General features: G+C 44.8%; 41 protein-coding genes and 5 pseudogenes (2 of these 46 cut by a window edge). 38 read left to right on the forward strand and 8 right to left on the reverse strand.

The annotated features are described in order from the left end of the window. The 7 genes and pseudogenes from BSHG_RS21990 to BSHG_RS09255 form a co-directional block, all read left to right on the forward strand. On the forward strand, positions 1-6 hold the end of the coding sequence (locus BSHG_RS21990; protein ID WP_008777440.1) for a hypothetical protein. Its footprint begins 294 nt before the window's first position; the window shows 6 of its 300 coding nt (coding positions 295-300); its start codon lies beyond the left edge, outside the window; it ends in the stop codon at positions 4-6. 419 nt (positions 7-425) lie between these two features. Then, positions 426-2,849, forward strand: a pseudogene (locus BSHG_RS09280) (GH92 family glycosyl hydrolase); the annotation flags it as partial. A gap of 16 nt (positions 2,850-2,865) precedes the next feature. Further along, positions 2,866-3,729, forward strand: coding sequence for an endonuclease/exonuclease/phosphatase family protein (locus BSHG_RS09275; protein WP_005794950.1), 864 nt, complete (start codon positions 2,866-2,868; stop codon positions 3,727-3,729). Between the two features lie 46 nt (positions 3,730-3,775). Next, positions 3,776-4,918: an alkaline phosphatase gene (locus BSHG_RS09270; protein WP_005794948.1), complete on the forward strand. Its 1,143-nt coding sequence runs from the start codon at positions 3,776-3,778 to the stop codon at positions 4,916-4,918. 18 nt (positions 4,919-4,936) lie between these two features. Continuing rightward, positions 4,937-6,541, forward strand: coding sequence for an MGH1-like glycoside hydrolase domain-containing protein (locus tag BSHG_RS09265; protein ID WP_005794946.1), 1,605 nt, complete (start codon positions 4,937-4,939; stop codon positions 6,539-6,541). 12 nt (positions 6,542-6,553) lie between these two features. Beyond that, a complete protein-coding gene (locus BSHG_RS09260) occupies positions 6,554-8,005 on the forward strand; it encodes a glycoside hydrolase family 125 protein (RefSeq protein ID WP_005794945.1) in 1,452 nt (483 codons plus the stop codon). Between the two features lie 83 nt (positions 8,006-8,088). Then, positions 8,089-9,540 (forward strand): PA14 domain-containing protein, encoded by a 1,452-nt coding sequence (locus tag BSHG_RS09255; RefSeq protein ID WP_008659530.1) that lies wholly within the window; start codon positions 8,089-8,091, stop codon positions 9,538-9,540. Positions 9,541-9,553: 13 nt separating this feature from the next. Here BSHG_RS09255 and BSHG_RS09250 read toward each other — a convergent pair whose 3' ends face one another. Then, positions 9,554-10,729 (reverse strand): xylose operon transcription regulator XylR, encoded by a 1,176-nt coding sequence (locus BSHG_RS09250; RefSeq protein WP_008659531.1) that lies wholly within the window; start codon positions 10,727-10,729, stop codon positions 9,554-9,556. A gap of 397 nt (positions 10,730-11,126) precedes the next feature. Next, positions 11,127-11,826 (reverse strand): annotated as a pseudogene (locus BSHG_RS09245) (RNA-binding transcriptional accessory protein); the annotation flags it as partial. Between BSHG_RS09245 and BSHG_RS23275 the strand changes: the two are divergent. Further along, positions 11,824-12,309 (forward strand): annotated as a pseudogene (locus BSHG_RS23275) (CPBP family intramembrane glutamic endopeptidase); the annotation flags it as partial. The pseudogenes BSHG_RS09245 and BSHG_RS23275 sit on opposite strands and share 3 nt — an antisense overlap. Before the next feature lie 245 nt (positions 12,310-12,554). Here BSHG_RS23275 and BSHG_RS0220375 read toward each other — a convergent pair. The 5 genes and pseudogenes from BSHG_RS0220375 to BSHG_RS21995 all read right to left on the reverse strand — a co-directional run. Next, a pseudogene (locus BSHG_RS0220375) lies at positions 12,555-13,729 on the reverse strand (hypothetical protein). Between the two features lie 5 nt (positions 13,730-13,734). Beyond that, positions 13,735-15,864 (reverse strand): tetratricopeptide repeat protein, encoded by a 2,130-nt coding sequence (locus BSHG_RS09235; RefSeq protein ID WP_008659535.1) that lies wholly within the window; start codon positions 15,862-15,864, stop codon positions 13,735-13,737. Positions 15,865-15,874: 10 nt separating this feature from the next. After that, positions 15,875-16,480: a DUF3575 domain-containing protein gene (locus BSHG_RS09230; RefSeq protein ID WP_008659536.1), complete on the reverse strand. Its 606-nt coding sequence runs from the start codon at positions 16,478-16,480 to the stop codon at positions 15,875-15,877. A 65-nt stretch (positions 16,481-16,545) separates the two neighbouring features. Further along, a complete protein-coding gene (locus BSHG_RS09225) occupies positions 16,546-17,415 on the reverse strand; it encodes a helix-turn-helix transcriptional regulator (RefSeq protein WP_005786708.1) in 870 nt (289 codons plus the stop codon). Between the two features lie 919 nt (positions 17,416-18,334). After that, a pseudogene (locus tag BSHG_RS21995) lies at positions 18,335-18,520 on the reverse strand (transposase); the annotation flags it as partial. Here BSHG_RS21995 and BSHG_RS09215 point away from each other — a divergent pair. The 26 genes from BSHG_RS09215 (at position 18,513) to BSHG_RS09090 (ending at position 50,825) form a co-directional block, all read left to right on the forward strand. Continuing rightward, entirely contained in the window at positions 18,513-19,988 is a 1,476-nt protein-coding gene (locus BSHG_RS09215) for an RNA-binding domain-containing protein (protein ID WP_008659540.1), read from the forward strand. The pseudogene BSHG_RS21995 and the gene BSHG_RS09215 sit on opposite strands and share 8 nt — an antisense overlap. A gap of 1,508 nt (positions 19,989-21,496) precedes the next feature. Beyond that, entirely contained in the window at positions 21,497-22,711 is a 1,215-nt protein-coding gene (locus BSHG_RS09210) for a site-specific integrase (protein WP_008659541.1), read from the forward strand. Between the two features lie 514 nt (positions 22,712-23,225). Then, a complete protein-coding gene (locus BSHG_RS09205) occupies positions 23,226-23,900 on the forward strand; it encodes a DUF3575 domain-containing protein (protein ID WP_008659543.1) in 675 nt (224 codons plus the stop codon). A 13-nt stretch (positions 23,901-23,913) separates the two neighbouring features. Beyond that, entirely contained in the window at positions 23,914-25,026 is a 1,113-nt protein-coding gene (locus BSHG_RS09200) for a DUF3868 domain-containing protein (protein ID WP_005786720.1), read from the forward strand. Between the two features lie 4 nt (positions 25,027-25,030). Beyond that, positions 25,031-26,167 carry a clostripain-related cysteine peptidase gene (locus BSHG_RS09195; RefSeq protein WP_008659545.1) on the forward strand — a complete coding sequence of 379 codons (1,137 nt, stop codon included), beginning with the start codon at positions 25,031-25,033 and terminating at the stop codon, positions 26,165-26,167. Positions 26,168-26,405: 238 nt separating this feature from the next. After that, positions 26,406-28,055: a DUF5029 domain-containing protein gene (locus BSHG_RS09190; RefSeq protein ID WP_008659546.1), complete on the forward strand. Its 1,650-nt coding sequence runs from the start codon at positions 26,406-26,408 to the stop codon at positions 28,053-28,055. A 94-nt stretch (positions 28,056-28,149) separates the two neighbouring features. After that, complete coding sequence (locus BSHG_RS09185) at positions 28,150-29,073, forward strand: FimB/Mfa2 family fimbrial subunit (RefSeq protein WP_005794914.1); 924 nt, start codon at positions 28,150-28,152, stop codon at positions 29,071-29,073. A 26-nt stretch (positions 29,074-29,099) separates the two neighbouring features. Beyond that, positions 29,100-30,665: a fimbrial protein gene (locus tag BSHG_RS09180; RefSeq protein WP_008659547.1), complete on the forward strand. Its 1,566-nt coding sequence runs from the start codon at positions 29,100-29,102 to the stop codon at positions 30,663-30,665. Positions 30,666-30,710: 45 nt separating this feature from the next. Next, entirely contained in the window at positions 30,711-31,808 is a 1,098-nt protein-coding gene (locus BSHG_RS09175) for a hypothetical protein (protein WP_008659548.1), read from the forward strand. Between the two features lie 27 nt (positions 31,809-31,835). Further along, positions 31,836-32,816, forward strand: coding sequence for a fimbrillin family protein (locus BSHG_RS09170; RefSeq protein WP_008659549.1), 981 nt, complete (start codon positions 31,836-31,838; stop codon positions 32,814-32,816). Positions 32,817-32,869: 53 nt separating this feature from the next. Next, on the forward strand, positions 32,870-33,814 hold the full coding sequence (locus BSHG_RS09165) for a fimbrillin family protein (protein WP_008659550.1): 945 nt from the start codon (positions 32,870-32,872) through the stop codon (positions 33,812-33,814). A gap of 26 nt (positions 33,815-33,840) precedes the next feature. Further along, positions 33,841-34,776 carry a fimbrillin family protein gene (locus BSHG_RS09160; protein WP_005794904.1) on the forward strand — a complete coding sequence of 312 codons (936 nt, stop codon included), beginning with the start codon at positions 33,841-33,843 and terminating at the stop codon, positions 34,774-34,776. A gap of 12 nt (positions 34,777-34,788) precedes the next feature. Beyond that, entirely contained in the window at positions 34,789-35,790 is a 1,002-nt protein-coding gene (locus BSHG_RS09155; protein WP_008659551.1) for a fimbrillin family protein, read from the forward strand. Between the two features lie 12 nt (positions 35,791-35,802). Beyond that, a complete protein-coding gene (locus BSHG_RS09150; RefSeq protein ID WP_008659553.1) occupies positions 35,803-36,777 on the forward strand; it encodes a fimbrillin family protein in 975 nt (324 codons plus the stop codon). Positions 36,778-36,801: 24 nt separating this feature from the next. After that, positions 36,802-37,803, forward strand: a complete 1,002-nt coding sequence (locus tag BSHG_RS09145) for a fimbrillin family protein (protein ID WP_005794899.1) — start codon at positions 36,802-36,804, stop codon at positions 37,801-37,803. Between the two features lie 22 nt (positions 37,804-37,825). After that, positions 37,826-38,878, forward strand: coding sequence for a fimbrillin family protein (locus BSHG_RS09140; protein WP_008659556.1), 1,053 nt, complete (start codon positions 37,826-37,828; stop codon positions 38,876-38,878). 15 nt (positions 38,879-38,893) lie between these two features. Further along, a complete protein-coding gene (locus BSHG_RS09135) occupies positions 38,894-39,820 on the forward strand; it encodes a fimbrillin family protein (RefSeq protein WP_008659557.1) in 927 nt (308 codons plus the stop codon). An 18-nt stretch (positions 39,821-39,838) separates the two neighbouring features. Continuing rightward, positions 39,839-41,410 carry a hypothetical protein gene (locus BSHG_RS09130; RefSeq protein ID WP_008659558.1) on the forward strand — a complete coding sequence of 524 codons (1,572 nt, stop codon included), beginning with the start codon at positions 39,839-39,841 and terminating at the stop codon, positions 41,408-41,410. 43 nt (positions 41,411-41,453) lie between these two features. Next, positions 41,454-42,524 carry a fimbrillin family protein gene (locus BSHG_RS09125; RefSeq protein ID WP_008659559.1) on the forward strand — a complete coding sequence of 357 codons (1,071 nt, stop codon included), beginning with the start codon at positions 41,454-41,456 and terminating at the stop codon, positions 42,522-42,524. Beyond that, positions 42,521-43,477 (forward strand): fimbrillin family protein, encoded by a 957-nt coding sequence (locus tag BSHG_RS09120; RefSeq protein WP_008659560.1) that lies wholly within the window; start codon positions 42,521-42,523, stop codon positions 43,475-43,477. Before BSHG_RS09125 ends, BSHG_RS09120 begins: the two co-directional genes overlap by 4 nt. Positions 43,478-43,517: 40 nt before the next feature. Continuing rightward, entirely contained in the window at positions 43,518-45,050 is a 1,533-nt protein-coding gene (locus tag BSHG_RS09115; RefSeq protein ID WP_008659561.1) for a hypothetical protein, read from the forward strand. A 12-nt stretch (positions 45,051-45,062) separates the two neighbouring features. Beyond that, positions 45,063-46,010, forward strand: a complete 948-nt coding sequence (locus BSHG_RS09110) for a fimbrillin family protein (RefSeq protein ID WP_008659562.1) — start codon at positions 45,063-45,065, stop codon at positions 46,008-46,010. A gap of 94 nt (positions 46,011-46,104) precedes the next feature. After that, positions 46,105-47,289, forward strand: a complete 1,185-nt coding sequence (locus BSHG_RS09105) for a hypothetical protein (RefSeq protein WP_032497395.1) — start codon at positions 46,105-46,107, stop codon at positions 47,287-47,289. Positions 47,290-47,425: 136 nt separating this feature from the next. Next, entirely contained in the window at positions 47,426-49,426 is a 2,001-nt protein-coding gene (locus BSHG_RS09100; protein ID WP_008659567.1) for a BACON domain-containing protein, read from the forward strand. A gap of 5 nt (positions 49,427-49,431) precedes the next feature. Next, positions 49,432-49,800, forward strand: a complete 369-nt coding sequence (locus BSHG_RS09095; RefSeq protein ID WP_008659569.1) for a hypothetical protein — start codon at positions 49,432-49,434, stop codon at positions 49,798-49,800. A gap of 41 nt (positions 49,801-49,841) precedes the next feature. Further along, positions 49,842-50,825, forward strand: a complete 984-nt coding sequence (locus tag BSHG_RS09090; protein WP_008659572.1) for a DUF5106 domain-containing protein — start codon at positions 49,842-49,844, stop codon at positions 50,823-50,825. 133 nt (positions 50,826-50,958) lie between these two features. Here BSHG_RS09090 and BSHG_RS09085 read toward each other — a convergent pair whose 3' ends face one another. Continuing rightward, complete coding sequence (locus tag BSHG_RS09085; protein WP_005800492.1) at positions 50,959-53,082, reverse strand: Tex family protein; 2,124 nt, start codon at positions 53,080-53,082, stop codon at positions 50,959-50,961. A gap of 117 nt (positions 53,083-53,199) precedes the next feature. Between BSHG_RS09085 and BSHG_RS09080 the strand changes: the two genes are divergently transcribed. The 4 genes from BSHG_RS09080 to BSHG_RS09065 form a co-directional block, all read left to right on the forward strand. Further along, positions 53,200-55,113: a sensor histidine kinase gene (locus BSHG_RS09080; RefSeq protein ID WP_005817106.1), complete on the forward strand. Its 1,914-nt coding sequence runs from the start codon at positions 53,200-53,202 to the stop codon at positions 55,111-55,113. A gap of 116 nt (positions 55,114-55,229) precedes the next feature. After that, positions 55,230-56,969, forward strand: coding sequence for a bifunctional metallophosphatase/5'-nucleotidase (locus BSHG_RS09075; RefSeq protein ID WP_008659574.1), 1,740 nt, complete (start codon positions 55,230-55,232; stop codon positions 56,967-56,969). Positions 56,970-56,975: 6 nt separating this feature from the next. Then, a complete protein-coding gene (locus BSHG_RS09070) occupies positions 56,976-57,449 on the forward strand; it encodes a GAF domain-containing protein (RefSeq protein WP_005817110.1) in 474 nt (157 codons plus the stop codon). A gap of 37 nt (positions 57,450-57,486) precedes the next feature. Further along, positions 57,487-57,671: the 5' portion of a hypothetical protein gene (locus BSHG_RS09065; protein WP_008659575.1), read on the forward strand. It continues 154 nt past the right edge of the window; only the first 185 of its 339 coding nucleotides appear in the window; the start codon lies at positions 57,487-57,489; its stop codon lies beyond the right edge, outside the window.

The raw sequence follows: 57,671 nt of genomic DNA on the forward strand, positions 1-57,671 counted from the left end.
GGGTAGAATGGGAAAATCACAAAAAGTAACATGAAAATCCAGTTTGGTTTAGTTTGTTAGCCTTATATATGCTAAACTAAATTAAACTAAATATAGGCAGGCATTTTTGGCTGCCTGTACAAAAAAGATTATCTTTGCTACAAGCAATACAACTTCAAGAGATAATAATTTGTATTCTCTTTATGAGCTGCAAATAATTTGTTAGTTAAAGTTAGGAGCAAATTCTTCGAATGATGAGAGCAGATAAAATTGCTCAGAATGCACTCTGAAAGCAAACAAACGAAAAGAAAGAAACAGAGTGCAAATAGAAAAATGAGAAATCACTTTAATTCCTATTTTTGTTCCTTATTTGTTTCTCCATTAAAATTACCTTTCTTATAATATATTGATTATAAAATATTTAAGTGTATATTTTTAAGATGGTTAAGAATATTGACAATGAATATATCTATGAAGCGGAATTGGAACGGACAACATCTAATGAGATTGTGGGAATGCGTAGAACCAGAGGTTGGACAGATAATCAATATGTTTATTTTGCAGCCCAGTTCTCAGAACCTTTTCAAACTGTTGAGTTTGTACAGGATAAGAAGATAGTTTCCGCCGAAACCAAACAGGTGGGTACTGACTTGCAAGCGATTCTGACATTCGCTGACAAAGATGGAGAACCTATAATCGCCAAAGTAGGATTGTCATTGGTAAGCGTGGACAATGCGCGTAAAAATTTGGCGGAGGAAGTGAAAGACTTCAATTTTGATGCTGTGTGTGCTGCCGCCCGGAATGACTGGGAACAAGCGCTTTCATCTATTACTGTCGAGGGAGGCGGTACAGACGATTTGAAAAATTTCTATACTGCCATTTATCATGCTATGGTTGTTCCTAATGTAGTGAGTGATGTCAACGGTGAATATCGGCGGCATAATATGCAGATAGGACAATTGCCAAAAGGGAAAATGCAATACTCCACTTTCTCTCTTTGGGACACTTTCCGTGCATGGAATCCTTTGATGACGTTGATTGATACTGCATTAGTCAATAATATGGTGAACTCTTATCTGGATATTTACGATGCTTCCGGAGAACTTCCTATTTGGCCGCTTTCTGCCGCAGAGACGGGAACAATGATAGGATACCATTCGGTGTCTGTTATTGCTGACGCTTATTTGAAGGGGATTAGAGGATTTGATGCGGAAAAGGCATTGGATGCAATGAAGGTTTCCTCTGAAAAGAATAAAAAAGGAGCGGATTACTATATAAAATATGGATTTATCCCTTCGAACATAAAGAAAGAATCTATATCTTGCTTGCTGGAATTTGCTTATGATGATTGGTGCATAGCGCGTATGGCTCAAGAAATGGGAAAAGAAGATGTTTATCGGAAATATATTGAACGTTCCCAGAACTATATCAATGTGTTTGACGGTTCTACCAAATTCTTCCGTGGAAAGCGGATGGATGGCAATTGGGAGACTTCTTTCAATCCATTCGAGGTAGGACGTTCCTATACGGAAGCTACTGCCTGGCAGTATCGCTTTTCCGTACCCTATGATGTGAACGGAATGGTGCAATTGTTTGGGGGCAAGGAAAAATTTATCACTGCACTCGATTCTATATTTATCGCAGACCCAAATGTGCATGGTGATCTTGCGGATATTACAGGGTTGATAGGACAGTATGCTCATGGTAATGAACCCAGTCATCATATCGCCTATTTGTATGATTATGTAGGGCAGCCCTGGAAGACACAGGAAATGACACGCCACTTACTTGATGAGATGTACCAACCTACTCCGGGAGGTATCAGCGGCAATGAAGATTGTGGACAGATGTCCGCATGGTATATCTTGTCCGGTCTGGGCATTTATTCCGTTTGTCCGGGAAGCAATGAATTTGCATTGACCACCCCTCTGTTCGAGAAAGCGGTGCTTAAGTTGGCAAATGGAAAGAGACTGACTTTGCTTGCCAATGATCCGAAGAAGAATATCTATATCCATAAAGTAGAGTTGAATGGAAAACAGATAGATACTAACTTTATTACTTACGCTCAATTGATGGAAGGAGGAGAGCTTCGCTTTACTCTATCAGACAAGCCGGACAAAAGCAGAGGTATTTCGGAAGAGGCTTCTCCTTATTCTTATACCAAAGAAAAAGTGGTTTCCATTCCTTATGTAGATAGAGATCTGAACTTGTTTATGGATAAGGTGACAGTAGCTCTTGCCACAACGACCGAGGGCGCGGAGCTTAGATACACTCTGGATGGGACCGAACCTACAGAAAAGTCTTTGCTCTACGATAAACCATTTAAAGTAGATATGACTACACAGATTAAAGCAAAAGGATTTAAAGAGGGGTTCCGCCCGAGTAGAACTTTGTCTATTACAGCTACTAAAGCTGAATTGAAAGCGTCGCTTCCGGTACATCCTTCACGGAACGGTACATCCTATAAATATTTTGAAGGAACTTATCAAAAAGTGGCTGATATTGAAAAAACTCCATTGTTAGAGGTAGGTGTATTGCCGGAACCCTCTATAAAGGAAGCAAAACAGAAAGATCATTTCGGTTATATATTCTCTGGTCTGATTAATGTTCCCGAAGATGGAGTTTATATTTTCCAGACTCGTTCGGATGATGGTAGCGTTTTGTATATAGGCAATGAATTGGTGGTGAACAACGATGGGTCACATGCCGCTATTCCTGCTACAGGATATATTGCGTTGGAAAAGGGATTCCATCCGTATATACTTTATTATTTTGAGGATTATGAAGGGGAGCATTTAAGCTGGTTCTGGAAACTTCCTTCTGCAAAGGAATTAGCACCGATTCCTACTTCAGCCTTGTTTGTAAAATAATTAATGACATAATGCCATGGAAAAAATAATTTTATTAGTTTTGCCATTTTTCGCTGCATCATGCGGCCTAGTGAAACAACAGGCATCTGCACCGGAGCCTGTCAACGTCATGTCTTTCAATATTCGCTATGATAATCCGGAAGACAGTCTGGACAATTGGAGATACAGAAAGGATCGTGTGGCAAATGCTATTCATTTCTACGACGTGGATATATTGGGTACACAAGAAGTGCTTCATAACCAGTTGGAAGACTTGAAGCTGCGTTTGCCGGAATACGGCGTGGTTGGAGTAGGCCGTGAAGACGGTAAAGAGAAAGGAGAATACAGTGCACTTTGGTATAAGAAGGATCGTTTCAACGTGCTTGATTCAGGATATTTCTGGTTGAGCGAAACACCCGAAGTAGCCGGTTCAAAAGGTTGGGACGGTGCTTGTGAGCGTATCGCTTCATGGGTCAAACTGCAAGATAAGGTTTCCGATAAAGAATATTTTGCCTTGAATACCCATCTGGATCATGTGGGGGGGATGGCACGTCGTGAAGGTATAAGCCTTATGCTGGATAGAGTGAATGAGTTAAGTGATGGATTACCGGTAATTGTGACCGGAGATTTCAATTCAGAACCGGAATCAGATGTGATCAAACACGTCACAGATTCTGCCAATCCGGAACATCTGACGGATGCTCGCCAGGCATCTTCCATTGTTTATGGGCCTTCCTGGAGCTTTCATGATTTCGGAAAGATTCCCTATAACAAACGTCCGTTGATTGACTATGTATTCGTACGCAACGGTCTTAAAGTCTTGAGATATGGTATTTTGGCTGAAACGGAAAACAACGGTTTTTTGTCAGACCATACGCCTGTACTGGTAACGGTTGAATAGTGTATAAACTTAAGAAAGAGACAACTTAGTTAAAGTAATGATAACAATGAAAAATATATTGAGAAACTTCGTATTCATAGTTTGGGCAGTTGCATTATTGCCCGTCAATGTGTCGGCGCAAAATCGTAGAGACAAGGAGCAAACGTATGTATTGGAACAACCGTATGAAGTAACCAAGATAACTCCTTCTCAAGGAAAGAAGATAAAAAATGTCATTCTGATGATCGGAGACGGCATGAGTCTTATGCATGTATATTCTGCATGGACAGCCAACCGTGGTAAACTCTTCTTAGACAACTGTCAGGCTGTAGGTTTGTCGAAAACTTACTGTGCAGATAAACTGATTACTGATTCAGGAGCGGGGGGGACAGCTATTGCTAGCGGACAGAAAACAAACTATCACTATGTAGGTGTAGATACTTTGGGACATCCTTTGAAATCATTGGTTGATTTTGCTGCTGCCAAAGGCAAATCTACGGGAATTGCAGTAACCTGCCGTCTTTGGGATGCTACTCCTGCTGATTTCTGTTGCCATAATAAAGACCGCGATGCTGAGAGTGAGATTGTGACAGATTATGTGAATTGTAATGCGGACTATGTATTTGGTGGGGGTGCCAAACTCTTTGAAAATCGCGAGGATGGACGTGATCTGTTCAAGGAGTTACGTGAAAAAGGTTTCCGGACTCCCCGTAGTTGGGATGAACTGGCAGGTATAAAGAGCGGTAAAGTATTCGCAGTTCCTTATCCGGTAGACACCCCGCTTCCTGCTGAACGTGGTGACCTCCTTGCACGTGCTTCATTGAAAGGAATTGATTTGCTGAATCAGAACAAAAATGGTTTCTTTATGATGATTGAAGGTTCTCAATTGGATGATTACGGGCATTTTAATGATCTTGATCTGCTGATGCAGGAGACACATGACTTTGACCGCACTATTGGCGCTATTTATGAGTGGGCAGCCAAGGATGGTGAAACACTGGTTGTTGTTACTGCAGACCATGAAACTGGTGGCCTTACATTAGTAGATGGTGATTTAAAGGAGGGTAAAATCGTATGTAAATTCTCTACAGGCGGGCATAGTGGTGTGATGGTGCCGGTATATGCTTTTGGTCCCGGAGCACAGGAATTTACCGGAATTTATGAGAATACTGCTATCTTTGACAAGATAAAGAAATTACTCGATCTTTAAACTAAAACAATATTTCCCATGCTGAAACACATTTTGTTTACATGCTTCTTTTTCTTTACGGCAATTCCGTTGCTGAAAGCTCAGGGCTGTGGCAATGATGAAAAATATCATTTGCCTTATAAAAACACGTATGTAAAAGAACCTTTGGTAGCCGAGAACGAGTACCGCATAGCCAAACCCGAAACCGTTGAACCGAAGAGTTTCGAAGAAGCCCGGCAGATTCTTCCTAATCCTATTTGGGCCGGACACGAAAAGGAACTTGAAATGTATTGGAGAGCATGGGAAATAGCTGTTGGCAATATCCGTGCTCCTCAACAGGGGTCAGGTTTCGTATCAAGTTATCTGGATACGGCTTACAACGGTAATATCTTTATGTGGGATTCTTCTTTCATCCTAATGTTTGCACGATATGGTACACGCTTCTTCCCTTTCCAGCGTACATTGGACAATTTCTATGCCAAGCAGCATCCCGATGGTTTTATCTGCCGTGAAATAAAGGCCGACGGAGCCGATTGCTTCGAGCGTTACGATCCGGTCAGCACTGGTCCTAACTTGATGCCTTGGTGTGAAATGGTTTATTATTACCAGTTCGGTGATACGGAACGCCTGCATAAGATATTCCCGGTACTTTGTGCGTATTACAAGTGGTTGAAACTCAACCGTACGTGGCGTAACGGAACTTATTGGTCAAGCGGATGGGGAACCGGTATGGATAATATGCCCCGTGTGCCCGAAGGTTATAGTCCTATTTACAGTCATGGACATATGATTTGGCTGGACACCAATCTCCAACAACTGTTTACGGCCAACTTGTTACTTGAGATGGGATTCTATCTCGAACGTTGGCAGGAAATAGAGGAATTCGAAGATGAGGCTAAGATGTTAGGGAAGTATATCCATGATAATCTTTGGGATGAAAAGACCGGTTTTCTGTATGACCAATATGCTGATGGTACACTCTGCAAAACAAAAGGAATAGGTGCCTATTGGACATTGCTCACTGATGTGTTGGATGATAAACAGCTTGACCGTATGGTGAAAGAATTAGATAATCCGGCAACGTTTAACCGGAAATTTCGTATTCCCTCTTTGTCGGCAGATCATCCTAAGTATAAAGAGAACGGGCGTTATTGGCAAGGTGGCATATGGCCGGGTACCAACTATATGGTGATGCAGGGACTTGTAAAGAAGGGATATCATAAATTGGCCCGGGAGATTGCTTTGAATCATTATGCCGAGGTTCTGGAGGTATATAAAAATACAGGGACATTTTGGGAATACTATTCTCCGGAGAAAGCGGAGCCTGGATTTATGGCGAGAAAAGAATTTGTGGGCTGGACTGGGCTTCCTCCTATTGCCGAACTGATAGAGTTTATTATCGGCATTAGGGGAGATTATGTCAATCAACAGATAATCTGGGATATGAATTTGACTGAAACTAATGGAATAGAGCGTTATCCTTTCGGTTCGGAAGGAATCATAAACCTGAAAGCTGAGGCACGTCGTTCTGCAAATGATGAACCACGTATCGCTGTTGATACGAATATCGGTTTTGAGTTGCTGGTGCTTTATGGTGGTAAGGAAAAGAAGGTGAATGTAACTCCCGGTAAGCATACCTATTAAAAAAGATTGTCTATGAAAAGAAATATGTCGCGGCGTCATTTCTTGAAAACAGGAGGACTCGCTTTGGCTGCTATGGCTATGTGCCCACCTTTGTCGTTTGCCTCCTCCGAAATGCCGGTGCAGAAGTACATTTCTCTGCGTCCTCCTGTGGGCAAAAGACATTTTGTATCGAAGGCGGTAGAGGCAACTATTGAGCAGACCAGGCCAAAAATAAAAGATGAGAAGTTGCGTTGGATGTTTGAGAACTGTTTCCCTAATACGCTCGATACCACCGTCAGGTATAAAATGAAGGCCGGCCGGCCGGATACATTCGTCATAACAGGTGATATTGACGCTATGTGGCTCCGTGATTCATCTGCGCAGGTATGGCCTTATTTGCCATTGATGAAAGATGATAAGGAACTGCAACTTTTAATAGCGGGGCTTATTAACAGGCAGGCGGAATGTATTCGGATTGATCCTTATGCCAATGCATTCAATGACGGTCCGTTGGGCAGTTATTGGGAGACTGACCATACACAGCATATGGTGAAAGAACTGCATGAGCGCAAATGGGAAATAGATTCTTTATGTTACCCCATACGTCTGGCTTATCACTACTGGTTGTTGACGAAAGATATTTCCGCATTTGATGCAGATTGGCACGAGACTATGAAGCTGGTAGTGCAGACCTTTAAAGAGCAACAACGCAAACAAGGTTTGGGGCCATACAGTTTTACGCGTGATTGTGACCGCCCGACTGATTCACAAATTAATAACGGATGGGGTGCGCCGGTAAAACCGGTGGGTTTGATCGTTTCCTCTTTCCGCCCTTCGGACGATGCTACTCAATACGGCTTCCTTATTCCTTCCAATATGTTTGCAGTGGTGTCATTACGGCAGTTGGCAGAGATAGAACGTGAGGTTTATGATAATCTTCCCTTTGCGGAAGAATGTACTGCATTGGCGGATGAAGTGGATGCCGCTATCCGTAGATATGGAACATTCAATCATCCTGTATGCGGGCGGATATATGCTTTCGAAGTGGATGGTTTCGGTAATGCCCTTTGTATGGACGATGCCAATGTTCCTTGTTTACTGGCGGCTCCTTATTTGGGCTACTGTTCGTTTAAGGATGCCGTCTACCGGAATACCCGTAAAATGATATGGAGTGAAAACAATCCTTATTTTTTTAAAGGCAAAGCTGGTGAAGGTGTGGGAGGCCCCCATGTGGGGTTGAACTACATTTGGCCGATGAGTATCATTATGAAAGCTTTTACGACGGATGCCCCTGAGGAAATACGCAGTTGCCTGAAACAATTGCGTGATACGGATGGCGGAACAGGTTTTATGCACGAATCCTTCAACTCGGAGAATGCCGCTGATTTCACGCGCTCTTGGTTTGCCTGGACGAATACATTGTTCGGTGAACTTATCCTTAAGATAATCCGGGAGTATCCCGGCCTTTTATCCCAAGCATTATGAAAATGGCTTATTGGTTGCTTACTGTATCATTTGCCCTTTTTCAGTATGGAGATGAAGTAGAAATATACTAATATCAAAGAATCATGAAAAAATTAATTATTTTTTTATTCGTGTTGTCGGGTTGTGTCCCGGCTGTGGTTTTTGCGCAGCAACAATTCTCTTTTAAAGATGGGAAGTTTAAAATTGCCCAATTTACGGATTTGCATTGGACACCCCGATCTCTGGCGTGTACTGAAACAGAAGCGACCATCTGCGCCGTCTTGAAAGCGGAACATCCTGATATTGCCATATTGAGTGGAGATGTAGTAACTGAAGATCCTGCCATTGATGGTTGGAAGTCTGTGATTCGTATCTTCGATGAAGCTAAGGTTCCTTTTGTCGTTACTATGGGAAACCACGATGCGGAACACATGGCAAAGGACGATATCTATGATCTTCTTCTGGAGTCTCCTTATTATGCGGGAGCAAAAGGACCGGAAGGCATCATGGGATGTGGCAATTGTGTGATACCGGTTTATGGCTCGAGAAACAGAGAGAAAGTAGAAGCATTGCTGTATTGTATGGACTCTAATGACTATCAGCCGGACAAGCTTTACGGTCCTTACGACTGGATTCACTTTGACCAGATAGCATGGTATCGCAAGCAAAGTGCCCGTTTTACCAAAGAAAACAATGGAAACCCTGTGCCCGCATTGGCTTTCTTCCATATCCCTTTGCTTGAATACAACGAGATAGCAGGTGATGGAAAGACTTTCGGTAATAACAGGGAAGGTGAAGTCGCTTCTGCGAATATCAATTCCGGCATGTTCGCTTCATTTATTGATATGAAGGATGTGATGGGTGTATTTGCGGGTCACGATCATGATAATGATTACCTTGGAATTAACAAAGGCATTGTACTTGGGTACGGACGTGTAACCGGTGCGGATGCTTATGGTGAACTGACGAGGGGAGCACGCATCATCGAACTGTACGAAGGCAAATTCAGGTTTGATACATGGATCACTACACCTTCGGGACGTGAAGCGACCTATTATTATCCTTCCGGCTTGAATTCAGAGGAAGAACGGACCGCGGACTACCTGCCGGCAGTAAAGAATGTATCTTCACCCAAACAAGGGGTGGCATATACCTATTATGAAGGAAAGTGCAAGCGGGTTGCCGGCATCGCTTCTTGTCTTAAAGTAAAAGAAGGGGTTATGAAGAATATTTCGATCAAAGAGGCTGCCGTTGCAGATCACTTTGCCTATGACTTCCATACGTTGATACAGATTCCCGAAAAAGGAATATACCGTTTCTATACATTCTCGGATGACGGTTCAATGCTTTATATTGACGGTAAATTGGTTGTTGATAACGACGGTGGACATAGTGCCCGCCGCGCCGAAGGAAAAATTGCTCTTGAAAAAGGTTTTCATGAGTTGCATTTATTGTATTTTGAGGATTACATGGGGCAGGAATTGGAAGTAGGATTCTCCGGACTGGATTTTCCGGAAGTTCCTCTGCAGGATGAAATGCTGTTCTTACCGAATTAAGAGAGCGATTCTTTCAATAGTTATCATTGGACATCATCCGGTGTTCTTTCCTGTATTCATAGGGAGAGACGTTCTTTAAAGTTTTAAATTGGCGGGACAGGTTTTTGAGATTATTTATTCCTACTTGTTCCGCCACATCTGCAATCGGGGCGTCGCTTGCCAGAAGTAATTGTGCAAAACGCTCGATCCTGAGATTTAAGATATATTTGTGAATGGATTGCTTGGTGACCTCTTTGAAACGTATCTCCAACAGACGGCGTGATAAAGGCACTTGCTTGACAATGTCCGATACAGTGATGTCATTGGCTAAGTTTCGGTGGATATATTTCAAAGCTGTGTGAATATGTGTGTTGGTGGTAGAGTAAAAGTCTGTTGAAAGCCTATTTACTATATTTACTGGTTGGAGTACCACGTCTTGGTAAGAACATTCTTCGTCGTTCAGTAAATGTTCTATAAGTTCGGCAGCTTCGAATCCACCTCTCACAATATTTTGACTGATACTGGATAGGGGAGGATCAGACAGATTGCATATTATTTCGTCATTATCAACACCTAATATGGCTATTTTGTCGGGTACTCTGATATTGTTAACCTTACAGATTTCAGTGATGCGGTTACCTTGGTTGTCATCACAAGCCATAAGCGCCGTGGGCTGTGGCAATGATTTTAACCATGTAAGCAGAGGAGGAGCTTCATAAAACCATGAATCATCAAGTGACTGCTCTTGATAGGAATAGAAATTATTGCCGAAACCATGCTCGGCTATACACTCGTAGAAGCCTTCGCAACGTTCCTGCGACCAAACGGTATCACGGTAACCATAGAAAGCGAAGTTCCGGAATCCTTTGCTTAAAAAAAACTCTGCTGCCATCCTGCCGGTTTTGTGGTAGTCGCCGGTGATGTTGGGAATATTGCTGAATCTTGATTCGTAGTCTTGCGCAATTGCGATAATTCCGTTTTTACGGAACAACTCTACATTATCATCATTATCAAATCTACCGATAATGGCGTCTGCCTGCCACGCTTTTGCCCATTTCAGAACCCCTTCTATCCCATAAGTAAGTTTATAGGAAGGTGGCATCCGGCATACAACCCATGGTTCATGTTTTTTTGAGTATGCCAAAACCCCTTTCAATAAATTGTATGAAAAGGATTCTGTAAAGTCAGTCAATAGTATCAGTCGAATCATGGTATCTGGTAAAATCAAAATAAATGAAAGAAATAGCTTTAATTTGGTTTAGAAGCCTATCAGTTGGTCGTTTCTTATCTCCTTTTGTCTTTGAATATAACGATGAAATCGTACTTAAAGAGTAATAAAATGGGATCTTACATATCGACCTGACTGATAAACAGTGGCAAGTTATAGAAAATCTTTTAGATGACAAAGGGGCAAGCGTAAATATTCTCTCCGTTCCACTTTTAATGGTATTGTTTACTTGGCAAAGACCGGAAGCAATGGTGTATGCTTCCTAAGGAGTTGCCCCTTGGGAACCAGCCAAATGTCATCCGTTTGCAGAATAATGGCGCAAAAAGATAGCGAGTTTCCGCTTTTTGATAACAGATCCCTTTGTTATTTCTGACATTCCACAGTTCTCCACTGTCTGGTCGAGTGATTTTTTCAATTTGGTCTGGTCTACATCATGCTGGTATTGGCCGACACCGATGGGCTTAGGATCGATCTTGACCAGTTCCGCCAGCGGATCCATCAGCCGGCGAGCGATGGAGACGGCCCCACGGACGGTGACATCATAATCGGGAAACTCGTCACGGGCCGTTTTGGAGGCCGAGTAGATGGAAGCACCCTGTTCGCTGACAACAAAGACCTGCACGGGACGGTCGAACTGTTGGTGCGTGACGAAGTTTTCCGTTTCGCGGCTGGCAGTTCCGTTACCGATGGCGATGGCCTCTATCTTGTAAGCTTCAATCATTTTGCGGAGTTTCGAAGCCGCTTCAGTTTTTTTGTCTACCGGCGGGTGAGGATAGATGTTTTCATTGTGTACGAGATTGCCTTGTGCATCGAGGCAGACCACCTTACAACCGGTGCGAAAGCCGGGATCGATACCCATTACCCGTTTTTGTCCCAAGGGTGGGGCAAGAAGCAGTTGGCGCAGGTTTTCGGCAAAGACCCGGATCGCTTCGTCATCGGCCTGTTCTTTTACTGAGGGAGGCAAATTCGGTTTCGATGGAAGATTTCAGCAGACGGCGGTAGGCATCCGCGCTGATGACAGCCTGGCGGGCAAAGAGATTACGCACTGCATTACGGGCACGTTCGTCTTCGCTCACCTCGGTGTCCATTTGCATTGGAGCGATTTGCTCTTAAGCGGGTTGTTTTTCGCCATGGTTGCCATTGTCGAAGAAACTATGATGCGCGGATATGTTCTGGGACGTTTGTTGCGTACGCGTCTCAATAAATTTATTTCTCTTCTCATCTCTTCCCTTTTGTTTGCGTTGCTTCATCTGATGAATCCCAATGTGGCTTTTTTACCCATGCTCAATCTGGTGTTGGGAGGGTTGTTACTGGGAGCTTCCTATCTTTACACCCGTAATCTCTGGTTTCCTATTTCGCTTCATTTCTTTTGGAACTGGATTCAAGGGCCCGTACTTGGCTATGAAGTCAGTGGCAATCGTTTCTGTGAAACCTTGTTTTCACTTCGTCTGCCTGCAAATAATTTGATTAATGGAGGGGTATTTGGTTTTGAAGGTTCGCTGGTTTGTACCGTATTGGCAACACTCTTTACACTATTCATTATCTGGTGGTTCGAACAATAAAAAAATGTCCCATGTTCCGCTGAACTTTGGGACATTGATAAAACAAACACCACATTTACTTCACAGTAAGTTAGAGTGGAAAAGCAAGAGCGCATTTACTTCACAGTAAGTTCGTTGCGCACTATTAAACACAAACAAAACAAAATAAAAGCTGTACAACAGCCATTATAACACTTGCATCAATGTATGTTTATATTAATTTTTCCATAACAGAGGGCATAAAGTATGTGGGGGTGAATCTTATTCTAAAATTTATACGTCGTTCCCACCATTAACCCTACTGTTCCCCGTATGGGTTCCTGAAGGTCTGCCCGATAACTTCTGTCTTTGAATATATTGATCCGGGGTTCCAGCCAGAGTCCGCTATGTGCCGATAGCCTGATTTCTCCCTGTAGTCCGATGCGTCCGTTCAAGATAATTGAAGACGATGATTCCGCTCCGGGAAAATAGCTCCCGATGCCACCTGCAACGATCAGGTTGAACACGTGGCTGTCCCGATCGGAAAAAAGCCTTGTGAGGCTGCACAGATAGTCAATGTTGAGGCTGATATTAAAATCGCGGTTGCTACCGCTGTCTTCATTATCCAAAAAAGCGGTACTACTACCGGCACTGATCCGCATCCCGTTAAATTTGTCGAACCATTTACCTAAAGCGAATTCCGTGTCGAACAATACATTTCCGGTGTTTCCGGTACCGGCTGCCAGCGAGGCAAAACCTCCTTTAAGGAAAGTCAGGGTAGCGTATCCTGCCGGTTTGTAAGTAATACCTGCCATTAGTGATCCTGCCAGGTTATATCTTTTCCACGATGACTGGTTGTCCACCCGGTCCGGATAAAGTGCCAGTTGTGGCTCGATAAACAGGTTAAAAGCAGACGATACATTCAGTTTCCCTTGTAGTCCTGCCCTCAATCCGTATGAATGGATTGTTTTTTGGTCTTTTACGATAGTGGCCTGATAACTGAGTCCGAGAGCGCCGATCACTTCGAATACTCGCTTCGGGTTGTATCTGGCGGCAAATGCACTGATATTGATCAAGTAGTCTACATTGGCTCCTGCCAGATGCATATTCGTATTTCCCTGTTTCCCTGTTTCCATTGTGTATATTCCCCTCCGGCCCGTAGTCCTATGACGGGGGTCAGCCAATTACCTGCCATGAATGATGCCCGTGGCCCGTGGGCGGTTTGTCCGCCTCCTACGTTAAACAGATAACCGATACCCGATCCGACAGAGAAAAACAGATGTTCCGATCCTCTCTTCGAATGGAACTTTTCTGCTCCCTTTCGTTTGGGCATCAAATATTCTGAGGCCTTTATATTGTTTTTTCCTTCTGTTGAATCTTGCTTTTGCTCTTGTGCTGCCAGAGTTCCGCATAAGATGAAACCGATTCCTAGCAGCAGGATTCTTTTATAGCTCTTTCCCATATTCTTCATTGCTTTATCGTTTTTTCTTCATTCAAGCCGCTCTCTTCCGTTTCGGTGTCTTCCGTTTCGTTTTTTTCTTTTGTTTTCTCCGCTTTTTCCTTCAGTTCTTTCTTTTCATCTTCCAACTGTTGCAGCAGGTCGGTTACGTCTCCGTCTATCTGTGCAATCTCTTTCAGTGACGGATCTTCGTTCAGGGCCCGTTTAATGAAAGCGTATGCTTCGCTCACTTTGTCCAACCTGTTGGCACATGCCGCCCTTAGATAATAGCTGAGTGGTTCATCCGGTAGTTCTTGTGCCTTTTCCCATGCTTCTTCATTTTGCTTCATGGCCATTAATAATACCACTTCATTTATGCCGCCTTGCGTTCCGAACCGTTCATAAGCATCCTCAAAATGCCCGTTGTAAGCTCCAACGATGGCTCTTACGTCTTGTGTCATGTCGTTGTCCGGCAGAAAGTCTATAATCGAGTCCGCCCGGTTATAAGCTCTTTCGTCCATTAAGGCGATTACCTGATTACAGAGTAGTTCTGTGGGAGCCGATCTGCTGACAAACGGTTCCAGCAATTTGCTGTCTGCTTTCTTTTGTTCTATCAGCAACGCAGCCAATTCGTTGGCCATAATCATAAATTTAGGATATTGTTCCAGTGCCTGTCGGCAGATCACTTCGCGTGTAGAGTCATTATCGGCATCCAGGTATATCCGCCAAAATTCATAGGGTACCAATTTTTTATAGTCCTGTTTATACATTATGCGTATTTCTTCATCGTTCAGCAATCTCATCACCGAATAGTTGAAACTATATTCCACCCGGCGCAGCCGTGGTAAGTAAGTCGTTAGAATGACATTCCGATATTCCGGTAGTCGTAGGATCCGGCTGTACTGTGAGGCCATGTTGTCCGGATAGCAATTGATGATTTCCCGTAACTTGTCTGTAGGCAGTGAGTCGCGTTCCATCAATTCTGCTACCTCTTCCCATGAGGCCACCACTCCTTCTGTATATGTACTGTCTTTTATTGCGTTTATAGTACCTCCGTTCAGAAAACCAAAGATACGTTTCAGCGTACTGTCCGTGCGTTTTTGTGCCAGTTTCAGATTCGATTGATACGGACCTTCAGGCGAAGATACCCCTTTGACCGAAAACGACAGGAATTCCGAGTTCGGATCGGTTTCTATTTCCTGCAGGCGCAAGCGCATTTTCTCCAATTCTCTTTGGTTGTTCGGATCTTTTTCGTCTATCGTTGCCGAGTTGATCAGGAAGTTCAGCTTCACTTCTCCTCTGTCGCCTCTTTGTTGTTTTTGAGGTTTAGGGATGTATTTTTCATCTCTGATTTTCATGCCATCTGCTTGGTACGTAAAGAAACGCATCGGATTTACCGTACCTTTGGCTATCACTACCGTATCTTTGTATGCCAGTTTTTTATATTCTACCAGATACATGTAGATGTCACACCGGCATTCATCGTCCGGGTTATCCATATAGAGGGAGTCTACGTAGGCAATCACTTCATTCTTATCAATCTTTTGCGTTTTCTCCTGAAAAGCTGCTAACGGGTCTCTGCTCAGGTCGAATTCCATCATTCGTTCCAATGTGATGGCATACTCCTTTCCGGTCACCACTGCCGGGCGGAACAGGCTCTGTGTTTTACGGGTAATATTCACCAACATCGGTTGCACTACGATACGTGTATTCGGCTTATACATTTCTTTGGGAATTTTTACTTTAGGGTGGATGATGTATTGATTTCCGACGATTTCGATGTCGGTTGGTTCCGGTAGCAGTTTGTCCACCACTTTTTTGGCGGTGATCACCACTTCGTCAATCATCGATGCTTCGTATGAGATCACTACGTTTATCGTTGTCTTTCCTTTTAGTTTTACCGTTTTTGATGCGTAGGCAAATCCCGAGAAATGCAGGGTCGTATTGGGATCTGCCATGATCTTGAACTTTCCGTCGAGGTCTGTGATGCCGTATACATCTCCCTTTTCATTCTGATCTCTGATTACGATAGAGATGGCAGGCTCTCCCTCGTCATCGATTACGCTTCCGCGTATTTCTACTTTCTGGGCTTGTCCCCATGCCGGAATAATGGCGTATAGGGCCATTATCCCCAATAGCAAAAATCTTTTGATATTCATTAGGGTTATTTTATTTGGCTATATAAATAAAAGATACACTTAGTTTAACCGGTATGGGGGCCCATCCCGATTCATTCGGTTCACCATGAGTGCTTCCCGGTTGGTAGCGCACCAACCTGTAGCGTGCCACACCCACACCGCCTGATACCTCAAGGTTCCAGCGACGTGACAGAATCCAGTTGTATCCATACGTGACACCCGCGGCCGCGGCATCTCCATAATATGCCCTGCGGTTTATTCCCACATCGAACATGGAATAGAATCCTGTGATACCGATGTAATGGCGTGCCAGCAGGTTCCGAAGCCAATATTTAGCTTCAGCTTGTACGCGTCCATGGCGGTAGAAAAGTTTATCTGTAATCTTCCAGGGATTAGCCGATGCCGAAATTTCAGCTGTCATCCAATCGTTTAATGGGAATTCCACTCCCAGATTGGGGGATGCCGCCAACCATTCCAGCGTATTAGTCTTGATGGCCATGCGTTGGGCGGATACTTGAAAAGATATTGCTATGAAAATAAAGAGTATAGCCCGTTTCCCGAATAGAGACGGGAAATTATATCCGGCTATCTCCCACAACAAGTTGGGGAAATCTAGTTTTAAATTAAATGTATTCATAAACGCGCTCACTTCTGTCTAAAGCGTGCTGTCGTTTATTCTTGTCACCGACAAATATAGAGGTTTTAATCGGGACTTTCCAAATAATCAAAATCTTTTTTTATCAGTTCTGATAAAAAGGTTTGCAGGTCGGTTTCCTGGTTCAGTTGTAATTTCTGCCGGAGCCGGCTCCGGTTGCTTCTCACGGTTGAAGTGGCTATGTATTGGAGTGCTGCTATTTCTTCGGTTGTTTTGTTTTCCAGTATCAAGCAGCAAAGTTGTATTTCTTTGCTACTCGGTTGCAGGTGCAAAGCATTGAAAGCAGCCCATAGTTTTAGCTCGGATGTCATTCTTGCCTTTTGTCGTTGCATGGTTCGTAGTATTTCCTGTAATCTTGCCAACATGATGGGAGGAAAGATATATGCCACTGCCAGGCTGGGCAGACTCATCAAATAAAGTTCGGATGATGTATAGACCCCGATGAACATATACAAAAGAATCGGGGCGAAAGATAATATCATTACGGTGTGTCGACTCACAGAGATGGAAGCCAGACCACAAGTAACCATACCGATCATCAGATCTTGCGACAAAAAGAAGCCGGTCTCTTCCGGTGGGAGGTAGATACGGCAGTACATTGATATTAGGATATTGCTTTGTATGGTATAAAAGGTGCATTTCAACAAGAAAGTTATCTGTTTCTTTTTCCGAATCAGCAGGTAAGTGAACAGTAAGAATAACCCCAGGGATAATATGTTACATAAAGCCAGTAACAGGTCTTTTCTGATCAGGTAGACACAAAGGTCGGCGATGATTCCGATACTAAAGCAGCCCACTGTACCGTAATAGACGAAATAAATTGTTTGTCGCTTCGGATTTCTTATTTCTTTGAACTGTAGATATTTCTTTTGGATGTACTTTTTTGTTTTTGGCAAAGACAGGTATTTTGAATTCATGTTTTTTTAGGTTCAATATGTAATGTTTATAACGAGCCTACGTAGGCGTATATATTCTGACGGACAGACTTTCGAAATGGCTTTTTTATCCCATAATAAATACAAAAAAGAATGAAAATAGAAGGGGGGAGGGTGAAGATCTTGAAAAAATGTACTGAGTTCGTCATACGTGTCATCAAGGCTCACCATATACCTGCTTTATCGGATGATCAATCACTTAACTTATGTGTTAAATCAAACATCAAGACATGAAATACTCCATTTACAACTTTTCCAGAACAACGATATTTCTGAGTAATCCTGAACTTAAATATCTTTTTAGACCGAAAGATGGCGAATGAATCTTTCTGTTTATTAGTATATTCCTTATAGTCTAATCCTTCAAAATTATAAATATCAGCCCACGACAATTCAGCAAAAATTCTAAAAGCATCCGCAAACAATGATTCGTCCTGTTCACTTATTTTCTATCAATCAAATCGAAATTTATTTTAGAATTTCGATATAAATGCTTCGTATCTTTATGCAAAGATAAAAAATAAAATTGAGACTTAGGGCAGAACGCAGTAATAAGACTGATGAATAGCGGTTTAGATAATAAAAAGGAAAAAGCAGCAAGCCATCTGAAACCAACAAAAAGCCAAGTGAGGACAGAGCTACATTACTATCTCGTTACTTTCTTTTGGCTGGTAGATGATTTTTGATAGCATGAAAAAAGAAGAAAATCAGATTTCTTTGCACTGATTGGCAGTGTTTTGCATATCAAGAAACAACTCTACAGGTAATAATTTTGTCACTTAAAAAATGTAGAGTATGAGATCAACATTTAAAGTCTTATTTTATCTAAAGCGCAATGCTCCCAAAAAGAATGGGCTTGTGCCGGTCATGTATCATTTCTCCATTTACGATAATAATACTAAACTGTATTCCAGAGAGCAAAGTCGCAAGGAAGCATGCGCCATTGACATCCGGTTTTTACTAAATAAAAAATAACATTAAAAATAGAACGAAAAGAATGTTTTCGCTTGCGATCTTTGTCATCTAAAAGATTTTCTATAACTTGCCACAAGTTTATTACAAAGCAGAACAGTAGAAGTATGAACATAAAAGAGATACTAAACCAATCCGAAGGGCGTAGATTGGAATTTAAGGCAGAGTTGCCGGAGCATTCCGATTTGGCTAAGACGGTTGTGGCATTTGCCAATGATGCAGGTGGCGACCTGTATATTGGTGTGGCAGATGATCCTCGTGAAGTGGTAGGATTGGATGAGGACAAATTGGTGACTATCGAGGAGAAAATAAGTAATATTATTTTTGACCGTTGCTATCCTGCGATATTGCCGGAAATAAAATTTATAAGCGAAGAAAACAAACACTTGATTCAGGTGACTGTTTTCAGAGGTAGCACGCCACCTTATTATCTCAAAGAGAAAGGTAAGTTACAAGGGACATTTATTCGTGTAGGCTCGGCCAATCGACTTGCGGATGAAGCTATCATCTCGGAATTGGAACGTCGGAGACGAAACATCTCTTTTGATAGCGAAGTTATACCAGATAAGCCTGTAAATGATTTGAACATAGATGGTTTTAAGGCTATATTCAAGGAGAAAACGGGGGAAGAATTATCCGACCAAGCATTAAGGAAATTAGACTTGGTTAAAGATATGCAAGGAGCAGAATATCCGACCAATGCGTTGATTCTATTCTCGGACGACCCGTTGCGTAACTCGTTGTTTCACTATGCAAAGGTGGAGTGTGCTCGTTTTAAAGGTGTTAGTATCGATGATTTCATAGACCAAAAGAGTATTACGACCAATATTGCCACACAAGCAGAGGAAGCATACAACTTTGTGTTACGCCATATCAATAAAGGTGCTTCGGTTGAGGGAGTGTACACAGTCTCTCGTTGGGAGTATCCTGTTAAGGCAATTCGTGAGGCGATTCGTTATGCGGTGGTTCATCGGGATTATTCTCTCACAGGAAAAGACGTTAAGATTGCGATCTATGATGATATGGTAGAGATAACCAGTCCGGGACTTCTACCACCATCAATCGACTATGCTGCAATGGAAAGCCGTCAGAGCGATGCACGCAACAAAGTAATAGCCCCTGTTTTCAAACGTCTTGGTATCATCGACCAATGGGGCAACGGCTTGAAGTTGATTGCCGATGAAATGAAAGAGTATCCAAACATCGAACTTCGTTGGAGAGAGGTGGGCTTGTCGTTTCAGGTACAGTTTGTGAGGCTGGATTATGTGCTGAACGCAGAGCGGATAAAGGATATACAGCAAGAGTTGCAGCAAGAGTTGCAGCAAGAGTTGCAGCAAGAGCTACGAAAGGCGACATTGTATTCGGAGGTATTGCGTTGTATAGTAAGTAATGCTTTATCAAGGCAAGATATATCCCTTGCATTGGGACAAAAGAAAGTATCGGGACAATTAAATAAAGTTATTCAAAAACTGATTGCCAACAACCTGATTGAAAGAACTATCCCTGAGAAACCTAACCATCCTGCTCAGAAGTTTCGACTAACAGAACGTGGACAGTTATTTCTTGGTTTACTTGCTAAATGAAATGATTATGATATATAGCTATCTACATTGAAATAAAACCTCGCTTCGACTATATAAACCAAAGCGAGGTTTTATTATTCCAAAAACTTTTCTAACTTTGTAACGAAGTTGTTTTAAGGTACGCAAAGCACAGATTATCAATGCAGCTTTACTTTTGCCAAATCGTTACCAACAACTTATTACTTCTCAATTACAATCTAACATTCAGATAGATACAAGTAATTTTCTTATCCTCTGCAAAGATAAAAATAAACTATGAATGCGGTTTCTACTATTCATGAAAATCTGCAAATCTCTATGTTTTCATATATCAAAGTAGTACTGCAACTATAGATATTAAGATTAAATAGCAATACACCTTATTTTTGATGATAAGTGTGTCTAGTCTGGATCGATAGTCTCTACTTAATATTGCTTTCTATTTGCTCAAAAATCTTTCTTTTTTGTGACGCATACCCTATTTTTTTCTTTTGTGATAGAAGTTGTTTATTGTATATATATGCAAAAGGAAAATGTTTTTGAGAGTCTGAATAATATGTTATTCACTTTTCTGCCCATAGGAAGTGAATAACGTAGTTGCAAAGAGTTCGTTCTTTGCCGGCAGAAAGTTAATTCTTTGTTTATACGAAGTTAACTTCTTGTCGGCGGCAAGTCGGCAGATGATCGACAGTAGTCTTTTTTCTCCTTGAAAAGCGGCTGAAAGTACCGGATTTTCTCTGGTTACTTCTCAATTTTGATTGGCGCAAATCTGTGAAAATGTTTCTCTTTTGTGTCGATCTCTTTAATGTTGTCTCTGTGTTATGTGCTTTTTGCTGTCTTTATTGTAATATGTACTTTGTTTTTGTTTCTTTCTGTATTTTTCTAATGCTGATTTACGGGCTTTTTCCAGCTTCCCAGTCAGTCGGGCAGGAAAAACAAATTCTATCGCAGGTAAGATATACAATTTGACAATTGTCAGATTCTTGCTCCGACCGTTTATCGAAAGTATAAGTCAATCTCTTTTGATTAAAGATGCAGCAGGGATGTATTCTTATATTCCTAAGCAAGCACAAGTCCGCATTCGTTTCATGTCTTTCTATAATGTATATACTTTTCTTATCTGTCACATGGGGCGTGAGATGTCGTTTTCACCTTGTCCGGGCTGTTCAGAGACCCGGTTATGCGATATTCCGTGGTTTCCATGCCCTACTGGGGAAGCCGGATAAGGTGTTTTTTACCTTTGGCGGGAGAAAAAGAAAGAGAGGTGATACTTCAGGAATCGTCCATTCCATCGGTGAAAAACCGGTATTGCACATTTGCAGCACCCCGAAAAGGGGAGGTGCTGCAAAAATGCAACGCTGATTTTTAGGTTATCTTCAGGGCGGAGGCTACATTTGTCCTACCCTTTATGGAGGGAGATGCAAACAAAATGTATAAGATTATTTAAGATAGTGAAATTGGGAAGCTGCCAACATAGTGATAGCAGGTGTTGTTTTACTTTTGTAAACCAGTTAAAAGTAAAGAAGAAGATGACATCAATTACACCACGGCTCAATCGCTCGCGCGAGGGGCGTGATGGCAGTTATCCGCTTGTGATACAAATTATTCGCCATCGAAAGAAGAGAGAGATTTATACGCCTTACCGTTTCTGGGAGGCAGAGTTTAACACCCGTTTAGAAATGGTGGAGAACGTCGGAGGCAATCGCCGTCGTCTGCTCATTGTCCGCGAAGCCAATGAATACCTTATATATATAAAGAAGGAGTTGGAGGCTATTTGCGGATCGCTTGAAGCGGATAAGGGGAGTGCTTATACGGTGGACGACATTGTGAACGTTTATAACTACCACAATGATCTGAGCCAGGTGTTGGTATATGCCGACTCGGTGATTGCCGGGCTGGAGAATAAGGGACGTCAGGGTACGGCTGCCAATTATCGTAGCGCCCGCCGTGCGTTTGAGATGTTTTTGGATGGCAGTCCTTTTTCGTTTGAGGAGTTAACTCCCGAAGTGCTGGACCGCTTTGTCACCTTTCTCCGTGAGCGGGGCAACCGGCCCAATACGGTTTCGTTCTATCTCCGTCAGTGGCGTGCCATCTACAATCGTGCCTGCGCCGATCATGTGGTTTTTTCCGATCAAAAGCCTTTCCGACGGCTGAACCTCAAAGAGGAGGTGACATCCAAACGCGCCATCTCCCGGGAGAAGATTGCGCAGATCGAATGTGTCGACCTTACTGCTTGTCATGCTGATATGCAGCTTGCCCGTGACCTGTTCCTGTTTAGCTTCTATACGCGCGGAATGTCCTTTGTAGATATGTGCTATTTAAATAAGGAGAACCTGCAGGGAAATTATCTTCGGTACAAACGGCAGAAGACAGGGCAGGAGTTACAGATACGCATTGAAAAAGATTTGCGTGTGTTAATCGACAGATACGCCAGCTCTTTGTCGGACTATCTGCTTCCAATGCTTCGAAACGGTGACCGTTATCAGGATTATCGGCGCAGGCAGCGGAGGCTTAATAAACTGATTCGTGAATTGGGCGACCGGTTACAGTTGGATATGCCACTCACATTTTATGTGGCCCGCCACTCTTGGGCGACACTCGCTCACGAAAATGATGTGCCCGTCTCGGTGATCAGCGATTGTATGGGGCACACATCGGAGAAGACTACCCGCATTTATCTGGATCGCATAGACACTAAGCGGCTTGACCGGGCCAACCGGTTGGTGATTAATAGTCTGCGGTAAAGAGGTGGAAAAGAGGGATAAAAAAAACTCTTTCTTATAATGAAAGAGCTACTCAAGAGATTCTTCTTATCTCAGATACATGTCGCAAAGATACGCATTAAATTATTAATTAAACAAGTATTATTTTAATTTTTTTTATTTCTAATGTAAAATATTTATTTTTCTTCTTTCACTTAGATAAAAAACTCCCTGGTACACCTTCTTTCTGTCTCCCGACCTCTTCAAGAAAGCATACGATGTATGTCTACTGTTTCTTTTTCAACGGTTTTTCATCTGTCTGCCTCCACTGCTGCAAACACATGCCGTCACCTATTCACAATAATGATAATCTGTTAATAATCAATTGATAACAGATCGTATATTTCGTTTTGTGATGCTCTTTAACAACCTTTTTCTTTTATGTTTCTGAAAGCGTTTCTGAGTCAATATTAAGTAACGTATTATTGATCAATGTGTTACATCCATACACTTTTTCTTTGTTTCTGAAAATAAAAAAACTCAGAAACATTTTCAGATGGGATATGAAGTAACTTGCTGTATTATAAATGATTATAATATTTATGAAGTCATTCTCCCTTTCATTATAAGAAAGAGCCGCATAATTATCAAACAAACGGCAAATATGAAAAAAATACTATGCATATGGGTCTTAACCGTTACTTTCCTTGGAGCATTTCCTGCTTTGGCCGACGCCCAGCAATGGGGATTGACTGCCAATGGTCTTTATTGGGCGACAGCTACTCCGAATATAGGTGTGGAATATGCCTTCCATTCAAAGATGAGCATAGCAGGACTTGTTCAATATAATCCGTTTACTTACGCTAAAAACCGGAAAATGAAACATCTTGCCGGGCAGTTGGAGTATCGTTATTGGTTGAGTGATGTGTTCAAGGGGCATTATCTGGGTGTGCATGCCACGGGCGGTATCTTTAATTTTGGTAATCTCCCTTTGGGTATCCTCAAAGACTATCGTCTCGAGGGGCAATTGTATGGTGGCGGACTCACCTACGGTTACCAGTGGATCATCAGCAACCGGGTCAACATTGGCGTCGATATCGGATTAGGATATCTCTATGTTGATTACGATAAATTCTATTGTCCCACTTGTGGGGAACGTGTCGATCACTACCGGACCAATTATCTGGGGCCTACCAAGGTAGGTGTATCCATTATTTATCTGTTAAAGTAGGGGAGGACAGGCTATGAATATCAAACAGGTAATTTTCATAAATATCTCATTTTTCATCTCTCTAACAGTGTTAGCAGCAGATAGGCCTACACAGCCTGTCCGTACTGAGGTGTATCGCTTGGAGCGTCTTGACTCCGTTCTGCTGGTCGATCTGGCTGTCGACCTGACAGGGGTACACCTGGCGCCGGACTGTACGGTCTATCTGTTTCCGCTACTTGCTTCGGAGAATACCGGTGATTCGTTGTCTCTTCCTCCCATTGTGCTCAACGGCCCCCAAAGCGATCTGATGTATCGCCGGCGTCGGGCTTTGGGTACAACTTCGGGATTGGAGAAGATTACTCCCTACACCGTGCTGCGTGAGGGAGACCATGCTTTGCCTCGCATCCATTATCGGACTGAGGTGCCTTATGCGGCATGGATGGACGATGTTAAAGTATGGATGCGCGACACGAATTGCAATTGTGATGCCCGTCTGGTACCTTTTGCCATGCATACGGAGCATATACCGCCGTTGGTTGTGGAACGGGTGGATACGATTGTGATACATGACACCATCCGCTTGGCTTCTGTTGCATCCGGACAGTCGACCGTAGCTTCGGATATTCCCCTTCGTAAGAAGGTGACCCGTATTCAGGCCGGTTATGAAGCTGATATTTATTTTCCTACGAATGAAATGCGTATTCTTCCCGATCATGAGTTGAACCGTGCTTCATGGATGCATTTCGTTAACCAAGTGGATTCTATTGAACAGGATAACCGGAATTCCATATCGGGAGTTACCGTTACCGGTTACTCTTCTCCCGAAGGATATACTTCTAATAATGAACGTTTGGCTGAAAAACGTGCCAAGGCCCTTCAAGCGTTCCTGGAAAATAAATATGGCGAACGTATGGAGGTGGCAGTCGAGTGGGTCGGTGAGGATTGGAAACAGTTTGAGAAAGATATAGAGGTTTCTGACCTTCCGGAACGTAATGAAATTCTTTCAATCCTGCGTACTGTGAGTGATAGCAATCAACGGAAGAGTAGGCTGAAGGCACTGAATAAGGGGAAAACATTCGAAATTCTGCTTCGGGAGTATTTTCCGAAACTCCGTCGGGTGTCATGCCGTATTAGATACGTAAAATAAGAATATGAAAAGAATGTATTACATAGGATATATGCTCTGCTTGTTGCTTGCCGGTTGTGTAGTCGGTGAGAAAGCGGACGGTCTGTTGGAGCAACGTCTGTCTGATCGTACCCTTTTGGTCTATATGGGAGGGGATAATGATTTAGCCGACGAGACCGACGAAAAATTGTCAGCGTTAACAGAGGCGTGGGACAGGTTTCCGGGGCATCTATTGATTTATCAGGATAAAAAAGGAGCGGATAGTACCCGCTTGTTAGAGGTTTGTTTGGATGAACAGGGAGAAAAGGTAACAAAAATATTGGCTAAGTATAAACAGGAGAATTCAGCCGGTGCCTCCGTGTTTGCACGGGTTGTCAATGAGGCTATGGCCCGGTATCCTTCCGTTGATCCGGGATTGATCGTATTCTCCCATACCAGCGGATGGTTACCGTCGGGGACGGCAGTGGTTCCGGCCGGTATTACCCGCTCGGTTATCAAGGACAATCATTACGAGATGAGTTTACAGGATTTTGCTTCAGCCATTCCGGACGGGCAATTTAATTTTATCCTTTTTGAAGGGTGTTTTATGGCCGGACTCGAGGTGGCATACGAACTGAAAGATAAAACGCAATATATTGTGGGTTCATCAGCCGAAATGCTTTCACCGGGTTTTACTCCCGTCTATCAACAAATGTTTCCGTTGCTTTATAAAAAAGAAGCGGATCTTCCGGCAGTGGCTGCTGCCTATTACGATTATTACAACAGTATGGAAGGAGACAATCGTTCGGCTACCATCAGTGTGATTCAGACGTCCGGCCTGGAAATGTTGAAAGTTCAACTTCGGGCGGCCGAGAGTCGTGTGGAGCGTTGGGAATGGATAGATTGTAGCGGATTGCAGGCTTTTGACCGCTTATCGGACGGGCGGCACCTCTTTTATGATGCTTCGGCCTATATAAAACGGATTGGAAGTGTTGAAGAATCTGCTGCTTTTGACGAGGCTCTGGAGCAAGTTATCATTTATAAAGCGGCCACGGAGAACTTTATGCCGGAGAGTGTAGGGGGATTTACCATTGACGGACATTGTGGCATGACGTTGTATATACCCGATGCTACTGTTCCCACATTATTGACCGAAAGAAAGAAACTGAAGTTAATGCAATAGTATACATAGTTCAAATTAATTAGTGAATGGTAATAATAAAATTAAAAAAACTGATGGAAAGGAATATTTGATTAACGAAACAGACAGTGACGGTTGACAGATCGATGGAACAGGGAGTATCCGCATTTTTCTCTCTGCTTTTTTCCTTTCACAGTTCGAAAGAGAAAAAAGGAATATCCAAAGCGGATAAAAGTATAAACTATTCGAACTTATATCTATAATTAAATTTTTTAGTAACATGAAATTAAACAAATTGTTTACGTTTACATTGGCAGCCCTTGCGATGGCTGCATGTAGTAATGATGACGAACCGGGTATTGATAAAGGTGGTCAGAAAGGTGAATTGATTGATGCTATCAGCATTGCTTTTACCAGTTCTTCAGCTCCTGCTACCCGTGCAGACAAAGGTGAGATAGAAGGAACTGGTAGTGAAAATGATGTATATGTAGCCTATCTCTTTGCTAAAGAGAATGATCCCCTGCATGAAGGTGCAAAAGTGGGTGACTGGACTGTAAAGCGTGTAGCTGGTGATGCTAATGCGGAAGATAAGGATGTCACAACTGCAATCACAGGTGGCGATGTGGCAACTCCCGGGACGAAGAAAAATATGTGTACGTTCAACGGTGTACGCCAGGGAGATAGTGTTTATGTGGTTGTGAATGATCCTCAGATGACCCTTGCTACCGCTCAGACATTGGCGCATCAGGGTGACAAGTCGGAAGCCGCTATCCGTGCTTATATCTCTAATCTGTCTAAAAGTTATCTGAATGATCTGACCGTTGCTATAGACGGGAAGCAAAAGGGGAAGTATATCATGGCAGGTGTATCGGCTATTCCTACCAACCCGAATATCCCGAACGGATCTACCGTGAAAGTTTCGATTCCTCTGAATCGTGAATTAGCCAAAGTATTCTTTAATGCCTCTGTTACTACCAACCCCGTATACGAGGCTTATGGTAAGATGGCAATCGAGGATACGGAGTGGAAGCCGGACGGTACTACTGAAGACCCCGATGGTATTGTCGTAGTACGTATTCCGAGACGTGTTTCTCCGTTCAAGGCACAGGCTCGTGACTGGTATTTCCCGCAGAGTGCGGATGCAACTGCTAAAGACTGGAATGTGGAAAATTGGTTGAAAGCATTTGCAGGTGAGAAAGAATCTGCACCTACTGTTGCAGAAGTTGCTGGAACGACTCCTGCATTGAATAAGGGAGAATGCAATGCAGACGCGAAAGAATATCGTCTGACATGGGTTGTAGGTGAAAAAGCATTGGCTGATGGAGGTACTCCTAAAGAAACTTCGATTGTATACGTTAAGAGTGACAAGTTATATTCTCCTTATTTTTATGTAACTCCTAACTATGCCGACAATGCCGGTTGTGCTACTGTTGTAGTTACTCAGGCTACTTATATCGGTGCTAATACTCTGCTTGAACCGACTATTACGGAGGAAATGTTGGATAAGGCTTTGCAGAATGATGCTTTCAAAACTGCTACTTCTACTGACGGAACTACCAAGTATGATAAATTGGCTGCTGATTTTTGGAATACTGAGAAAAATGTAGATGCATTGGTTGCATTTCTGAATACGGATGAGGCATATAAACTTGCGTTGAGAGGTGAAACAGAGATAGCTAAGCAAAGAGCCGCTATTACGATTCAAAAAAATGATAAACGTTACTATCGTGCTGATGTTGCCAACTATAGCGATGACGAAACAACTTCAATGAAGATTACCGAACGCAACACATTCTATCATATAACTGGTACCATCACTACACTGGGTGCCAAGAGCATTGAAGATGCTATCAATTCGGATAATATCGACATGCTTGTACAGGTAGTTGTTAAGCCATGGAAATATGTTGTTAACAATATAAATATGTAATCAGAACCTCTTTTTTATATAATCCGGGGCGGATGGAAAGTCCGCTCCGGTTGATATCTCTTTCTTGTCGGAAAGAGAAGAATACGAAACTAAAATGAAGAAATTGCTACCGATACTTTTGGGGGTTACCCTACTGCTGAATTCATGTATTAAAGATGATATGGATGCTTGTGCCGGATATATGCACATCTATTTCAGCTATATTTATGGTGGAGCCAACCGCTTTTTTGAGACGGTTTCTACTCCTACGCAACTTCATTTTTATAAACAGAAGCATAAATATCGGGAGTTGGAAATAGCCGTGGATGAAATAGGACTGACCGAACCTTATCGCTTCCTGAAAAACTTTGATGATACGGATAGCCTGGAACTGATAGCTTGGACACAGGATGAGGCGATTGATTATGTGGATACTCCTGATACTCCCATAGGAGAGGGGTATGTGAAATTAAAAGAAATTACCGATGGCAGCGGAATCTGCCGACCTGTAGACGACCTGTTGTACGGACGCATTGCCATAGATGCCGGTTTGCGCGAAAATCGCAATATTGTAACCATTCCGTTTGTACGTGCTGTGTGCCGTACACGTATAACGATGATTCCTCAGACAGTAGAGGATCAGGTCGTTGAAGAAGGAGGAACGACGCGTGCTGCAAGCAGCATTATTCCTTCACCCGAAGATTTTAAATTCCACCTTTACGGTACGCGTAGCGGTGTCGATTATAATAATAAAGCAAATGCGGATGAGGTAGTACTTGAGCCCCAGTGCTATTACGAAGAAAGTACCGGAAATGTGCTCACACCCTGGTTCGGTTCTTTTTCTTCAGAAGGAAAGTATCTGAAAGTGAATGTGTTTATTCGTGATGAACAGGTCGCTTCATTCGATTGCGCACCTATCGAGTTGACTTCTGTTCCGGGCAACTTCATTGATCTGGTGATTGACGGACATTATGTGAAGCCCGTTATGCAAGTTCGTGTCAATGGCTGGAAAGTGGCGACAATAGAAAGTAATATGTAGGCAAGTTGATAAAAGGAGAGTATAGCATGAAAAGAATTCTGATATGTCGATTGATGGTGTTTCTGACCGTGGCTTTGGTTTCGTGTTCGGATGATACTTCCGAAAGTATCCCTCAGAACCCGGATAAGGATATGTACCTCCGTGTGAATGTTCCCCGCACTTATGCTTCCGGAGCTGATGAGACAGATAGTAAAGAGACGGTGATTAATGGCATTGACGTATTGGTATTTGCTCCGGGAACAGCCTCCCAGAGCGGATTGTTTCTGAAATCGGTATCCGAAGGAACACCGGTTACCGGTAAGAATACGTTTCAGGTGACTATGCCTGTGGGGGAAGGATTGGAGGTACATGTATTTACGAATTGCCATGAAGAGTTGGTGCGTAGCGGTGCCTATAAAGGACTGGGCATGAAGATGGACGCTTTACTGGAAAAGATGATATCTAAGGTAGAAAATAATTCGACAGGAACTGACTGTTTGCCGATGCACGGCTTTTTGTCAGGTGTCACTGTAGCGAAAGAATCGGTGGGTAAAACGCTTAGCGTACCGGTGTTGCGTTCCGTAGCTGCTGTCCAGGCGAAAGTGGATGAAGCGCATACGGGAAATCCGGGTGAGTTGTTGGATAGCGAGGGTAAAGTGATTTTTAAGTTGCGTGAGTTTTATGCTTATTTCCCGGCAGATAGCGGTAGGCTGGCACCGTTGAAGGAGGTTTATGAAACGGCAGTCGCCGGTTCGGAAGAGGAGAAAAAGACCCGTAACGTCGTTAAAACAACTTTACCCGATAAATTGGGTGTCCGTCCGATAGGGGATAAGCTTTTCCTGAAAAGTGAGACTCCCGTGGCACTTGCGGGACCGCTCTATCTATACGAAAACACTTATTATTCGGATAACGGTTTTGATCAGCCCGGATCTGTTGCCGGCAATACCCAAGTGGCTACTACCCGTCTGGTGGTAGGCGGAGTGTATGGAGAGGATACGGAGGTCAGTTATTACCGGATTGACCTGACAGATCCGGACGATCCGAAAAATTTGGTTGAAATATTACGTAATCATAAGTATACCTTTCAAATCATGAATGTCTCGGGATCGGGCTATGACAATCCTGACGATGCGGCTGTAGGGGTTCCGATGAATATCTATGTAAAAGTGATTGACTGGATCGATGTAAATACCGAAATTGATTTTGACCGTGAAAACTGGTTCTCTTCGGCTACAAAGAAGATTGTTTTGTCCGGCTATGCAGATTCACAAAAGTCGGTTTCCATAGACAGTGATGTCACATTCGGTCCTTTCTGGCAATTAAGTTTTAACACGTCGAGTACGGTTAACGGTAATGCTTCGGTTGTGCCTGTAACGGTGGCTGAAGGTGCTGCATCGGCTATGATCTCCAATGACCGTTATGAAATAACCGTTACTGGGAATACTCTTACCGTAAAGGCCAAAAAGTCTTACGGAGATCTTCCTGCCGGGCAGGCTTATGATGACGATTTCTATATAAAAGTAAAGAATTTGACGGTGCATTTTAAACTGACTCAAGTGGATCGTTCACCCGATGATTGGGGAAACGGCGGGACTCAGGAAGATGAACTGTAAAAATAAACATAGATTAGTTGACTCATGAAACGATTGAAAAAAAATATGCGGCAAGGATGTATGCTTTTAAGCGTATTTTGCTTGATAGGGATCATAGCCTGTTCAGGTGAAGAGGGACATGATATACAAATTCCTGATCCTGCCATTTGTACGCTGAACTATACCATTCCCGATACTGAAATACCGGATACCAGAGCGTCCGATACGGGAGGGAAAATATCTGTGGCCCGTCCGGAAGAAAGTGCGATAAAGGATGTGAAACTTTTATTCTTCATTTATGACGAGCATGGTAACGGTTTGTATGCCGGCTCGTTAGACGGAACCGTAGATGGCAATCACCTGGCTAAAACAGGAAAAATATCGGTGACTATACCGGGAAGCGGAAGCATTGACAATCACACGGATTACGATGTATTGGTACTTGCCAATGCTTCGGTCTATTTTTCCGGAATGGATTGGGATGCCTATTGTGCCGGACAGACAGAAAATGCGGTACGGGTACGACTCCGGGGAGAGATGCCGTTGCATTCACCAACGGACAGGACCTATAAGGTTACGGACGACTGTTTGCCCATGAGTGGAATCGCATTCAAAGAAGCGGGAAAAGATATGAGCGTTCAATTGCTGCGTGCCGCTGTACGCATAGATGTACGGGTGGTTGAGGATAAAAAGGGGACGGTTCTCCTGAAATCGGCTGTACTTCGTAACGTTTCACCGGACATACCTGTGTTTAATGATCCGCAAGATGCGGCTTTTACTCCGTTGACATACGCGAATACGAAAAGTGCACAGGAGCAATTCAGCATCATAGGCGGTTTGTATGCTACCGAAGTATTGCGCACCCTGCATACTCCTTATCTGAAACAGACACAGGCAGTATGTTTGCTCTTGGAATGTGAAAAGTCTCCTTCTTTTAGTGGATGGTATCGGGTGAATATTAATATCGATAAAGATGATGTCCAGTATTTACGGCGTAACAATGTTTATACAGTAATTATTAAGGATATTTTGAGCCAGGGGGCTGATACTCCCGATGATGCTTACGGAGCCGGCAGCTTTGGAGGCATACAAACTGTTACTGTTCCTACGGATTGGAAAGTTCCTGACGGGATAGTGACTCCACCGGATGTAGAAGTGAATTGAATGGTTTCATAAAAAATAATCAGAACGATGAAAATAAAGAAGTGTAAAATAGATTGTTTTCAGAAATCCTGCATTCTTCTGTGTATGGCGCTCTTCTCCTGTTCGCAATATGATTGCGTTGTTCCGGATAACGGAAAAACAGGAGAAGGGGAGCGCGCTTCTTTAGGTATAGGCGGTGTTTCAACGGGGCGGTTAGAGGTACTTACGCGTTCGGTGACTGCCGAACTGACTGATGCGACTGATGCTATCGGTATATTTCGAAAAGAAGATACCGGAAAGGGTTATGAGCCCGTTCATAACAGAAAGTATACGTATGGAACTCCACTTTGGGAGACAGACGGGGAAGAGGTGGTGTTGATCGATGAACCGGCGGAACTGACGGCTTATTATCCTTATAGAGAAGATGGGGCGAGTAGCGTAGGGCTGAGCAGTGAGCTCTATGTGGCTTCGAAAGAGATTTATTATTGTCCTTTTAAGGCCTCAAATTCAACCGGGCCCATTACACTGAATTTACGCAGGGCCTATGCGCTGCTGAGATTCAATTTTATCAGGGGGATAGCAGATGGGACTCCGACTTCTGCCAAAGGAGAGTATACCGGGGACGGGAAGATTAGCTCATTTACCTTCAAGGCAACCTTACGGATTGCCGGAATTCTGGATCTGTTTACCGGAACTGTTGAAGGAGAAGCGCGGGAAGTGACGTTCAATTATAACGTTCCGATCAGTATCGGGACCACTGCGGCTCCTGCCGTTCTGGATTATATGGTGGTACCTTCTGACTTTACCGGGGAGCTTTCTTTTACATTGATGGTAGACGGAAAGGAGATGAAAGGTAAAATCAGCGCTTCGGACCTTTGCGGTACGAGTGGAAAATTGGCGGAAGGGACAAAATATGAGATAAATGCCATTATTCGTCCTACTGAAGTAGAGATAGGGACTGTGGAGGTGGAAGAATGGATAGGGGAGGTGGTCAAAGACCCCTCCGGTGATCCGTTTGTGCCGCAATAAAAAGACAGAAAGGAATAATTATGTTTTTAAGAAAGCAGATAAAGATGAAACAGATGCTGACAAATATCGGGATGGGAATATTGCTGACAGCCTGTGGCAACGGAGGGATGGACCCGGTGGATACCGGCGGGGAAGAAGAGTATGTTCCCGTCAGGGTAGAAACCGTTACGGACAACGGCATTGGTACACGTGCTGTCACTTTGTCGAATGCCGCTATCGGAATATTCCGTACGGCACCTTATAGCGCTACGTTTCCGCAACAATACGATGTGGAGTGCATTCACGACGGAACTTCATGGAGCCTGGCAAGCAAGATATATGTCGGGAGCACGGATGCTTCTTTGCATGCCTATTATCCCTATGGTAAGGTCACTTTCGGCGCTAATAGTACGGTGACTGCTCTGACAGTGAAAGATCATACAGCGGATAATGATTTTTGTTATGCTGATGCTCCTCTTACGGCAGTTAATAACCGTACGCCGGTTGCCTCCTTCTTGCTAAAGCATGCTTATGCCGGTTTGAAGTTCAGTATTGCTTGCCATTCCACTTATCCATTGAAGAAGTGCAAGTTGACCAGAATAGTGATGCAACCTGTAACGAGTGGAAAAACATTTTATGTGGAACGTAGCATGGATATCAGTAAATCCGCTGCGGATGCGGGGCAGTTGGGAGGGAGTACCGCTTCCGGTTGGAGTCTGGATACATCTGCGCTTGCTGTGGGGACAACGGGTATCGCCCAAGGAAGTACGGATGAGAGTATCAGCAAATTGTTTCCTCCACAAGATTTTGAGGATGATACCCGGCTGATATTGACCATTGACGGTAGTGAATATTCCGTGACGATTCCCTATAAAGTTTTGAAGGCTCTGAAAGCCGGATATTTATCTACCATTTCTCTGGAGATCAAAGGTACGGGAGTAGATGTCTCGGGAGTAAAAGTATATCCGTGGGATACTTCTGTTGTACCCGGAGGTGACAACGATGCGACTTTAGATTAATAACTGATTGTAACAAAAGGATAGTAATGAAAACCAAGTCTGATATGAAACCATTTATAATAGCTGCTTTATCGCTGACTTTGCTGGTGGGTTGTGGTAATGATGATTTTCCGGCAGAAGAACCGAAAGTCCCTCTGGAGATTACTTCTGCGTTTGTAACGGGAGATGTGCAGACGCGTGCTGTTACGCCGGAATTGCTTACATCAGGTTCGATAGGAGTTTTTTTGGAAGGCCGGTCCGGAACCGGTTATGACAAAAAAGACAATATACAGTATGATTATAATGTAGGCTGGAAACCCAAAACGGAAACGATTTACCTGGGTGGGGAGGATGCCGATGTATGTGCTTATAAGAAAACAACGAAATTAGATTTATCCGCTAAAGAGGCTGTTCCCTTGGTCTCTCAGATTTACGATGCTGAAATCGATTTGGTATATGCAACCAATCAAACAGTGAACGGTACTTCTGCCCGTAAGAGCGTTGAATTTACTATGGGGCATGCTTATTCGCAGATCGAATTTGTCTTTAGCAGAGAGGATTATCCTAATACATGCAAGGTGACTGAGATTACTGTAAAGAATGCAAATATTATTAAGACTGCTACGTTGAATCTGGCAACGGGAGGCTATACACCGGTAACAGTGGAGAAGGTCAGTTATTGGACAAATGTGGCAAAACACGAAGATGGTATTGCGGTTCCTGAATCGGGGACTGTAAAAAGTAATGTATTGATGATTCCCTGCACATTGGCGAATGCCGGAGGTACGGGGGTAACACTTGAATTGACGGTGGACGGTAAGCTGATGACAGTTCCGATTGCGCATGATAAATTAGGGGCATTGACTGCGGGTGTTATTCATCAGATCAGCTTGAAGTTAAAAGGAACTGCACTTGAAATCAGTGTGAAAGATACTCCGTGGGATAATCAACCGGTGGATGGTGAATATAATCCCGAACCATAAAATGGAAGAATCATGAAACGAATTTATACGCATAATCCGGGTTTTCGTTTGGCAGGATGTCTGTGGCTGATGTGCCTTTTAATGGTAGCCTGGAGCTCCTGTTCGCAAGCGGAGGTTGCAGACTCCATTGAAGGCGGGAATGGAGAGGCACCTCTTGAAGTACGGGCTGTAACCGGCGCGGAGGTTGACACCCGTGCACCCGCTGCTGTAGAGATGACCGAAGGGACATTAGGAATTTTCCGTTTAGCCGAAGCGGATTATACGGCATTGGATAATATTCGTTATGACCGTGTGCCGGGGGGAAATTGGCATCCGGTTTCCACGGTGATCTATGTGGGCGGTACCTATGCCAGGCTGTGTGCTTATGCTCCCTATAATTCTGTGGAGTTTAAAAATAGTTCGTTGAAAACAGAAGCCGGCCTGACCATGCAGACTTATGCGGTGGAGAAAGATATGCGTTTTGCTGTCAGTGGGGGAGATGAAGTCTGGAAAAAGACTCCTACTGCAAATTTTGAATTGAAGCGTGCTTATGCCCGTTTGGTATTGTCTGTGGTACGGGATGCCACGTATCCGAACACATGTAAGATAACGCAGGCAAAAATAAAGGCTTCTACCGGAAATATAATCACAGCCAATACGGTTGACATCAGTACCGGAACCGAAGGAAGTGGAACACAAACACCTCAATATACTCATACTGTGACGACCGGTTTAAAAGACGGATTTGAGATCGGGGTCACAGATGATACGAGTTTTGACTGGCTGCTGCCCCAACAAACTTTTTCCGGAGGCGTAATTCTGACACTTACGGTGGATGGCATGGATTATTCCGTCACTATTCCGGTCGATAAACTGAGCACATTTGTAAGAGGTACTAAATATACTGTGTCATTGGTTGTCAAAGGTGGAAAGTTAACTTTGATGAGTGACAAAATCCTGATTGACAGGGATTGGACAGAGGTGCAGACAGGGACCGGAGGCAGTGGCAGTGATTATGATACCAGTTTTAATTAGAATATGAAGATTATGAAACATTTATTATTGATCCTGGTGGGAGGTATTTTATTGAATGCCTGTTCTGATGACCGTGAGATGGATGACGGGAGATGGAAAGCATCTGCACTTCGAGTACCGCTCGAGGTATCTTCGGCAGTCATTAAGCAGGAGGTGGTTACACGTTTAGCTCCCGATCCGGTACCTTTGACGGAAGGGGCCATAGGGATTTTTCTGTCGGGTACAGAACCTGAAAGCGGACAAGAGGATAGCGGATATAAAGTTATTGACAACCGTAAATACGTTTACAGCGAAGGTCATTGGGGACCTCCGACGGCTAATGATACAATTTATTTAGTGGGTAACGATGCTGATGTCTGCGCTTACTACCCTTATAAAGATTCGTATACGGACAAGACGGCCATTCCATTACAATCACAGGATTATGTGGAAACTGAAGATATCTATTATGCATTGAATACGATGATAAATGGTTTTACTCCTGCGATTACTTTTGAGATGGTACATGCTTATTCTTTGGTGGAGCTGAAGATCAGCCGTGATCACTACTTTATGCCTTGTGAAATTAGTAAAATAACCTTGAAGAATTCCAATCTAATAAAAAAAGGCACTATTAACATTGCTGTTGACGGAAGTATACACTCCTCGGAAACAGGGAATTATGATTTGACAACAGTAACTGATGCTTCACCTCATACATTGTCTGTTGGCGAATCTTATGTATGCTGTGTACTGATGATTCCGGTTCCGCTTAAAATTGAGCGGACAGATGCGGAAGGAGGAGAATTCGGGCTGTCTGTCAGCCTTGTGATAGATGGTCAACAGATGCTCGTGGAGATCCCGTATTCCGAACTTGGGGAGTTCGGGCAGGGAGAAAAGTATGTTATCGGATTAAAGATCAAAGGAACAGAAATCGTGCCTACCGTCAAAGCATTGGAATGGGAAGATGAAGAGGTTAATGGCGGGAATAAATATCCTGTTGAGTAAAATCATATTTAAAACTGAGCTGCTATGAAAGGAGTACTATACATAAGTTTTTTAGTTTGCATATTGCTGGGGTGCAGCGATAGTGATGGCTTGCCGGACGGGGAAAAAGACAAAACAGCCCGTACTGAGCTGGAAATAGTGTCTGCTTCCATTGTGGAAGGCAATACACAGACTCGTGCAGATGTACCTTTTACGCCCGGAAGTTCCATTGCTTTGTTTTGCCACGGGCAGGCAGCCGAAACGAGCTATACGCCTGTGAATAACAGAAAATATACGCTAAATTCCGGTGATAGTAAATGGACAGCCGAGTCGGAGGCGACTACCATTTATTTAGGTAGCGAGAAGGCGGATGTGTGCGGGTATTATCCCTATGTGGAAGGGACAGTTGGGACTGCTGATACTCTTTATAATGTCCGTACTACCATTCCTATGGATACGCAAGATTATGATCCTTCAAAAGAACTGTATTATGTGGCTAACCAGGAAGTCGATGCTAAGAGATATTTTGTAGAAATGCATTTTAAGCATGCTTATTCACGTTTAGTATTGAATATAGGGGTCGAAGATGCTTATCCGGCTACGTGTAGTATTAATTCAGTGGCTTTGGCAAACGACTCATTGTTTCGAAAAGCGGTGATAGATATTACGAGTGGTACTGTTGGCATCCATCCGGATGATACGGAGAAACAATTCAGGGGTGGATATAACATTACAAAAGACCTTCCTTATCTTTTAGACAGTCCTGATAAAAAATACCAGGCTGATCTGCTTATGATTCCTACAAAATTATTGCCTGACCCTTTTGAACCCACTAAAGGGCTTAGCGTCATAGTGAATGTAAGTGGATTTCCGGCAACGGTGATCATTCCGATAGACGATCTCTCTGATTTCGAGAGTGGTAAAAAATACGTTGTCTCTTTGAAATTGAGAGGAATCGCAATTAAATCGGTGACCGTAACCACTACTGACTGGGATGAGAAAATACTGAATGAAGGTGTAGATTATGAACCGCTTCCCCAATCTTAATGATTATACAAAAATGAACAGCATGATTATGAAACTCAATATGAATATAAATACTTCTGTGGCTGCCATATATGCAATGATGTTATTATTGGTTGCCTGTTCGCAGGAAAGGACTTTATTTCCGACAGAAAAAACGGACAGGGTGCCTTTAAGCGTATTCACTTCGTTCAAGGCGGATGTGACTACAAGAGCTACTGCTCAACCATTGCCTGAAGGGAGCAGTATCGGAGTTTTTTTGATAGCGGATGCTAACTATACCCCTCAGAGTAATGTGAAATACACTTGTCAGCCCGATGACGAATGGACGTCAGAGACCTCTGTTTGGGTGGGCGGGGCAAGAGCCGGTCTGTGTGCGTATTATCCGTTTGGTAAAGTTACTTTTTCTGCAGATACACGGACTACATTAAAAAACCAAGCTTACACGGAGGATGCGGATTGGTGGTATGCTAAAGACAATGCGGCTGTCACAGTCACTAATCTGTCACCTGAGATAGAATTTTTATTAGAGAAACCTTATTCTCAGCTCTCTTTGGAGATGATTCGTAACGGAAGGTATCCGTTGCAATGTAAAATAACCAATGTACGTATAGAATTGGAAAACGGGGAATCGATGGTTGACCAGGGGACATTCGATATAAAAGACGGGAGCCTGCAAAACACAACGGATGTTACTTCTTATTCATATCCAACCTCCGGACCTATGCATGACACGGGATTGGGGGTAGGAGAAGCGGCGAGAGATACCACTTGTAATTATCTGTTTGTTCCTCAGACTCTCGCGTCCGGGTTGAAACTGACTTTGACCATCGATGAACGTGAGTTCAGTGTGATTGTGCCACAGACGGATCTTGGCGAGTTGATAGCAGGAAAACGCCACGTAGTCCGATTGGATATCAGAGGGGGAATACCGATTAATATAGTGGAGGTTACCACGAAAGAGTGGCAATCAACAAGCCTTGATGGTGGTGATGCCACTACTATTAAAGATACAACAGAGATCATTATTGATGGTGGTAAAGTGGGAACAGAAGATTGGGCGTCGGATCCTACAGAAAATGGATCAGGAGCACTATAATTTAATATTAAACGTATGAAGACAAACCTATTATTTTTTATTTGCATCCTATTTGCATTAGTCTCTTGTGAACAAGAAGATAAGGTATCCGGAGAAAAGACACTGGCTGTAGTGTCCGCTTCTTCTGACGATAGGCCCTCAACACGTGGAATAATAAACGATAATACATACGCTTTAGGGGTCTTTCGGACTACTGCCAATACTTATGCGCCTTTATACAATGTGAAGCATATTTATTCGGGAGGAGAGTGGGGAGCCGATGATGTAATCAAGGTAGATTATCGGAATGCTTCTTTTTTTGCCTATTATCCTTATCATACAGCGACCGGAAATTATGCCGGACTGGCAGGTGGCACTACCTTGACCCTGCAAGCACAGCTATTCAATGCCGGAGAGGATATTTGCTATGGAGCAGGTGAAGCCTCGGGTGGAGGTCCGGTTAGTGTATACAATCCGTTTGTTGAGTTTCTGAATATGAAACATGCGTATGCCCGGTTGAGGTTGACACTGACCCGCGGGGAAAAATTTGATAAGACTAAAAAATGTAATATACAGAATATTACTTTCAAATCGAATAATGCCAATTTTTATCTGACACGTAGCCTCGATATCGCTTCCACTGCCGGAGCTACCGGAGGAAGCGCTGTGGCTGCCGGATATGTTCATAATCCTAACGTTAATATTGCCACCGGTAAAAGTGTGACATACGAGTATATGTTTCCTCCGCAACCACTGGCCGGTAGTAAACTGACTATTCTTGTCACTGTCGACGGGGTAACTCGGAGTTGTGACATTTCAACGTTAGGCAGTTCTTTGGATTCGGGGAAATATTATGGAGTATCACTGACATTTACGGATGTGGGAATCATCCTGTCATCGGCGGCTGTTACTGTCAATGATTTTGACGGACAAGGAAATACTCAGGTAGATACGGAATTATAACATAAACGGAGGATAAAGATGATACAACTGAAAGATAAACTAAAAGTAAATGGCGGAACGAGACGGTACATGGAAATGATTGGTTTAAGCCTGGCATTTTCTCTTTTCGCAGTGAGTTGCACTCAGGACAGTGATACGTTTTATCCATCGTCTCCGGAGGAGGAACATCCCTCCGTGGATGAAAGCCGGATGATTCCGATACAGTTGAGTGTGGACGGGGTTGATCAATTTTACGGAGGGGCAGTGACGCGTTCAGGAGAAACTGTTGCCCGCCTGGTACAGCCTTTGGATTCTACTTATGATACCGGATATGATGTGGAGACAACAGTGGAATCAATTCCATTAGAGAATATTGTGTCGACCCGTGCCAACTTGGGCAATGTACAGTTTCGTGTGGTGGCTTACAGAACAGATGCTTCGTCTGCCGATCATTATGCGGGGACAGCTGTTTATAAGACAAATGGTTCGGGAGTCGCAGCTATTGTAGCCAAGACAGCTACTCCTGTCAATAGTGCCGGACAATGGATATTGGGGCCGGGCACATATACTTTTGTGTGCTATTCTTATGGACTGAATAGCGCACCGACTATGTTATCCGGTAATTGGTCTGCAACCGTTTCGCACAATCAGGATTTTATGCTTTGCCGGAAAGAAGGAGTTGTAGTGGCTCCCGATGATAGAGGAGAGTTTACATTGGGAGGAATCAGCTTTACGCGTCAGTGCGCTTTGCTCCAACTGGCTGTCACGGCCAATGATTTTACTAATAATACGGTTCAACAATGTGCAGCCACTGTATCCAACCTGAATAGTAACAGCATAACCTGGAATGCCGGTCAGACAGCCCTTTCAACAGGCGGCACAGGAGGAGCTGTAAACTTTTCCTGGAGCAGCTTGAATGCGGCTACGGTTAATAGTAATGTATATAAGGTGCTGCCACAGAACAGCCGTACGTTAACCATTAAGCTCACGACTTTGCGAATTGGTAATATACAATATAATAACCGTGTGACGGTGAATGTCTCCGGGCGTCAATTTGCGGCAGGAGGTAATTATAAGATAACTGTTAAGATAACAGGAAACGGTATTACTGTGGGAGGAGCTACGTGGGCAAAAGGGAATGTTTACAAGAGTGGGAGTAATTTTTATTTTGAGTCCTCACAAAGTGGTTATCACAGTGGTACACAAGGTGGATCTTTTTTCGGCTGGAATACTCTCTCTTCCACTAATAACACGTATGGAGGAAGCTCCTTTTCTTCCGATAATGATCCTTGCGATAAAGTTGCTCCCCAACACACATGGTGTACTCCGACTGCCAACCAGTTACAAAATTTGGGAAATAGTGGATATAGGTCTGGATATCTGGATGGTAAGAGGGGAGGATATTTTGGCGGTAATAAGGTTTTTCTGCCCGCAATGGGAAACAGAGGTAAGAATAATGTAAACTATTGGACTGAAACGGGGTATTACAGAAGCAGTACGGGCGCCAGTGGTAAGCGTTGCTATTATCTGGAGTTTAATCAGAGCTATGCTGTTAAGAATAACTATTATTGGTATTGGGACGGATTCCCGATAAGATGCGTCAAAAGATGAAAATTATGAAAATGGTGAAGTCTAATATCGTAAAAAAAGAATAATGAATAATCTAAATGATCTGATCAGGATTTGGTGTTTGCTACTGATTTTGGTCGCCTGCAACCAAGATGACAATATGGATGGTATACCCGATTATGCCACCGTACCTTGTGTCATCAATAGCGTGAGTGTAATCGAACCGCATAAGGTCAATACTCGTGCTACGATAGAAGACGGGGATTCCATCGGTGTCTTTTTGACGGATGATGTGGCGGCGAATGGAGCTGGTAGTACCCGAAAATACTCGGACAGGAATAACTGTAAATATACCAAGGTGACAGGGAAGTGGACGCCGATTGACGATGAAAACACAGTGTCACTGGCCGAAGGAGTTTTTGCAAACCTATGGGCAATCTATCCTTATCATGCCGATAAGGAAAACGGATTGGATTATACGGATCGGACAGCCATCCCTCTAAAGTCAAGACTGTATTCGGCTGCAAAGGATTTGTGCTATGGGAAGGGAACCGGGGCAACCGATGAGACCAGTTTTGCTCAGCCTGCAGGAAGTAAAGTTCCTGTAGATATTTCTTTCTTAAATATGGATCATGCTTATAGCTGGGTCGTTTTTCGGATAAACAGGCATTTGTATACCAAAGAGGCTAAGTTGTCTAAAGTAAAAGTGTCTAATGTATTGACATATACAACACTGGATATTACAAACGGAACTTATGCCGGCAATGCATCCACCCCGGAGCCGGGAATCGCTGAGAAAGTGGACGAAACGATTCCGGAACTGGAAACTGATTATGTAGAGGTGGGCTTTCTTATCGTACCTTGCACATTAGAATCGATCGGAACCATTCTGGGAGTAGCTGACTGTGGCATGAAAGTAGACCTTACAGTGGATGGTGACGTATATACATTGGGGATTCCGCGTTCTAAATTACCTCAATTGGAAGCCGGGAAAAAATACTTGATTGAGATCACCGTACAAGGAGCGCATGGAATCGTCATTGCTCCGGATGGGGTTTCTACTATTGACTGGCCTGCGCCAACCACTGCTTCGGGAGACTTGATAGGTGAGGCTACTATACATACAAATTCTGTTTTAAACTGTTTTTGGTCATGAAAATTAATAGTATGTTTTTTATTGCCATGTGCGGATTGTGTATATCATGCGGGGCAGAGATTACAACGGACACTTCATCCGAAGTATTATCCGACAGGCAGATTCCTATAGGAATATCGACTGTTGCCGTTCCTGAATACGGTGCGGAGACTACACGTGGGCTGATTGCTAACGCCACTTATCAATTGGGACTGTTTCGTACCGGTGACAAAGGTTACCCTCCTCAGTATGATGCGCCTTATACGTATACAGCAACCGGATGGACGGCTTCTACAGAAGTGAAGGTGGATCATCGAGAGGTGAGTTTGTATGCTTATTATCCTTATCAATCCGTTTCCTTTGTAGACAATACGACAACAGCCGTCCTGAATGCGCAACTTTACAGTGCGGACAAAGATATGTGCTATGGGAAGGGGCTACCTGTGGGGAGTGCAAGCATGATCAATAATGATGCTCCGGAAGTGGAGTTTACAGCTATGAAACACGCTTATGCCCGGCTCAAACTGACATTGCTGCGTGGAGCGAATTATGATAAGAGTAAGGCATGTAATATAAAGAATATTACTTTAAAATCTAATAATACCGATTTTTATCCGCAACGTCATTTGGATATCACCACGGCAGCCGGTGCAACCGAAGGAACTGCCGTGACAACAGGTTATGTTTATAATCCGAATGTGAATATAGCGATTGGGGAGCAATCGAGCTATGACTTCTTGTTGCCTCCGCAGCCACTTGCCGGCAATACATTAACAGTTCTTGTGACGGTGGACGACGAAGTGCGTTTTTTGAATATTGCGGGATTGGGCAGTTCGTTGGATGCCGGGGCGTACTACAATGTATCTCTGACGATTACAGATATACAGATGGTACTTACGAATGCTTTGACAGTGAATGATTACGGGACTCAAGGGAATACTAATTTTGATTATAAATATGAGATGCACAATTGACAGGACGCAAACGGGAATACTTAAAAGTATGATTCGCCTAATGGCTTGTTCATGTTCTTTGTTCTTGATTTTGCTTACAGTGACAGGGTGTGACAGGGAGGAAGATGAAAGATTTCCTTCGGGACATCATGATCCGATAGAAGGAGATGGGGAGATGGTGCCTATCAACGTAAAAGTGGATGGGGTAGATGAGTTTCTGGGTGGTGCGGTTACCCGTTCCGGAGAGATTTTGACAAAGATAGTGCAGCCTTTGGACAGTACTTATGATTCGGGCTATGATGTAGAAACGACAATTGAATCTTTACTTCCCGTTAATCCGGTACAGACGCGTGGCAATATGGCCAATATGCAGTTTCGGGTTGTAGCCTATAAAAACAATTCCATAACGGCTGCTAATTATGCGGGTACAGCGGTTTATAGTACCAATGCTTCCGGTATTGCCTCGATTGTAGCGAATACAGCCACTCCCGCAGCTGTTTCCGGACAGTGGGTGTTAAGGCCCGGGACGTATGCGTTTGTCTTCTATTCATACGGAACCAATTCTGCTCCGGCTGCTTTGTCCGGTAATTGGTCGACGACAGTGACGCATAACCAGGATTTCATGTTGTGTCAGAAGACCGGGGTAGATGTAAAGGCCGATGCAAGCGGGCAATGCCTGTTGAGCGGCATTAGTTTTTCAAGGCAGTGTGCCCAACTTCAGTTGTGTGTAGTGGCTAAAGAGTTTAATAATAATACGGTTCAGCAGTGTGCGGCAACTATCTCGGGACTTAGCAACAGCCCTGTGACCTGGAATGCGAGCCAGACAACTCTTCCTGTAACGGGGACAAGCGGGACATTGAACGTGGCATGGACTAATCCGAATACAACCACGGTGAATAGTAATGTGTATAAGGTACTTCCTCAAACGAGCCGTACGCTTACGATAAAGTTTACTACTTTAAAAATCGGTAACGGACAAATGAATAACGCTATTACGGTTAGTGCTACAAGCCGTATATTCAGTGCAGCCGGTAATTATAAGATAACGGTTAGCATTGTGCCAAATTATATTTCAGTGAGGAGCTATAAATGGGCAAGGGGAAATCTTTATAAAAGCGGATCTAATTTTTACTTTGAGGCTGCTCAGTCAAATTATCATGGTGGTGCGACAGAAGGAGGATTCATCGGATGGAATACTCTTGATATCGGTGTAGGTAAATATAATAGTGGGAATTACTCTACGGCCAATGACCCCTGTTATCAAGTAGTCCCTCCCGGTACTTGGGAAACACCTTCTGATGGACAACTACAAGATCTGATTAATGCGGGAGTTACCTATAGCGGCTCTCCTAAAGGTTTTTGGTTCGGAGGGAACAATGGGGTATTCCTGCTTGCTTTGGGAAGCCGGGATCAGTCCTCTACTACAATAAACAATACTATATCGAAAAACGGAGCTTGGGCTTTTTATTGGTCCCGGACTCCTTCCGGAAAAACAGCCAAAGGGCTTAATGCTATGCAAGGTAATAATAGTGCCGGTATAGACAACAGTTGGGCGCGGCCTGATGGCAGAACGATAAGATGTGTTAAACGATAAATGGTATATTCTATGAAACAGGTATTAGAATGTTGTTTGCTTTCATTAAGTCTATTCCTCTTTTTCTCTTGCGGGAAGGAGGAAGAAGGACCTATCCCAACCGATAGACAAGTGCCTATCGGGGTTATGGAAGCTTCTTTGAGTACGAGAGTGTCCACACGCGGAGTCATCAATACTGATATTTATAAATTGGGTATTTTCCGTACGGACGCTCAGGGATATCCACCTCAGTATGATGCTCCCTATAGTTACGACGGTGTAGCCGGTTGGACGGCTACTACAGAAATACTGGTGGATCACCGTTCGGCGAGCCTGTACGCATATTATCCTTATCAGTCTGTATCATTTGCCGATAACACTACGAAGGCGATTTTGGTTGCCCGGATTTATGATGCAGCTAAAGATATGTGTTACGGTAGCGCTACGTCTGCAAATGGATCAGGCATGATAAATAATGATCATAAAGGAGTGCGATTTATTGATATGAAACATGCGTATGCCCGATTGAAACTTACATTTGTCCGGGGGACGAATGTGATGTCAGGCCGTAAATGCAAAATTGAAAACATAGTGTTGAAGAATAATTCAACCAATTTTTATCTTCAGCGGCAAGTCGATATAACTACCGGCACGATTACCGAAGGGACCCCTGCGGCGGAGGGATATGTACACAATCCGAATGTAGAAATTGCATCCGGGAACCAAGTTTATGAATATTTACTTCCTCCGCAATCTTTGACTGATAATAAATTGACCATTTCGGTAACGGTAGATGGTGAAGTCCGTACGGTCACGGTTACTGCGTTTGGCGGTACATTGAATGCAGGAGGATACTATCATGTTACATTGACAATCAATGATGTGCAGATTGTTCCGAGTGCGGGTGTAACCGACAACGGGTATACGTCGGGGGATGATCCGAAGAATCCCATTCAGAATAATACTCCAAGTGTGGTTTAAAATGACTGATAATAAATGATAGGAGAGGCTCGCTAAGTGTGAGGTTTATACGGGCTATCCACACCTTTTAATAAATTGATTTTAGATAGATAAGATGAAAAGAGAACTGAGCATGGTCTTGTGTCTGCTGTTGCTTCCGGGCATGGCAGGAGCGGGGACCGGTGCCGACTCGCCGGAAAAAAAAGCGGCGTCGGCAGTGAACAACAAACGAAACGTACGACAGAAAATAACCCCGGTGGGTACTCGAAAGTCTACCTCGGTACGCCCTTTGTCCGTATGCGAGGTGAAAGTTGACCTGCCTACGGACAGCATGCTGCTCTCGTGGGTAGGCTTTTTGTCGCCTTCGGCTACGGAGGCACCGAAGGTTGAGGAGGTGCGGCAGACTGTGAGTGGCAGCATCGTGCTGGATTACAGTCGTGGGCAGAAGACGAAGTATGATGAGCGTAACTTTGTAGAAGCTGTTTACAAACTTTTGGCTGTGACACGTCCGCTTAGAGAAACACCGGGTGTGAGTCTGGAAGGTATTCGTTTGACAGGTTATACGGCTCCGGACGGTGACTATCGGGCGAACGAACGTCTGGGTTTACAACGAGCACTGGCATTGAAAGATTATATTCGGCGGGAAAAAAGCTTCGGCACAGTGCCTTTTGAGGTGAACTGGATAGCGGAGGATTGGAAAGGATTGACCGATCTGATAGTTGGGTCGGAGATGGCATTCAAAGAGTCCGTACTCGATATTATCCGTACAGTGGATGTAGTGGATGGTCGTGAACGAATGTTGATGGATTTGGCCAGTGGGACTGCCTACCACTATTTGTCGTCGGCTTTTTTCGGGAGGTTACGTCGCATTGAGTACGAGGTAACCTACGTGGACGGAAGCTTCGCGACACAGCCGTCGATAGGCATGACAGAAGGGGTGTCGGTTGTTACTTCGGGCAAACAGGAAGCATTCTCGGTGGCGGACTTCTGCCGTTTGGCAGAAGCACATGCCGTAGGTTCGGCTGAATTCAATGACTTGATGGACTTGGCGGGACGTCTTTATCCGGATAGTCCGGTGGCATGCATCAACGCTGCCGGAGTAGCCTTGTTGCGCCGCGATACGGAGCGTGCCCGGAAATATCTGCAACGCTTTGCCACCCTGCCTGAAGCCGGGTGTAACATGGGTATTCTTTGCCTGCTTGAAGGTGACCGGGGAAAGGCGGAAGTCTACCTGAGCCTGGCACAGGCGGGAGGAAGTGTGCCGGCAGGAAGGGCACTGCGCTTCCTGCAAAGTAAGTAAAGGTTCACTGCAGAATACACAGATTCACATGGATTCGTTTTTTTCTCTCCGTGTGGTTTCGCTAAATAAAGGATAATAAAGAATCGGTGTAAACTGTGGTGAAAATAAAAATGGAAAACACAAACTGACGAAAGTTATGGATATAGCGGAAATAGCAACAATGGCGTTTATCGCTTCGGGGATGACATACAATGCCGTGAAGTATTGGCGGGTGAACCGAAAAGTGCATCTCGCCCGTGAATGGCCGGTGCATCTGATTCTGAAGCGAACGGATGATTTGTCGGAAGAGTGCCGGAGAGCGGTCTTGTTGGTTTTTGACCGACGGGGATATCTGGTGCGCAAGTACCCTGAGGCGGATGTACTGAAACGGAGAAAAAGGTGGCGGTTGCGTTGTACCGTACAAGAAGGAATGTTGAACTTCTGTGTGCTGTTTACACCCCATGCGCTCTGCCTGAGCGGGATACATCATCGTGATGATGTGTCCCGCCTGTTTGCCGGTCATGCCGGCATCTGTATTGCTGAAACGGGACTGCAGGAGATTATTCATGGCACATCGTTAGAGTTGATAGTGGTCGGTACGGAAACAGACGAGGAAAATGAAAAGGTCGATTCTGCCACACTGAATGCATTGCTTCCGACAGAAGTGATTACGGACGCAATGGCAAAGGAGCTTCCGGTGGAGTTGAAGGGGTGTAGCGAACAATGGCATACGGGAAGCGTGCATTATGCAGAAGGTGAACCGGACAACTGGCTTGCCGTGCGCCGTGAGGGGGACCGGTTGTTGATGCAGTTTCGTACCAATTTTTCTGCCGTGGAACGGGAGGCAACCATTGAAATAGGGAACGGTGAGGGAGTACATTTGCTCAAGGTGCGTCAGCAAGTGATGGGCATTCATCCCACGTTGACGGTCAGTCGCCGGCTCTACGTCAGTACCGGGCGGAAGAACGAGGCGGTGACGCTAACCGTTATCCCCGACAACGAACAGGCATGCTGGTGTGTGAGGAGCGCCAACGCTAACGACGGCGGATGTTGGTATTCGGTCTATCCGCCCGTAGGCCTGCAACAAAAAGGAAGCCAGAACTTGAAAGTGCACCTTGAAGCGAAACCTGCCAGTGTGCGTTCGCGCTCGCTGGTACTGACACTCGAGACGGGGACATATCCTTTCAGCCAGACAACTGATCTGCTATTGATGCAGGGTGTCTGCTTTGACTATTATATAGAATATCCGCCGGAGGATCCTTGCGCACGCCATAGCAGGGTGATAGAGACACCACCGGACTATCGGGAGGAGGAGGGAGTGAGGACGTACATCGTGTGTGTGGACAGTAATCAGTCATGGCGCATCGTGAGTGACAAGGCGGCGGACTGGGTGGAGGTGAGTGAACCCGAACTGTTGCAAGGACATTATGACGGACGGTTCACGGTGAAGGTGCATTCTAATGCCGGATACCGGGTGCGTGGTGGATTTCCGGCAGCACGTCACACGGTGCTCTCGTTGGTGAATGATACGGGCGTGGTACGCGATATCCTTATTTATCAAGGTGGTTACGTACGTATCCGGGGTAAATATTGGCTGGACCGTAATCTGGCGGCAGGCGGGAAATTAGCACAGGTAGCCATCCCGTTGGGGTTGGAAGTGGATACCACGCTTAATCAGGGTACGTATTTTCAGTTTGGCTGTCCTACTGATCGATGGGAGGAGAACTTTACGCCCTGTCGCGGCAGTTGGTACGATGGTACGGCAGAGAGTCCTGCACGGATTAATGAGTTGGACCCTTCGCCGGAGGGGTGGCGGCTACCATCGCGTATCGAAATGGAGGCACTGATGAACAGTCCCGCTGCTCCGATGGAGCTTCAACGGGAGGAGGACCGGACGAATATCTGCCTTCTGAGTGACGACGGAGTACCGGTGTATCTGCCGCTGTGCGGACACCGGAGTCACATCAACGGCTGCCGGATTGTGATTCCGCATGGGCATCGCTACTGGACGGGGAGTAGCCAAAGCCCGGTATATGGTTATTCGCTCTGCGTGGAACCCAGCCGGCAGATGTATCTGATGCACGATATGAAAAAATATGGGTTTCCGGTGAGAAGCATTTTCAACGATGAACGACAAATGGTTAACGATAAACTTTGAAAGATATGGTAGAGATAAGAAAGATCGAGGAGGTGTGGGGAGGTGTCGACATTCCGGAGATAACCGGAGTATACGATCCGCTGAGCGGGCTAAGAGACGGGACTATTACATCGCAGGCACCGATTGTAGTTTCGGGTTGCAATCTGAACCGTTATGCGTTGGAGAATATCAGATTGTGCCTGGTGACACATGCCAAACCGGAACAGGTGATCGATATCAGGCTTGTGTATACGTACTCTGAGGGGAAGGTGGTTGTGGCTTTACCGGAGTTGAAGCCGGGTGAGTATCGTCCTGCGGTGATACTGAAAGGAGATGAAAAAAAGGTGTATGTACTGCCTATGCGGTGGGTGGTACGAGGAAGGTGGAGAAGATAAGGAACGAGTAATTCTGCGGTGCAGAAATAAACATAAGCAAAATGAATGCGAAGAAGAATTTAATGGCATTTATATTGACGGTATCCTCAATAGCGTTGATGGTGATTTGTCTGGGCCTGGGGATGGTGAAAGCCTGTGCGGGAGGAGACGGGAGCGAATGGAAAGAGAAGGTGGCGGCAGACACGCTGCATGTGGTGCATTATACACGGCCGGATTTACCACAGATAATGACCGATCCTGCGGAACGTGCGGTCTACTACGTGAAACATTATTGGGATGGTTATCTGACAGGTGATACGGCATGGGTGAATAGTGGAGACACGGAGCAGTTGTATGTTGACTTTATCGATGCGCTGAAGTATGTCGAACCTGAGACCGGGCGAAAGGCATTGCATACCATGATGGTACGGATGGAGGCAGACAGTACGGCATACCGGCGCTTTGGCCTGCTGGGGGAAAAGTATCTCAACGAGCCGAATTCACCGATGCGCAACGAAGACTTTTACATCGCGGTACTGGAACAGATGCTGCAATCGGACAGATTGCAGGAATGGGAGAAGATCCGTCCGGCAGACCGATTGAAGCAGGCACACAAGAATCGCCCGGGAATGAAAGCGGCGGATTTTACATATGTCACGGTACATGGTGACAATAGCCGGATGAGCAGGCTGAAAGCCAAATATACGATGTTGTTCTTTTACGATCCAGACTGTTCGAATTGCCGGAAGTTTGAGAAGTTATTTGCTGAAATACCTGCTTTCGTTGAGATGATGGAAAACGGGACACTGCGGGTGCTGGCTATCTATCCTGACGAAAACAGGGAAGAGTGGGCGGCAAAGGCAGTGTATATGCCGCAGGGATGGATCGTGGGCTGGAACAAAGCAGGCGATATCCGAACCCGGCAACTTTACGATATCCGCGCTACGCCGACTATCTATCTGCTTGACGGGCGGAAACGGGTGATACTCAAAGATACTTCGATGGAACAGTTGATAGACTATCTGGCGACACAGGCCGGAGAGTGATATTAGATAACACAAGTTTGCAGATTGCCCCGGTACTCTCTTCCGATAAAAGTATGTACAACAGTGGTTGTCGTTTATTCTTGTCAGGAATCACCGGAAGGGAGACCGGGGCTTTTGATTATTTTAAACCGGTTTACTCCTCCTTCATCGTCAACTGTATCCGTTTCCGTTCGAGGTCTATGCTCAGTACTTTCACCGTGACGTGCTGATGAATGGAGACCACTTCGGTGGGATCGGTGATGAATCGGTTGGCAAGCTGGGAGAGATGGACAAGCCCGTTCTCCTTGATGCCTATATCGACAAAAGCTCCGAAGTTGGTGATGTTGCTGACAATACCGGGTAGAGTCATCCCTTCGCGGAGGTCGTTGATGGTGCGCACGTTACGGTCGAACTCAAATACCTGAATGGTATCGCGTGGGTCGCGTCCCGGTTTGTCGAGTTCTTGCAGAATATCCTTCAAGGTAGGGAGTCCTACGGTGGGGGTGATATACTTTTCCATTTCGATACGGGTACGCAACGATTTGTCGGCAATCAGTTGAGGAACAGTACATGACAGATCTTTGGCCATCTGTTGCACGATCCCATAACTTTCGGGATGCACAGCGGTGTTGTCCAACGGATTCTCTCCTCCGGCGATACGGAGGAATCCGGCGCATTGTTCAAAAGCTTTAGCTCCCATGCGGGGCACTTTCATCAACTCTTTACGTGAGGCAAAGGCGCCGTTGGCAGCGCGGTAGGCTACAATGTTCTGTGCCAGTTGCGGACCCAGACCGGAAATGTAGGTGAGCAGATGACTGCTGGCTGTGTTGAGATTGACACCTACCTGGTTGACACAGTTCTCCACTGTCTGGTCGAGTGATTTTTTCAATTTGGTCTGGTCTACATCATGCTGGTATTGGCCGACACCGATGGACTTAGGATCGATCTTGACCAGTTCCGCCAGCGGATCCATCAGCCGGCGAGCGATGGAGACGGCCCCACGGACGGTGACATCATAATCGGGAAACTCGTCACGGGCCGTTTTGGAGGCCGAGTAGATAGAAGCACCCTGTTCGCTGACAACAAACACCTGTACGGGACGGTCGAACTGTTGGTGCGTGACGAAGTTTTCCGTTTCGCGGCTGGCAGTTCCGTTACCGATGGCGATGGCCTCTATCTTGTAAGCTTCAATCATTTTGCGGAGTTTCGAAGCCGCTTCGGTTTTCTTGTCTACCGGCGGGTGAGGATAGATGTTTTCATTGTGTACCAGATTGCCTTGTGCATCGAGGCAGACCACCTTACAACCGGTACGAAAGCCGGGATCGATACCCATTACCCGTTTTTGTCCCAAGGGTGGGGCAAGAAGCAGTTGGCGTAGGTTTTCGGCAAAGACCCGGATCGCTTCGTCATCGGCCTGTTCTTTACTGAGGGAGGCAAATTCGGTTTCGATGGAAGGTTTCAGCAGACGGCGGTAGGCATCCTGTACGGCCTCTGCCACCTGGCGGCCGCATTCGTTATTGCTACGGACAAACTGGCGGTCGAGCCGTTCGAGGCATTCGTCATCGTCGGGGGTAATGCTGACTTTCAGCAAACCTTCGGCCTCGGCACGGCGGATGGCCAGCAGGCGATGGGAGGTGCAGCGTTTCAAGGGAGAAGAGAAGTCGAAATAGTCCCGGTATTTGGCGGCCTCTTCGTCTTTACCCTTCACTACTTTAGCGCTGATGACAGCCTGGCGGGCAAAGAGATTACGCACTGCATTACGGGCACGTTCGTCTTCGCTCACCTGCTCGGCGATAATGTCGCGGGCACCTTTCAGAGCATCCTCTGCGTCTTTGACATCGCCTTTGACGAACGCAGGAATACGGGAGCCCAGGTTGTTCTCGCGCTGCATCATCAGTAGCAGAGCCAGAGGTTCGAGTCCTTTCTGGCGGGCGGCTTCGGCGCGGGTCTTGCGTTTAGGCTTGTAGGGCAGGTAGATATCTTCAAGAGCGGTGGCATCCCAGGTGGCATCGATGCGTTGCCGCAACTCAGGCGTCAGTTTGCCTTGCTCGCCGATGGTGCCGAGAATGGTCTCTTTGCGTTTGGCGAGTTCTGAGAGTTTATCGTACTGCGTTTTGATAGATTCTATCTGCACTTCGTCGAGTCCGCCGGTGATTTCTTTACGGTAGCGGCTGATGAAAGGGATAGTGGCTCCCTCGGCTAACAGCCCGAGAGTATTACTGATCTGCTTTTCCGGCAGGTTGAGTGCTGCCGAAATCATTTTGTGAAAAATTTCCATAAACTATTTTTAGGACATTGAGCGACAAATGTACGCAATAAATCTGCTATAACCATCAACTTTTACTATCTTTGCGGGCATAAAAAAACGGATACACACACTCTAAAACAGATGAATATGCCGGTATCGTTCAAATATATTCTTTATTTACTTCTGTTAGTTATCGGTTGCTGTCCTCCCATGGCAGGACATGCTGCTACCGGTGAGAAACCCATACTGATGATCTGTTCGTACAATCCGGGAGCGTATCCGACTTCAGCCAATGTATCCGACTTTATGGACGAATATCAGAGGTTGGGGGGCAAACGGGGAGTGGTCATTGAAAACATGAACTGTAAGAGTTTCTCAGACTTTCCCCGCTGGAAGGGAGTGATGGAGAATATTCTGGATAAATATCGGGGAAGCCAGGAACCGGCGCTGATCATTCTGTTCGGACAGGAGGCGTGGGCGTCTTATCTGTCGCTGAATGACTCGGTGACAGGAGAAGTGCCGGTAATGTGCGCACTGACCAGCAGGAACGTGGTGCTTTTGCCGGACGACGGGAAAGATCTGGCACACTGGATGCCGGAATCTTCCGATTTTTATGAAGACAGTCTGAAGCACCAGGTATGCGGCGGTTTTCTGTACGAATACGACATCGCGTCGAACATCCGCATGATCCGGGCAATCTATCCCGATACGAAGAACATTGCTTTTATATCCGACAATACTTACGGTGGCGTCACTTTGCAAGCTCATGTGCGAAAGGAAATGAAACAGTTTCCGGATATGAACCTGATTTTGCTGGACGGGCGCGAACATACCATTTATACTATTGTGGATGAACTTCGGAAATTGCCGAAGCATACGGCCGTTCTGTTAGGCACTTGGAGAGTGGACAAGAACGAAGGCTATTTTATGCGCAATGCTACGTATTCGATGATGGAGGCGATTCCGGATGTACCGACGTTTACGGCTACTTCCATCGGTCTGGGTTATTGGGCCGTAGGCGGAGTGGTTCCCGTTTTCCGGACGTTCGGTAAGGAATTGGCGGAGGAGGCGGTCAAGTTGTTGGATAATCCTGAAGATCCGAATATGCGGGTAGAAGTAGTGGGTACGGAAGCGTTGCTGGACAGTAAGAAAGTGAAGGAACAGAAGATAGACGTGGCCGCTCTGCCGATGAAGGTAAAGTTGGTCAATGAATCACCCTCTTTCTATAAACAGTACCGGTATCAGATTTGGGTGGGCGTAGGTGTCCTCTGCATTCTGGTGATAGGATTGCTGGTTTCTATCTATTTCTATCTGCGGACAAAGCGGCTGAAAGACGATCTGGAGCGTTCGCAAGTTGCTTTGTATGAAGCGAAGGACCGGGCAGAGGAGTCGAACCGGCTGAAGAGTGCTTTTCTTGCCAATATGAGTCATGAGATACGAACACCCCTGAATGCGATTGTAGGATTCTCGGATGTGCTGGCTTCGGGTGGGAGCTCGGAAGAGGATCAGCGGAATTATTTCAGAATTATCCAGTCGAACTCCGACCTGCTGTTACGACTGATTAATGATATACTCGATCTGTCGAGGCTGGAGGCGAACAAGGTGATACTGACACCGGAAGACTGCGATGTGGTTCAACTGTGCAGGCAGGCATTATCGTCGGTGGAGATGTCCCGCAGGGAATCGGGTAACCGGTTTGTTTTTGAGACAAAGACCGACTCCTTTGTTCTTCAGACAGATATTCAACGCTTACAGCAAGTGCTTATCAATCTGCTGACCAATGCGGCGAAGTTCACCAAGAATGGTACGATCACATTGCAGTTTGAGGTTGAGAAGGAGAAGAATCGGGTGTTGTTTGCGGTGGCGGATACCGGATGCGGCATTCCGAAGGAGAAACAGAAACAGGTGTTCGAACGGTTCGAGAAGCTGAACGAGTATGCGCAGGGAACCGGATTGGGACTCTCAATCTGTAAACTCACGGTAGATAAATGGGGTGGTGATATCTGGATCGACCCGGATTATGAAGGTGGGGCGAGATTTGTGGTTTCGCACCCGTTATAAGAAAAAGAGACTACCACAGGGTCACACAGAGTCTTACAGAGTTCATTCCCTATTTAAATTCTCCCGGTGGGACTCAGTGTTATTTGGTGGTGAATCAAATTTAAAACATGATTATGATGAAAAGATTGATTTGTATGTATGCTTTCTTGCTCTGCCTGGTATGTGTGTTGCCGGCACAAGAGAGAGAGGTGAAACTGAAAATTGTGCAGACCAGTGATGTACATGGTAATTACTTTCCATATAACTTCATTACACAAAAGGAGTGGGGCGGAAGTCTTGCACGTGTATATGCGTTGGTGCAAAAGAACCGGGAGGTGTATAAAGGAAACCTTATATTGCTGGATAACGGAGATATTCTGCAAGGACAGCCTTCGGCATACTATTATAATTATATAGATACAGTGGCGCCTCACGTATGTGCCGAGATGATGAATTTTATGGGATATGACGCCGGGAACATGGGAAATCATGATGTGGAAACAGGACGCGCTGTATTCGACCGCTGGATTGGTGAGTGCAATTTCCCGGTGCTGGGGGCAAACATCGTTGAAACGGCTACGGGAGAGACTCATCTTCCTCCTTATCGGGTGTTGGAGCGCGACGGAGTGAAGATTGTGGTGCTGGGAATGATTACGCCGGCTATTCCCGCGTGGTTGTCAGAGAATCTGTGGCAGGGACTGCGGTTTGACGATATGGAAGAGACAGCACGGAAGTGGATGAAAGTTATTCGTGAGAAAGAAAATCCGGATCTGGTGATCGGGTTGTTTCATGCCGGACAAGATGCTTTTGTGATGTCAGGCAAGTATAACGAGAATGCTTCGCTGAATGTGGCGAAGAATGTACCGGGATTTGATATGGTGCTGATGGGGCACGACCATGCGCGGGAGTGCAAGAAGGTGGTGAATGTGGCAGGCGACTCCGTACTGGTAATCGATCCGGCAAGCAACGGAATCGTAGTGTCGGACATTGACGTGACTTTAAAGTTGAAAGACGGTAAAGTGGTGAGCAAACAGATAGACGGTGTGCTGACGGATACAAAAGAATACGGAGTCAGCGAGTCCTTTATGAGACATTTCGCATTGCAATACGGGGCGGTTGAGAAGTTTGTATCTAAGAAGATCGGGGTATTTACAGAAGATATGTCTACCCGTCCCGCCTATTTCGGTTCGTCGGCATTTATTGATTTTATCCATTCGTTGCAACTCGATATTTCGGGAGCGGATATTTCGTTTGCCGCTCCGTTATCTTTCGATGCAGAGATAAAGAAAGGAGATATTCGTGTGAGCGACATGTTCAATCTGTATAAGTACGAAAATATGCTTTATGTGATGAAGTTGTCGGGCAAAGAGATTAAAGACTTCCTGGAAGAGTCCTATTATATGTGGACGAACCGGATGAAATCTCCCGAAGACCACTTGTTGTGGCTGAAAGAAAAACGTAGGGCAGGTGCCGAAGACCGGGCTTCGTTCCAGAATTTTAGTTTTAATTTCGATTCGGCTGCGGGAATTATCTACACAGTGGATGTGACCCGACCGAAGGGAGAAAAAGTGACTATTGTCAGTATGGCGGACGGTTCTCCGTTCCAGATGGATCATATCTACAAAGTGGCGCTGAACTCTTATCGTGGCAACGGCGGGGGAGAACTGCTGACAAAAGGATCGGGAATCCCGCAGGAGAAACTGAAAGAGCGTATTATCTTCTCTACGGACAAGGACCTCCGTTTCTACCTGATGCAGTATATCGAGAAGAAAGGTACGCTTGATCCGCGTGCGCTGAACCAATGGAAATTTGTACCGGAAGAGTGGGTGAAACCTGCCGCAGAGAGAGATTATGAATATCTGTTTGGTGGAAAATAAAATAATATGGCTGAAGAACTGACATTTATATCGGGTAGCAAAGAGGAGCAATATCTCTCTTTGCTACCTCAGGTGAGATCCCTGATAGAGGGCGAGGTGGATTTAGTGGCCAATTTGGCCAATGTGGCTGCTGCCCTGAAGGAGGCTTTTGACTTTTTCTGGGTGGGTTTTTATTTGGTGAAGCAGGATCAGTTGGTACTGGGCCCGTTCCAAGGTCCGGTGGCTTGCACACGTATCCGGAAAGGCAAAGGAGTTTGCGGTACTGCCTGGCAGGAGGGTGCCACGCTGTTGGTGCCGGATGTGGAAGTTTTTCCGGGACATATTGCTTGCAGTTCGTTATCCCGATCGGAAATAGTGGTTCCGCTGATAAAAGACGGTAAGGTATGGGGAGTGCTGGACATAGACAGCGATCTATTGAATTTCTTTGATGAAACAGATCGGAAATATCTGGAAGAAATGTGCGGCTATTTATCAAAATAATGACTATCTTTGCCGCCTCAAAATAAGAGTATAGTAGGTGGGACACATCAAAAAGATTCTATTATCGTTTCTGTTATTGACGCTGTTCGTAACGTACCAGGTAAGCATTACAATGTTTACTCATGTGCATTACGTGAACGGTGTGATGATAGCTCACTCTCATCTCTACAAAGGTACCCACTCGCATACTGCTTCCAACATTATTGTTATTGCACATTTTGC

Source organism: Bacteroides sp. 3_2_5 (assembly GCF_000159855.2).
Classification (GTDB): domain Bacteria; phylum Bacteroidota; class Bacteroidia; order Bacteroidales; family Bacteroidaceae; genus Bacteroides; species Bacteroides fragilis.

Excerpts from the sequence above, each read along its gene's own strand:
- BSHG_RS09250 (WP_008659531.1), bottom strand. The coding sequence starts at position 10,729 with ATGATTCGACTGATACTATTGACTGACTTTACAGAATCCTTTTCATAC.
- BSHG_RS09255 (WP_008659530.1), top strand. The coding sequence starts at position 8,089 with ATGAAAAAATTAATTATTTTTTTATTCGTGTTGTCGGGTTGTGTCCCG.
- BSHG_RS09160 (WP_005794904.1), top strand. The coding sequence starts at position 33,841 with ATGAAAACCAAGTCTGATATGAAACCATTTATAATAGCTGCTTTATCG.
- BSHG_RS09215 (WP_008659540.1), top strand. The coding sequence starts at position 18,513 with ATGAACATAAAAGAGATACTAAACCAATCCGAAGGGCGTAGATTGGAA.
- BSHG_RS09170 (WP_008659549.1), top strand. The coding sequence starts at position 31,836 with ATGAAAATAAAGAAGTGTAAAATAGATTGTTTTCAGAAATCCTGCATT.
- BSHG_RS09200 (WP_005786720.1), top strand. The coding sequence starts at position 23,914 with ATGAATATCAAACAGGTAATTTTCATAAATATCTCATTTTTCATCTCT.
- BSHG_RS09270 (WP_005794948.1), top strand. The coding sequence starts at position 3,776 with ATGAAAAATATATTGAGAAACTTCGTATTCATAGTTTGGGCAGTTGCA.
- BSHG_RS09180 (WP_008659547.1), top strand. The coding sequence starts at position 29,100 with ATGAAAAGAATTCTGATATGTCGATTGATGGTGTTTCTGACCGTGGCT.
- BSHG_RS09230 (WP_008659536.1), bottom strand. The coding sequence starts at position 16,480 with ATGAATACATTTAATTTAAAACTAGATTTCCCCAACTTGTTGTGGGAG.
- BSHG_RS09105 (WP_032497395.1), top strand. The coding sequence starts at position 46,105 with ATGAAAAGAGAACTGAGCATGGTCTTGTGTCTGCTGTTGCTTCCGGGC.
- BSHG_RS09165 (WP_008659550.1), top strand. The coding sequence starts at position 32,870 with ATGCTGACAAATATCGGGATGGGAATATTGCTGACAGCCTGTGGCAAC.
- BSHG_RS09125 (WP_008659559.1), top strand. The coding sequence starts at position 41,454 with ATGAATAATCTAAATGATCTGATCAGGATTTGGTGTTTGCTACTGATT.
- BSHG_RS09145 (WP_005794899.1), top strand. The coding sequence starts at position 36,802 with ATGAAAGGAGTACTATACATAAGTTTTTTAGTTTGCATATTGCTGGGG.
- BSHG_RS09085 (WP_005800492.1), bottom strand. The coding sequence starts at position 53,082 with ATGGAAATTTTTCACAAAATGATTTCGGCAGCACTCAACCTGCCGGAA.
- BSHG_RS09225 (WP_005786708.1), bottom strand. The coding sequence starts at position 17,415 with ATGAATTCAAAATACCTGTCTTTGCCAAAAACAAAAAAGTACATCCAA.
- BSHG_RS09135 (WP_008659557.1), top strand. The coding sequence starts at position 38,894 with ATGAAGACAAACCTATTATTTTTTATTTGCATCCTATTTGCATTAGTC.
- BSHG_RS09265 (WP_005794946.1), top strand. The coding sequence starts at position 4,937 with ATGCTGAAACACATTTTGTTTACATGCTTCTTTTTCTTTACGGCAATT.
- BSHG_RS09175 (WP_008659548.1), top strand. The coding sequence starts at position 30,711 with ATGCGGCAAGGATGTATGCTTTTAAGCGTATTTTGCTTGATAGGGATC.
- BSHG_RS09275 (WP_005794950.1), top strand. The coding sequence starts at position 2,866 with ATGGAAAAAATAATTTTATTAGTTTTGCCATTTTTCGCTGCATCATGC.
- BSHG_RS09070 (WP_005817110.1), top strand. The coding sequence starts at position 56,976 with ATGGCTGAAGAACTGACATTTATATCGGGTAGCAAAGAGGAGCAATAT.
- BSHG_RS09190 (WP_008659546.1), top strand. The coding sequence starts at position 26,406 with ATGAAATTAAACAAATTGTTTACGTTTACATTGGCAGCCCTTGCGATG.
- BSHG_RS09235 (WP_008659535.1), bottom strand. The coding sequence starts at position 15,864 with ATGAATATCAAAAGATTTTTGCTATTGGGGATAATGGCCCTATACGCC.
- BSHG_RS09075 (WP_008659574.1), top strand. The coding sequence starts at position 55,230 with ATGAAAAGATTGATTTGTATGTATGCTTTCTTGCTCTGCCTGGTATGT.
- BSHG_RS09120 (WP_008659560.1), top strand. The coding sequence starts at position 42,521 with ATGAAAATTAATAGTATGTTTTTTATTGCCATGTGCGGATTGTGTATA.
- BSHG_RS09260 (WP_005794945.1), top strand. The coding sequence starts at position 6,554 with ATGAAAAGAAATATGTCGCGGCGTCATTTCTTGAAAACAGGAGGACTC.
- BSHG_RS09100 (WP_008659567.1), top strand. The coding sequence starts at position 47,426 with ATGGATATAGCGGAAATAGCAACAATGGCGTTTATCGCTTCGGGGATG.
- BSHG_RS09115 (WP_008659561.1), top strand. The coding sequence starts at position 43,518 with ATGGCTTGTTCATGTTCTTTGTTCTTGATTTTGCTTACAGTGACAGGG.
- BSHG_RS09195 (WP_008659545.1), top strand. The coding sequence starts at position 25,031 with ATGAAAAGAATGTATTACATAGGATATATGCTCTGCTTGTTGCTTGCC.
- BSHG_RS09205 (WP_008659543.1), top strand. The coding sequence starts at position 23,226 with ATGGGATATGAAGTAACTTGCTGTATTATAAATGATTATAATATTTAT.
- BSHG_RS09110 (WP_008659562.1), top strand. The coding sequence starts at position 45,063 with ATGAAACAGGTATTAGAATGTTGTTTGCTTTCATTAAGTCTATTCCTC.
- BSHG_RS09210 (WP_008659541.1), top strand. The coding sequence starts at position 21,497 with ATGACATCAATTACACCACGGCTCAATCGCTCGCGCGAGGGGCGTGAT.
- BSHG_RS09140 (WP_008659556.1), top strand. The coding sequence starts at position 37,826 with ATGATTATGAAACTCAATATGAATATAAATACTTCTGTGGCTGCCATA.
- BSHG_RS09150 (WP_008659553.1), top strand. The coding sequence starts at position 35,803 with ATGAAACATTTATTATTGATCCTGGTGGGAGGTATTTTATTGAATGCC.
- BSHG_RS09080 (WP_005817106.1), top strand. The coding sequence starts at position 53,200 with ATGCCGGTATCGTTCAAATATATTCTTTATTTACTTCTGTTAGTTATC.
- BSHG_RS09185 (WP_005794914.1), top strand. The coding sequence starts at position 28,150 with ATGAAGAAATTGCTACCGATACTTTTGGGGGTTACCCTACTGCTGAAT.
- BSHG_RS09090 (WP_008659572.1), top strand. The coding sequence starts at position 49,842 with ATGAATGCGAAGAAGAATTTAATGGCATTTATATTGACGGTATCCTCA.
- BSHG_RS09095 (WP_008659569.1), top strand. The coding sequence starts at position 49,432 with ATGGTAGAGATAAGAAAGATCGAGGAGGTGTGGGGAGGTGTCGACATT.
- BSHG_RS09155 (WP_008659551.1), top strand. The coding sequence starts at position 34,789 with ATGAAACGAATTTATACGCATAATCCGGGTTTTCGTTTGGCAGGATGT.
- BSHG_RS09130 (WP_008659558.1), top strand. The coding sequence starts at position 39,839 with ATGATACAACTGAAAGATAAACTAAAAGTAAATGGCGGAACGAGACGG.